The sequence below is a fragment of the Necropsobacter massiliensis genome (genome assembly GCF_000827595.2).
Classification (GTDB): domain Bacteria; phylum Pseudomonadota; class Gammaproteobacteria; order Enterobacterales; family Pasteurellaceae; genus Necropsobacter; species Necropsobacter massiliensis.
In genome coordinates this window covers 230,153-287,823 of the sequence record NZ_LN776189.1, presented here as the reverse complement: position 1 = coordinate 287,823, position 57,671 = coordinate 230,153, and the positions used below count along the sequence as shown (strand labels likewise).

General features: G+C 47.9%; 52 protein-coding genes (2 of these 52 running past the window's edge). 18 read left to right on the top strand and 34 right to left on the bottom strand.

Annotated elements, in window-relative coordinates; translation table 11 throughout:
• From secM to mutT, 3 genes are all read left to right on the top strand, one after another.
• Positions 1–168, top strand: the 3' portion of a protein-coding gene (secM, locus tag BN3349_RS10045; protein WP_040977173.1) for a secA translation cis-regulator SecM. It extends 147 nt beyond the left edge of the window; 168 of the gene's 315 nt are visible here — the last part of the coding sequence; its start codon lies off the left edge, out of view; the stop codon is at positions 166–168.
• An 81-nt stretch (positions 169–249) separates the two neighbouring features.
• Positions 250–2,958, top strand: a complete 2,709-nt coding sequence (secA, locus tag BN3349_RS10040) for a preprotein translocase subunit SecA (protein WP_040977171.1) — start codon at positions 250–252, stop codon at positions 2,956–2,958.
• 62 nt (positions 2,959–3,020) lie between these two features.
• Positions 3,021–3,419: an 8-oxo-dGTP diphosphatase MutT gene (gene mutT, locus BN3349_RS10035; RefSeq protein WP_040977170.1), complete on the top strand. Its 399-nt coding sequence runs from the start codon at positions 3,021–3,023 to the stop codon at positions 3,417–3,419.
• A gap of 15 nt (positions 3,420–3,434) precedes the next feature.
• On the opposite strand, the gene holA is transcribed toward mutT, so the two are convergent.
• From holA to purM, 13 genes are all read right to left on the bottom strand, one after another.
• Positions 3,435–4,472 (bottom strand): DNA polymerase III subunit delta, encoded by a 1,038-nt coding sequence (gene holA / locus BN3349_RS10030; protein ID WP_040977169.1) that lies wholly within the window; start codon positions 4,470–4,472, stop codon positions 3,435–3,437.
• The gene (lptE, locus tag BN3349_RS10025; protein ID WP_040977167.1) at positions 4,469–4,975 is read right to left on the bottom strand and encodes an LPS assembly lipoprotein LptE; all 507 of its coding nucleotides are present in this window, start codon (positions 4,973–4,975) and stop codon (positions 4,469–4,471) included. The genes holA and lptE overlap by 4 nt, the downstream gene beginning before the upstream one ends.
• An 80-nt stretch (positions 4,976–5,055) precedes the next feature.
• On the bottom strand, positions 5,056–7,638 hold the full coding sequence (gene leuS, locus BN3349_RS10020; RefSeq protein ID WP_040977166.1) for a leucine--tRNA ligase: 2,583 nt from the start codon (positions 7,636–7,638) through the stop codon (positions 5,056–5,058).
• A 379-nt stretch (positions 7,639–8,017) separates the two neighbouring features.
• Positions 8,018–8,302 (bottom strand): heavy-metal-associated domain-containing protein, encoded by a 285-nt coding sequence (locus BN3349_RS10015; RefSeq protein WP_245853801.1) that lies wholly within the window; start codon positions 8,300–8,302, stop codon positions 8,018–8,020.
• Complete coding sequence (locus BN3349_RS10010; protein ID WP_040977164.1) at positions 8,299–8,655, bottom strand: mercuric transporter MerT family protein; 357 nt, start codon at positions 8,653–8,655, stop codon at positions 8,299–8,301. Before BN3349_RS10010 ends, BN3349_RS10015 begins: the two co-directional genes overlap by 4 nt.
• Positions 8,627–9,736 carry a transglutaminase-like domain-containing protein gene (locus BN3349_RS10005; RefSeq protein ID WP_040977162.1) on the bottom strand — a complete coding sequence of 370 codons (1,110 nt, stop codon included), beginning with the start codon at positions 9,734–9,736 and terminating at the stop codon, positions 8,627–8,629. Before BN3349_RS10005 ends, BN3349_RS10010 begins: the two co-directional genes overlap by 29 nt.
• A gap of 120 nt (positions 9,737–9,856) precedes the next feature.
• Positions 9,857–10,489 (bottom strand): HI_0552 family protein, encoded by a 633-nt coding sequence (locus tag BN3349_RS10000; protein WP_040977161.1) that lies wholly within the window; start codon positions 10,487–10,489, stop codon positions 9,857–9,859.
• A 72-nt stretch (positions 10,490–10,561) separates the two neighbouring features.
• The gene (gene apaH / locus BN3349_RS09995) at positions 10,562–11,383 is read right to left on the bottom strand and encodes a bis(5'-nucleosyl)-tetraphosphatase (symmetrical) ApaH (RefSeq protein WP_040977160.1); all 822 of its coding nucleotides are present in this window, start codon (positions 11,381–11,383) and stop codon (positions 10,562–10,564) included.
• A gap of 55 nt (positions 11,384–11,438) precedes the next feature.
• Positions 11,439–12,305 carry a 16S rRNA (adenine(1518)-N(6)/adenine(1519)-N(6))-dimethyltransferase RsmA gene (rsmA, locus tag BN3349_RS09990; RefSeq protein WP_040977223.1) on the bottom strand — a complete coding sequence of 289 codons (867 nt, stop codon included), beginning with the start codon at positions 12,303–12,305 and terminating at the stop codon, positions 11,439–11,441.
• Positions 12,306–12,388: 83 nt separating this feature from the next.
• On the bottom strand, positions 12,389–13,330 hold the full coding sequence (locus tag BN3349_RS09985; protein WP_040977158.1) for a peptidylprolyl isomerase: 942 nt from the start codon (positions 13,328–13,330) through the stop codon (positions 12,389–12,391).
• A 68-nt stretch (positions 13,331–13,398) separates the two neighbouring features.
• Positions 13,399–13,941 carry a bifunctional pyr operon transcriptional regulator/uracil phosphoribosyltransferase PyrR gene (gene pyrR, locus BN3349_RS09980; protein WP_040977156.1) on the bottom strand — a complete coding sequence of 181 codons (543 nt, stop codon included), beginning with the start codon at positions 13,939–13,941 and terminating at the stop codon, positions 13,399–13,401.
• Between the two features lie 102 nt (positions 13,942–14,043).
• Positions 14,044–14,682 carry a phosphoribosylglycinamide formyltransferase gene (purN, locus tag BN3349_RS09975; RefSeq protein ID WP_040977155.1) on the bottom strand — a complete coding sequence of 213 codons (639 nt, stop codon included), beginning with the start codon at positions 14,680–14,682 and terminating at the stop codon, positions 14,044–14,046.
• Entirely contained in the window at positions 14,682–15,719 is a 1,038-nt protein-coding gene (gene purM, locus BN3349_RS09970; protein WP_040977153.1) for a phosphoribosylformylglycinamidine cyclo-ligase, read from the bottom strand. The genes purN and purM overlap by 1 nt, the downstream gene beginning before the upstream one ends.
• 225 nt (positions 15,720–15,944) lie before the next feature.
• Between purM and BN3349_RS09965 the strand changes: the two genes are divergently transcribed.
• Positions 15,945–16,412: a surface-adhesin E family protein gene (locus BN3349_RS09965; protein ID WP_032109383.1), complete on the top strand. Its 468-nt coding sequence runs from the start codon at positions 15,945–15,947 to the stop codon at positions 16,410–16,412.
• A 116-nt stretch (positions 16,413–16,528) separates the two neighbouring features.
• On the opposite strand, the gene BN3349_RS09960 is transcribed toward BN3349_RS09965, so the two are convergent.
• The 6 genes from BN3349_RS09960 to BN3349_RS09935 all read right to left on the bottom strand — a co-directional run bounded on the left by BN3349_RS09960 (position 16,529) and on the right by BN3349_RS09935 (position 22,564).
• The gene (locus BN3349_RS09960; RefSeq protein ID WP_040977151.1) at positions 16,529–17,251 is read right to left on the bottom strand and encodes a TerC family protein; all 723 of its coding nucleotides are present in this window, start codon (positions 17,249–17,251) and stop codon (positions 16,529–16,531) included.
• 69 nt (positions 17,252–17,320) lie between these two features.
• Complete coding sequence (mutH, locus tag BN3349_RS09955) at positions 17,321–17,986, bottom strand: DNA mismatch repair endonuclease MutH (RefSeq protein WP_040977150.1); 666 nt, start codon at positions 17,984–17,986, stop codon at positions 17,321–17,323.
• 10 nt (positions 17,987–17,996) lie between these two features.
• Positions 17,997–18,536, bottom strand: a complete 540-nt coding sequence (locus BN3349_RS09950) for a methylated-DNA--[protein]-cysteine S-methyltransferase (RefSeq protein WP_040977148.1) — start codon at positions 18,534–18,536, stop codon at positions 17,997–17,999.
• 129 nt (positions 18,537–18,665) lie between these two features.
• Complete coding sequence (tnpA, locus tag BN3349_RS09945; protein WP_040977147.1) at positions 18,666–19,130, bottom strand: IS200/IS605 family transposase; 465 nt, start codon at positions 19,128–19,130, stop codon at positions 18,666–18,668.
• Between the two features lie 189 nt (positions 19,131–19,319).
• Entirely contained in the window at positions 19,320–20,696 is a 1,377-nt protein-coding gene (locus BN3349_RS09940; RefSeq protein ID WP_040977146.1) for a porin, read from the bottom strand.
• A gap of 206 nt (positions 20,697–20,902) precedes the next feature.
• Positions 20,903–22,564, bottom strand: a complete 1,662-nt coding sequence (locus tag BN3349_RS09935; RefSeq protein WP_040977144.1) for a putative transporter — start codon at positions 22,562–22,564, stop codon at positions 20,903–20,905.
• 207 nt (positions 22,565–22,771) lie between these two features.
• Between BN3349_RS09935 and BN3349_RS09930 the strand changes: the two genes are divergently transcribed.
• Positions 22,772–24,559, top strand: coding sequence for an ABC transporter ATP-binding protein/permease (locus BN3349_RS09930; RefSeq protein ID WP_040977220.1), 1,788 nt, complete (start codon positions 22,772–22,774; stop codon positions 24,557–24,559).
• Between the two features lie 67 nt (positions 24,560–24,626).
• Here BN3349_RS09930 and hslU read toward each other — a convergent pair whose 3' ends face one another.
• From hslU to BN3349_RS09895, 7 genes are all read right to left on the bottom strand, one after another.
• Positions 24,627–25,958: an ATP-dependent protease ATPase subunit HslU gene (gene hslU, locus BN3349_RS09925; protein ID WP_040977143.1), complete on the bottom strand. Its 1,332-nt coding sequence runs from the start codon at positions 25,956–25,958 to the stop codon at positions 24,627–24,629.
• A 40-nt stretch (positions 25,959–25,998) separates the two neighbouring features.
• Complete coding sequence (gene hslV / locus BN3349_RS09920; protein ID WP_040977141.1) at positions 25,999–26,523, bottom strand: ATP-dependent protease subunit HslV; 525 nt, start codon at positions 26,521–26,523, stop codon at positions 25,999–26,001.
• 131 nt (positions 26,524–26,654) lie between these two features.
• On the bottom strand, positions 26,655–27,533 hold the full coding sequence (ubiA, locus tag BN3349_RS09915) for a 4-hydroxybenzoate octaprenyltransferase (RefSeq protein WP_040977139.1): 879 nt from the start codon (positions 27,531–27,533) through the stop codon (positions 26,655–26,657).
• Between the two features lie 51 nt (positions 27,534–27,584).
• A complete protein-coding gene (locus BN3349_RS09910; protein ID WP_040977138.1) occupies positions 27,585–28,991 on the bottom strand; it encodes an ABC transporter ATP-binding protein in 1,407 nt (468 codons plus the stop codon).
• Positions 28,991–29,779 (bottom strand): ABC transporter permease, encoded by a 789-nt coding sequence (locus BN3349_RS09905; RefSeq protein WP_040977137.1) that lies wholly within the window; start codon positions 29,777–29,779, stop codon positions 28,991–28,993. The genes BN3349_RS09910 and BN3349_RS09905 overlap by 1 nt, the downstream gene beginning before the upstream one ends.
• Positions 29,779–30,726, bottom strand: coding sequence for an ABC transporter permease (locus BN3349_RS09900; RefSeq protein ID WP_040977136.1), 948 nt, complete (start codon positions 30,724–30,726; stop codon positions 29,779–29,781). The genes BN3349_RS09905 and BN3349_RS09900 overlap by 1 nt, the downstream gene beginning before the upstream one ends.
• Before the next feature lie 15 nt (positions 30,727–30,741).
• Positions 30,742–32,316 carry an ABC transporter substrate-binding protein gene (locus tag BN3349_RS09895; protein ID WP_040977135.1) on the bottom strand — a complete coding sequence of 525 codons (1,575 nt, stop codon included), beginning with the start codon at positions 32,314–32,316 and terminating at the stop codon, positions 30,742–30,744.
• 210 nt (positions 32,317–32,526) lie between these two features.
• Between BN3349_RS09895 and glpE the strand changes: the two genes are divergently transcribed.
• The gene (glpE, locus tag BN3349_RS09890; protein ID WP_040977133.1) at positions 32,527–32,853 is read left to right on the top strand and encodes a thiosulfate sulfurtransferase GlpE; all 327 of its coding nucleotides are present in this window, start codon (positions 32,527–32,529) and stop codon (positions 32,851–32,853) included.
• A 21-nt stretch (positions 32,854–32,874) separates the two neighbouring features.
• Here the strand turns inward: glpE and BN3349_RS09885 are convergent, their stop codons facing one another.
• Positions 32,875–33,441: a TetR/AcrR family transcriptional regulator gene (locus BN3349_RS09885; RefSeq protein ID WP_082024908.1), complete on the bottom strand. Its 567-nt coding sequence runs from the start codon at positions 33,439–33,441 to the stop codon at positions 32,875–32,877.
• A 136-nt stretch (positions 33,442–33,577) separates the two neighbouring features.
• Between BN3349_RS09885 and BN3349_RS09880 the strand changes: the two genes are divergently transcribed.
• Entirely contained in the window at positions 33,578–33,931 is a 354-nt protein-coding gene (locus BN3349_RS09880; protein WP_048736438.1) for a YMGG-like glycine zipper-containing protein, read from the top strand.
• A 106-nt stretch (positions 33,932–34,037) separates the two neighbouring features.
• Here BN3349_RS09880 and BN3349_RS09875 read toward each other — a convergent pair whose 3' ends face one another.
• On the bottom strand, positions 34,038–34,352 hold the full coding sequence (locus BN3349_RS09875) for a DUF5389 domain-containing protein (protein WP_040977132.1): 315 nt from the start codon (positions 34,350–34,352) through the stop codon (positions 34,038–34,040).
• A gap of 55 nt (positions 34,353–34,407) precedes the next feature.
• Here BN3349_RS09875 and BN3349_RS09870 point away from each other — a divergent pair, with 55 nt between their 5' ends.
• On the top strand, positions 34,408–35,277 hold the full coding sequence (locus BN3349_RS09870; protein WP_040977131.1) for a rhomboid family intramembrane serine protease: 870 nt from the start codon (positions 34,408–34,410) through the stop codon (positions 35,275–35,277).
• Positions 35,278–35,331: 54 nt separating this feature from the next.
• A complete protein-coding gene (locus tag BN3349_RS09865; protein ID WP_040977130.1) occupies positions 35,332–36,090 on the top strand; it encodes a DeoR/GlpR family transcriptional regulator in 759 nt (252 codons plus the stop codon).
• Between the two features lie 58 nt (positions 36,091–36,148).
• On the opposite strand, the gene glpC is transcribed toward BN3349_RS09865, so the two are convergent.
• Genes glpC through glpA form a run of 3 tightly spaced genes read right to left on the bottom strand, consistent with a single transcriptional unit; the run spans position 36,149 to position 40,403 of the window.
• A complete protein-coding gene (gene glpC, locus BN3349_RS09860) occupies positions 36,149–37,420 on the bottom strand; it encodes an anaerobic glycerol-3-phosphate dehydrogenase subunit GlpC (protein ID WP_040977129.1) in 1,272 nt (423 codons plus the stop codon).
• A 9-nt stretch (positions 37,421–37,429) separates the two neighbouring features.
• On the bottom strand, positions 37,430–38,722 hold the full coding sequence (gene glpB, locus BN3349_RS09855) for a glycerol-3-phosphate dehydrogenase subunit GlpB (RefSeq protein WP_040977127.1): 1,293 nt from the start codon (positions 38,720–38,722) through the stop codon (positions 37,430–37,432).
• Complete coding sequence (gene glpA / locus BN3349_RS09850) at positions 38,712–40,403, bottom strand: anaerobic glycerol-3-phosphate dehydrogenase subunit A (protein WP_040977126.1); 1,692 nt, start codon at positions 40,401–40,403, stop codon at positions 38,712–38,714. Before glpA ends, glpB begins: the two co-directional genes overlap by 11 nt.
• 293 nt (positions 40,404–40,696) lie before the next feature.
• Here glpA and glpT point away from each other — a divergent pair, with 293 nt between their 5' ends.
• Together glpT and glpQ are read left to right on the top strand one after the other, a co-directional pair.
• The gene (gene glpT, locus BN3349_RS09845) at positions 40,697–42,142 is read left to right on the top strand and encodes a glycerol-3-phosphate transporter (protein WP_032109362.1); all 1,446 of its coding nucleotides are present in this window, start codon (positions 40,697–40,699) and stop codon (positions 42,140–42,142) included.
• 132 nt (positions 42,143–42,274) lie between these two features.
• Positions 42,275–43,357 carry a glycerophosphodiester phosphodiesterase gene (glpQ, locus tag BN3349_RS09840; RefSeq protein WP_040977125.1) on the top strand — a complete coding sequence of 361 codons (1,083 nt, stop codon included), beginning with the start codon at positions 42,275–42,277 and terminating at the stop codon, positions 43,355–43,357.
• An 80-nt stretch (positions 43,358–43,437) separates the two neighbouring features.
• Here the strand turns inward: glpQ and BN3349_RS09835 are convergent, their stop codons facing one another.
• Positions 43,438–44,181 carry an MIP/aquaporin family protein gene (locus BN3349_RS09835; protein WP_040977124.1) on the bottom strand — a complete coding sequence of 248 codons (744 nt, stop codon included), beginning with the start codon at positions 44,179–44,181 and terminating at the stop codon, positions 43,438–43,440.
• Between the two features lie 498 nt (positions 44,182–44,679).
• Between BN3349_RS09835 and glpK the strand changes: the two genes are divergently transcribed.
• The 5 genes from glpK (at position 44,680) to BN3349_RS09810 (ending at position 52,886) form a co-directional block, all read left to right on the top strand.
• Entirely contained in the window at positions 44,680–46,188 is a 1,509-nt protein-coding gene (gene glpK / locus BN3349_RS09830; protein ID WP_040977122.1) for a glycerol kinase GlpK, read from the top strand.
• A gap of 807 nt (positions 46,189–46,995) precedes the next feature.
• Complete coding sequence (pgaA, locus tag BN3349_RS09825; protein WP_040977121.1) at positions 46,996–49,425, top strand: poly-beta-1,6 N-acetyl-D-glucosamine export porin PgaA; 2,430 nt, start codon at positions 46,996–46,998, stop codon at positions 49,423–49,425.
• 18 nt (positions 49,426–49,443) lie between these two features.
• On the top strand, positions 49,444–51,351 hold the full coding sequence (gene pgaB, locus BN3349_RS09820) for a poly-beta-1,6-N-acetyl-D-glucosamine N-deacetylase PgaB (RefSeq protein ID WP_040977120.1): 1,908 nt from the start codon (positions 49,444–49,446) through the stop codon (positions 51,349–51,351).
• 17 nt (positions 51,352–51,368) lie between these two features.
• The gene (pgaC, locus tag BN3349_RS09815) at positions 51,369–52,601 is read left to right on the top strand and encodes a poly-beta-1,6-N-acetyl-D-glucosamine synthase (RefSeq protein WP_040977118.1); all 1,233 of its coding nucleotides are present in this window, start codon (positions 51,369–51,371) and stop codon (positions 52,599–52,601) included.
• On the top strand, positions 52,602–52,886 hold the full coding sequence (locus BN3349_RS09810) for a hypothetical protein (protein ID WP_040977117.1): 285 nt from the start codon (positions 52,602–52,604) through the stop codon (positions 52,884–52,886).
• A 56-nt stretch (positions 52,887–52,942) separates the two neighbouring features.
• Here BN3349_RS09810 and brnQ read toward each other — a convergent pair whose 3' ends face one another.
• Positions 52,943–54,256: a branched-chain amino acid transport system II carrier protein gene (brnQ, locus tag BN3349_RS09805; protein WP_040977115.1), complete on the bottom strand. Its 1,314-nt coding sequence runs from the start codon at positions 54,254–54,256 to the stop codon at positions 52,943–52,945.
• 12 nt (positions 54,257–54,268) lie between these two features.
• Positions 54,269–56,590 (bottom strand): Tex family protein, encoded by a 2,322-nt coding sequence (locus BN3349_RS09800; RefSeq protein WP_040977113.1) that lies wholly within the window; start codon positions 56,588–56,590, stop codon positions 54,269–54,271.
• A gap of 120 nt (positions 56,591–56,710) precedes the next feature.
• On the opposite strand from BN3349_RS09800, the gene greB reads away from it, so the two are divergent.
• A complete protein-coding gene (gene greB, locus BN3349_RS09795; protein ID WP_040977112.1) occupies positions 56,711–57,187 on the top strand; it encodes a transcription elongation factor GreB in 477 nt (158 codons plus the stop codon).
• Positions 57,188–57,567: 380 nt separating this feature from the next.
• On the top strand, positions 57,568–57,671 hold the 5' end (the start) of the coding sequence (gene adhE / locus BN3349_RS09790) for a bifunctional acetaldehyde-CoA/alcohol dehydrogenase (protein ID WP_040977111.1). The gene runs 2,521 nt beyond the window's last position; only the first 104 of its 2,625 coding nucleotides appear in the window; the start codon lies at positions 57,568–57,570; its stop codon lies off the right edge, out of view.

Here is a 57,671-nt window from a genome sequence, read left to right as displayed (position 1 = left end):
CAAATTCAGCAGGCTGTTTCACTGGTCAGACAAGTGCATCGTCAGCCGTTACAGCGCCCACAATATAGCCTGAATGAACGGCAAATAATCGGTGAAAATCGACCGCACTTTTGTCATCGTCCCTTTTACGCCCATGCGCCAATCCGTGCTGGACCGGCAGCGATCTAGTTTATTTATTCCTTTATCCGAATTCGCAGTTTAGCCAAGGGTTAAACTGCACCGATTAATTTTATTTAGAAAAGAAAAATCATGTTAAGAACTATTGCAACTAAAATCTTCGGCAGCCGTAACGAGCGTATTTTACGCCGCTTAAATAAACAGGTTGCCAAAATCAATAAACTGGAACCGGAATTTGAAGCCCTAAGCGATGAACAACTGCGGGCGAAAACAGCGGAATTTCGCAAGCGGTTAAGCGACGGCGACAAACTCGAAGATCTGATTCCAGAAGCCTTTGCGACCGTACGTGAAGCCAGTAAACGCGTATTGGGTATGCGTCCGTTCGACGTGCAGCTGATCGGCGGGATGGTGTTGAATAACCGTTGTATTGCGGAAATGCGCACCGGTGAAGGTAAAACGCTGACAGCAACCTTGCCTTGTTACCTTAACGCCCTCAGCGGCAAAGGCGTACATGTGGTCACGGTGAATGATTACCTTGCCCGTCGCGATGCCGAAACCAACCGCCCATTATTTGAATTTTTAGGTATGACTGTGGGCGTCAACATACCGGGGCTGGCACCGGAAGAAAAACGTGCTGCTTACGCCGCCGACATTACCTATGCAACCAACAGTGAATTGGGTTTTGATTATCTGCGCGATAATTTGGCTCACTCGGCGCAGGATCGTTTTCAAAAACAACTGCATTACGCTCTCGTGGATGAAGTGGACTCGATCTTGATTGATGAAGCGCGCACCCCGCTGATTATTTCCGGTCCGGCTGAAGATAGTTCGGAATTATATATTGCCATCAACAAGCTGATTCCGCTGCTAATCAAACAGGATAAAGAAGACAGTGAGGAATATCAGGGCGACGGCGATTATACGCTGGATCTGAAAAGCAAGCAGGCTTATCTGACGGAACGCGGTCAGGAAAAAATTGAGCAATGGCTGATTAAACAAGGGTTGATGAGCGAAACCGAATCCTTATACTCGCCGTCGAAAATTACATTGCTGCACCATGTGTATGCTGCATTGCGTGCCCACACGCTGTTTGAACGCGATGTGGATTATATCGTAAAAGACGGTGAAATCGTCATCGTCGACGAACATACCGGTCGTACCATGGCGGGACGTCGTTGGTCGGACGGTTTGCATCAGGCAATTGAGGCAAAAGAAGGAGTGGCGATTCAAAACGAAAACCAGACCGTTGCCTCCATTACTTACCAAAACTATTTCCGTCTGTATGAAAAATTAGCCGGTATGACCGGTACGGCGGATACGGAAGCCTTTGAATTCCAGCAAATTTACGGACTGGAAACCATCGTCATTCCGACTAATCGTCCGATGATCCGCGATGATCGTACCGATGTGATGTACGAAACCGAACAATATAAATTTGATGCGATTATTGAAGACATTAAAGACTGTATCAGCCGCAACCAACCGGTGCTGGTCGGAACAATCTCCATTGAAAAATCGGAGTTACTGTCCGCCGCATTGGATAAAGCTGGTATCAAACACAATGTGCTGAACGCGAAATTCCATGCGCAGGAAGCGGAAATTGTCGCCAATGCAGGTTATCCGGGCGTGGTTACCATCGCCACCAACATGGCGGGACGCGGAACGGATATCATGCTCGGCGGCAACTGGAAAGCGGAAGTGGCAAAACTAGACAACCCGACGGCGGAACAAATCGACGCCATTAAACAGGCTTGGCAGGAACGTCATGATATTGTCAAACAGGCGGGCGGGCTGCATATTATCGGTACGGAACGACATGAATCGCGCCGTATCGACAACCAGCTGCGCGGTCGTTCCGGTCGTCAGGGCGATCCGGGTTCATCTCGTTTCTATCTTTCTTTAGACGACGCCTTAATGCGCATTTACCTAAACGAAGGCAAACTGAACATGATGCGCAAAGCGTTCAGTACGCCGGGCGAAGGCATGGAGTCCAAACTGCTGGCTAAAGTAATTGCCTCGGCGCAAGCAAAAGTAGAAACGCACAACTTTGACGGACGTAAAAACCTGCTCGAATTTGACGATGTCGCAAACGATCAGCGTCACGCCATTTATGAACAGCGTAATGTGTTGCTGGATAACGACGATATTTCCGACACCATCGATGTGATCCGCAAAGACGTCTTTAACAGTGTTATTGATCAATATATTCCGCCGCAATCGCTGGAAGAAATGTGGGATATTCCAGCACTGGAACAGCGCCTGAAACAAGACTTCGCCTTGGATTTACCGGTCGGTCAATGGCTGGAAGAAAATAACGCGCTACATGAAGAAACCCTGCGCGAACGCATTGTTGAAGCCGCCGCAGCGGAATATAAACGCAAAGAAGAGTTGGTCGGAGCCGAAACCATGCGCAACTTTGAAAAAGGCGTCATGCTGCAATCTCTTGATGAACTGTGGAAAGAACATTTGGCCGCTATGGATCATTTACGTCGTGGTATTCATCTACGCGGTTACGCGCAAAAAGATCCGAAACAGGAATACAAAAAAGAATCCTTCCAGATGTTTACCGAAATGCTGGATGCATTGAAACTGAATGTGATCACGACGTTAAGCCGGGTACAGATCCGCACACAGGAAGAAATTGCCGAAGCGGAGCGTTTACGTCAGGCAGCGGCACAGCGTGAGCAGGCGGCAATGAACTATCACGCACCGAATGCGCAACCGCACGAAACTGACGACGCTGCACCGGAACAAGGGCGTAAAATCGGGCGCAATGAGCCTTGTCCTTGCGGTTCGGGCAAAAAGTACAAACATTGCCACGGCAGCCGGGCAAAACATTAATCAACCCGATAAATGCGGTAAAACTTTTCGGTTTTACCGCATTTAATACAGGGAATAAACACATGACAAAACCACTTATCCACGTTGCTGCCGGCATTATCCGCAACGAATTCGGACAACTCTATCTGACCCAGCGTCTTGAAGGTCAGGATTTTGCGCAAGCACTGGAATTCCCCGGCGGCAAAGTCGATGCAGGAGAAAGTCCGGAACAGGCGTTAGTACGCGAACTGGAAGAAGAAATCGGCATTCTCACCCTAAGTGCGGTGCTGTTTGAACGATTTTTATTTGAATATCCGACCAAGCTCATTCACTTTCACTTTTATCTGGTAGAACAATGGGTCGGCGAACCGTTTGGACGGGAAGGTCAGAGCGGCATGTGGATTGCTCAATCAGAACTGGATGCGGGTCAATTCCCGCCGGCGAACGCCAAACTGATTCAGCGCCTACTGGCAGAAAGCTGAATGATACCTGTCATGCTAGCAGCACATTTGTGCCGACAGATGTGCCAGCTTCTCCCACAGATCATCACTAAACTCCTCTTTTGCCGCACGTTCAAGCTCCGCCAGTTGCTGCACCAATAAATACAATTTACGGTAAGTCAAACGCTGCACCGCCTGCACAAACAACGGACGGCGGTTCTGCCAGACTTTTAAGCGATCAAAACGTTCGCGCAACTGCGCTGTCGGCAACGGCGCATCAATGCCCGCATCATGCTGCTGCGGTTGAGTCAGGGTTAATAGCGTGATTAATTCACGCTGTAAGGTACGCAGCAGAATAATCGGTTGCACCGCCTCGCCCTGCAATCCCGCCAGAATATGCCTTGCCCGCTGAAGTTTGCCCTCCAACAGCGCATCAATCCATTGAAACGGGGTAAATACCGAAGACTGCTCCACCACAGTCTTCACCCGAGCAAAGCTGAGTTTGCCGTCAGGATAAAGCAACGCCAGCAATTGCAAGGTCTGCTTTAATGCCAGCAGATTATTTTCATAACTGTAACACAACAGCTGCACGGCATCCTTATCAAGCTCCAAGGTCATCGTTTTCGCCCGATGCGCAATCCAACGCGGCAATTGTTCAATGGTCGGAGTCTGGCAATTCACCAGCACACTTTGCTCGTCATATTGGTTAGCGCGTACAAACCAATCCTGTTTTTCAATCGGCTTGCTCAGTCTGCTGAGTTGTATAATCAACAACACATCGGCATTCAATAAACCGATGAGTTCCAGCAAGTTTTTTTGTAAAAGTGCGGTCAGATTTTCGGCTAAATTTAAACTGATGATCTGACGATTAAAAAATAACCCCAACGACTGCATACGCTCAAATAAGGCATTCCAGTCGGTAGTATTATCAATCGTAAATTCGGCTTTTTCATCAAATCCCTGCGAGAAAGCCGCATGCGTAATTAAATCGCGACTTTCCGCAAGCAATAAAGGATCCTGTCCGACTAAATAATAGATTGAGGACAGCTGATGGGTTAAAGTGCCGGCGAGTTGTTCCGTAAAAATACGGTTCATTCTTTTCCTTTCACTTGATACTGTAGCGCCACCATTTTGGTAATCAGCTGGCGGGCGGCCTGCTCGCGCATATCGTTCCAAATAACCTCTTTTTCCGCCGATTTAGCCAACGCCGCACGGGAATTGTCAAAGAATGTGCGATTGACTTTAGCGGAAATCGGATAAGCCGCCTTATTCGGCAGCTGCACGGCAGCCTGCACTTCCAGAATCAGCATCTTTTCTGCTTCACGTCCGCGTTTGAAAATTGACGCCACTTCGTCGCTGGTTGTGCTTTTGTTAATCCGCAGAATCGGCACATCGGATTTTCCGTCAACCAAACGGACATTATTGGCTTGCAATTGGTGACGCACCGCCATCGTCATCGGACCATACTGATCGCTACTTTCCAGACGGAGCGTTTTTAATTCCGGCGGAATCAGTTCCCCGTTCTGAAAATGAAACCCACAGGCGGTTAATGCCGTCAATGCGGCAGCCATTAACATGATTTTGCATGATTTAAACATAATTGATTCCTGATCTTGAGCAAACTGGAAATAATAATCCGGGCTAACAGCGAAGGGCGGACGCGCCGCCCGAGGATAAATTATTTTGCCACAAAGCTGAGCAATTTACCCGGTACGTAAATCACTTTATTGAGCGTTAAGCCGTCAAGGAATTTCGCCACATTCGCATCTGCCAACGCAAGCCGTTTAATTTCCTCTTCCGCCATATCCGCCGGCACGGTAATTCTGGCGCGCACTTTGCCGTTAACCTGCACCACAACCAGTTTTTCATCGTCAATCATGGCCTGTTCATCGGCGACGACCCAAGGGGCAAAATCAATGGTCTGCTGGTTGCCGAGCTCTTTCCATAGCTGGAAGCAAATGTGCGGGGTAATCGGATACAGCATGCGCACCACGGCACTTAACGCCTCTGCCATAACCGCCCGATCCTGCGCATCCTGCAACGGCGCTTTGGTTAATTTATTCATCAATTCCATAATCGCCGCAATGGCGGTATTAAAGGTCTGGCGGCGACCGATATCGTCACTGACCTTAGCGATGGTTTTATGTACATCGCGGCGCAACGCTTTCTGAGCGCCGGAAAGTGCGGTCGGATTTAACGCGGTTTCTGCCGGATTTTTGCTGTATTCAACGGCTAAATTCCATAAACGGGTCAGAAAACGCTTCGCACCTTCAACCCCGGACTCCTGCCATTCCAGCGTCATCTCTGCTGGCGAGGCGAACATCATAAACAGGCGCACCGTGTCCGCACCGTATTTTTCCACCATTTCCTGCGGATCAATACCGTTGTTTTTCGATTTGGACATTTTGGTCATGCCACTGTGTACCAGTTCGTGACCTTCATCGTCAACGGCTTTCACGATACGACCTTTTTCATCACGTTCCAGGGTCACCTTGGTCGGCGACACCCAAATCCGTTCATTGGTCGGGCTGGTGTAATAAAACGCATCCGCCAGCACCATCCCCTGACACAGCAGTTTTTTGGTCGGTTCATCGCTGCTGACCAAGCCGGCATCGCGCAATAATTTGTGGAAGAAACGGAAATACAGCAGGTGCATGGTCGCATGTTCAATGCCGCCGATATATTGATCCACCGGCAGCCAGTAATTAGCCTCTTCACTGTCCAGCATGCCTTGCTGATAATCCGGGCAAGTATAGCGCGCATAATACCAAGAAGATTCCATAAAGGTGTCGAAAGTATCGGTTTCTTTCAATGCCGGCTGACCGTTATAGGTGGTTTTCGCCCAGTTCGGATCCGCCTTAATCGGGCTTTTCACACCATCCATCACCACGTTTTCCGGTAAGATAATCGGTAAATCCGGCAACGGTGCAGGCACTACATCACCGTTTTCCAACGTCAGCATCGGAATCGGTGTGCCCCAGTAACGCTGACGAGAAACACCCCAGTCGCGCAGACGGTAATTGACCTGACGTTTGCCCACGCCCATCGCTTCCAGTTTATCGGCAATGCCATTGAACGCTTGCTCAAAATCCAAACCGTCGAATTCCGCCGAATTCACCGCAACGCCGTGTTCGGTGAAAGCCGCTTTGCTTAAATCAATGCTTTCACCGTGCGCCGGGGCGATAACCTGTTTAATCGGTAACCCGTATTTGGTGGCGAATTCATAGTCGCGCTGATCGTGCGCCGGCACCGCCATCACTGCGCCCGTGCCGTAGTGCATCAGGACAAAATTAGCCACCCAAACCGGTACTGCTTCGCCGGTAATCGGGTGAATCGCATTAATTCCGGTCGCCATACCTTTCTTTTCCATGGTGGCAAGTTCGGCTTCGGCAACTTTAGTATTTTTGGCTTCCTGAATAAATGCCGCCAGCGCAGGATTATGCCGCGCTGCTTTTTCCGCTAGCGGATGCGCCGCCGCTACCGCCATGTAGGATACCCCGTAAAACGTATCCGGACGGGTGGTGTAGACTGCCACGCTGTCATCAGAATTTTCAATCTTGAACGTAATTTCCACCCCTTCGGAACGACCGATCCAGTTGCGTTGCATGGTTTTCACCATATCCGGCCATTCCGGCAGATTATCCAGTCCGCCCAGCAGCTGATCCGCATAATCGGTAATTTTCAAAAACCACTGCGGAATCTCTTTTTGTTCCACCGGCGTATCGCAACGCCAACAGCAGCCTTCGTGTACCTGTTCGTTCGCCAGCACAGTTTCATCATTCGGGCACCAGTTCACCACAGAAGTCTTTTTATACACCAGCCCTTTTTGGTAAAGTTCACCAAAAAACTGCTGCTCCCATTTATAATATTCCGGTTTGCAACTGGTTAATTCGCGATCCCAGTCATAGCTGAAACCCAGCGCTTGCAACTGGTTTTTCATATACGCGATATTTTCATAAGTCCACTTTGCCGGCGCCGTATTATGTTTGACCGCCGCGCCTTCTGCCGGAAGACCGAAGGCATCCCAGCCCATCGGTTGCAATACGTTTTTCCCGTTCATGCGCTGATAACGGGAAACCACATCACCGATCGTATAATTGCGCACATGCCCCATATGCAGGCGACCGGAAGGATACGGCCACATGGAAAGGCAATAATATTTTTCTTTATTGTTATCTTTAACCGCTTTAAACGTTTTATTGTCACGCCAATATTGCTGAATTTCCGGTTCGATCAGATCGGGACGGTATTGTTCTTGCATAGTTGTACCTTTAAAAATTCTTAAAAAAACGACCGCACTTTTGCGGTGGAAATTGACTTGGAAAATGGCGTATAGGATAGCCTAAAACAGGGAAAATTGACAGAACTTTAGGGACGGTCGACAATTTATTTCCCATTCATTCGACACGATAAAAGCAGCGCCGGCAAGACTTAGCATTTCCCAAAGAGCGCCTGCCGGATAAAAAGTGCGGCGGTTTTTGCAACCGTTTCAAGCCGGGCATAAAACAGCGCTTTCCCAAAGCCTCATCGCGACAAATCAATTTTAAGCGTGATGCAGGATGCGCTGAATACCAAAAATGCCCTCGCTCGCTGGCGCCAAAGGAATACAATCCGCTGAATTTGCCTAGCGAGCTGCCTTATCATTCCACCAGTTCTGCGTGATATTGCAGCTTATCCACCGCCTGAATCAACTGTTGCGGTTCCAGCTGTGGTCGGACTGTAACCTTCACCGATTGATCCTTAAAATTCGCCTTGGTTGCAAGCACGCCGTCAACCGCACGCAATTCTTTATTCACCAAATACACGCACAGCTGGCAGGTCATTTGCGGAATTCTCAACACCAGCTGCTTTTCAGCCTGCGCGGCGACCGCAGCGCTAAACAAGCACATTGCAAGCATGGCAATCATTGATTTTTTCATCATCATTCCTCCAATATCCAAGGCAAAAAGGTCGGATAAAATAAGAAAAACAAAATCAGCACGAAAACGATCCAGTACAACAGGATCAAACTGCGCCGGGACAGATACTTGCTGCAAACAATGCGCTTGGAAAACAGCAATAACCAGAATCCATAACCAAACAGCAGTAATGAAATGACCAGCATCGGCACGCGCAGAAACGCCAAACGGTTCAGCCCGATCAACCATGCTGATGATACGCCAAACGCCAGATAAATCAGCGGCGCAATGCAGCACAAGGTCGAAGTAACGGCGGCCGTCACCGCCGTCAGACACACCATAAGAAAACGATTATTGCTGTTTTTCGGCGATAAATTCATAGCTGAACGCTTGCGGGTCAAAAGAATTCAACGGATCGCCACCAACCTCGGCATAGGGATAACCGAAATTATTCAGCAACGTCATTTCACCTGCCGGATAGAGTTCAAAATCGCGCCCGTGATTAAAGCCGATCCAGTTCATTTCCCAGTTACCGAACAGATATTGCGCCACCGCCTGCGTATCGGCATCGTCAACCGCTTTTTTCTCCGCCAAGCGCATTTTTGCCACATCAGCGGAATCTACCGGCACCCAGCCGAATCCCGCCAGATAAAACTCGGCGCGACAATGCTGTGCTGCGCTGACATTAGCAACGCCTTTTTCATCGGCGCTACCGAATGCGTTTGTGGAATATTTCGCCATTTTCGGCGCCGCGCCTAACCGAATACCGAACACTTCTCTGGCGGGAATGCCGGCGGCCCGCGCCAGCGCCACAAAAACGGAATTAATATCGGTGCATTTACCGCGTAATACGCCGCTGGTCAGTATTTTTTCCACATCGCCGTCACCGCAGCCAAGCACGCTGTTATCGCGTTCCATATTCCGAATAATCCACTGATGAATCAGCTCGGCTTTTTTCAGCGGATCGGTCTGCGCCCCGACAATCTTATCGGCATATTCCTTAACGATACCGTCGGTTTTAATATGCGGCGTCGGCTTTAGGTATTGCGCCACATCCACCGAATAATGAATATTCTGTGGCGCCTGATAATCGGTCAGCGCCCCGCTCAACCCCACTTCGCGGTCTTTGGTACGCACTTCTAACACAATTTTCAGCTCTCGTTTCGACGCCTGTTCATCCCAGTCGGCATACAAGGTTTTCGCCCCGTAGGCATTATTTTCCGTGATGTAAGCATGACGGTAATTCCCCTCGTAACGCACGGATTTCACATCCTGATAATCGTGATTAAACGGCAACGGAACCCATAATTTGGTTTCGCCCGTCGAACCTTGCGGAACGGCAATATTAAAGGATTGGATTAATCGGTAAGTGTGTTCGGTGGTATTCGGATTGTGCAGTTCAACAGCTGAAGCGAAAACGGCGGCACAAGAAAGTGCGGTCGCCAGAAACAGTTTTTTCATAAGTATTCCCTGATAGATAATAAACAAACTTGTTATACATCCTTGCATTTATTGATGCCAATATTGATATCAAGAAATGCCTGCTAAGCATAAGCGAAAACGTAGCAAAAGGGAATTGGTTTATTGATGGCATTTTTCATACAACGGGGCGAGTTCCCGTATAGTGCGGGCGATAAATGCAACAACGTCGATATCGTCCAACTGCGCTTTTTCCAGATTTTTACCGATACACCAGAAATCGCCGTCATCGCGCAAGCTGAGATCCGCCGCGCAGCATGCTCCAAGCTGGCGGAAATCGGCATATTCGCTGTCGTCGCCACGCCAAATATCAAACTGCGCATAACGCTGAAAATCCAGATTCTCCAGCCAGCGATTATATTGTGCCAGGCTGATTTGCGAGCGATCAGCGCGGTAACAATGCCAGTCCAAACTGACCGAAAGACGGCGGCTGTTTAAAATCACCGATAAAATCGCCGCCGAATTCAAATTGAATTCATATTTAAAATAAGCGAAAAAATGCCCGCGCACCTGCCAACCGTTCGTCCAGCTTTCGATATGCGGCTTAGCAAATGGCGTGCCAAGTTCGCCCGCAACCTGTAAAATGCAGCGTTTCCAATGATCCCAATGGCGTTTGTAATCAGCCTTGATGCGAGGAATATCTTCAGGGCAGAATTTTTTCATTTGTGCAAACTGAAAAAACGGGAGCCTAAACAGTTCGCAGCTGGCGGAACAAATCAGCGGTTCATTTGGCATAAAAACTTCCTATCACAATAACGAAAATAAGCGAATTTCCGACCGCACTTTACGCGGTGTTTGTCGCCCGCGTTAAGCGTATTCTTTCAGCGCCGGCTGAGTGAAATAGCGCTTATCCTCCCAGCGCAGCATAGTCATCCAGTTGCCCCACACACAGCCAGTATCCAGCGCGTAAATATGCGGCGGAGTCGGCGTGTTCAGCAAACTTGCCCAATGCCCGAACACGATATTTTGCTGCGCATATAACGGATTATCCAGCTTAAACCACGGCGTCAGCTCGTCCGGCGCCTGCTGCGGTGGCGCTTTGCAGTCAAAATCCAAACGGTGATCGCGATAGCAGAAACGCATACGGGTAAACACATTAATGCTGTAACGTAAACGTTCCATGCCCTGTAATGCCGGCGACCAGCGGGCGGGCGAGTTTTCGTACATCTGTGCAATCATAGTGGCATAATCACCGTCACGCAGCACCTGCTCCACTTCTGCCGCACAGGCTTTTGCCGTCGCCAAATCCCAGTCCGGCGCAATCCCGGCATGTACCATGACAAATCCCGCCTGCTCGTTATGCACTAGCAGTGGCTGTCGGCGCAGCCAGTCGATTAATTCATGAAAATCCGGCGCGCTGAAAATGGCGTCCACCCGATCGCGCGGTTTGATCTTTTTTATCCCAAGTGCGGTGGAAATCAGGTGTAAATCGTGATTACCCAACACCGTATGCGCACATTCGCCCAAGGATTTCACCAAGCGCAAACATTCAAGCGATTTATCACCGCGCGCCACTAAATCGCCCACCAGATATAATTGATCCTGCCGCGGATCAAAATTGACGTTATCCAGCAGTTGCCGTAATTCGTCATAACAGCCTTGTAAATCACCGACTAAATAAGTTGCCATCAGATTTATCCGTTCCTGTCGTTACAATGATGTCGCCGCTTGTTGCGCGCCTGAGTTATCCCTGCGCCTCGTTGAGTGCGGCGGAAATTGCCGTCTCAGCCGGCGGATTATCCGCCAACCAATTTGCCAGACGGGCATAATCGGCAACACTGAGATTTTCCGCCCGAGCATTCGGATCAACGTCAAGTGCGGTCAGATTTTGCTCAGAAAATAAAGTGGAAAGCGCATTGCGCAAAGTTTTGCGCCGTTGATTAAATGCCTGCGTACAGACGCGATTCAGCCAAGATAGTGCTTTGACCGGATGCGGCAATTGCGCGTGCGGCACCAACCGAACAACCGCGGAATCCACTTTCGGCGCCGGTTTAAAGGCGCTCGGCGGTACCTCAAGCACCGGCAGCACCTGACAAAAATATTGCGCCATCACCGTCAAGCGGCTGTACGCCTTGCTGTTTGGTGCGGCACACAGACGTTTCACCACTTCTTTTTGCAGCATAAAGTGCATATCCTGAATAATGTCATGATAATCAAACAGATGAAACATCAGCGGGGTGGAAATATTGTACGGCAGATTACCGAACACGCGCAGTTTACGATTTTGCTGCGCCAAGTGTTCATCTGCATACAATTTGCGGAAATCAAACTGCATCGCATCGCTTTCAATGACATTCAGTTTCTGGTGTAAAAACGGATGATGGCGCAAACGTTCAGCTAAATCGCGATCCAGTTCTATTACGGTTAAACGCGCCACCCGCTCCGCCACCGGCTCAGTGAGCGCGCCCAGCCCTGGACCAATTTCCACTAAAAACTGCTCTTGCTGCGGGTAAATCGCCATCACGATATTCTCAATCACTTGACTGTCATGCAGAAAATTTTGCCCGAAACGCTTGCGGGCGGTATGTCCTAAATGTTTTTTCGAATTCATATTGCCGTGTTCAATGATAAAAGTGCGGTCTATTATAAAACAAAATCCCGGCATTTTCGCCGGGATTGAGAAATTCGTACCGATTAGTTGAAATATTTGATTTCCGCATGCTTACGCAACGCGCTAACCCAGTCTTTCGATGCGCTCTGTAGCTGCTGATTCACGATTTGCTCATAAGCTTTCTGCATATAGGCATCCTGTGTGCGATCGCCCTGACGGGTATCGGTGACTTCCAGAATATGCCAACCGAACTCCGTTTTGAACGGTGCGGAAATCGTACCCTGTTTGGTGGTTTGCACGGTTTTGGCAAAAGCGCCGACATAAGCCTCGGGGAAAGCGAAACCTAAGCTGCCGCCATTCGCGCCGGAAAGATAATCTTTGGAATATTTTAACGCCGCATCGGCAAAGCTGATTCTCCCGGCGATAATATCGGAACGGATTTGAGTAAGCTGTGCTTTCGCCTGCGCATCGTTTAACAACGGGTTTAATTTCAACAGAATATGGCGCACCTGATATTCCGTGCCGGTCACTTTCTTCTCGGTGCCGGTTTCTTTTGCCTGTTTCAGCATTTTTTGTCCCAGCGCCTGCACTTCTTCACGGGTAACATCAACACTTTTACCGATGGCTTGATTACGCACTTCCGCCATCAGCAGCTGATTGGCGATCTGGCGGCGATAATGCTGATAACTGATTCCCTGATAATCCAACGCATCCAACAGCTGACCGAACGTCAGACCGTTTTGAGCGGCAATACCCTCAATAATCTGATCCACTTTCGCTTCACTAACTTTCACGCCGGATTCTTTAATCGCCTGATTGACCAGCATATCGTCGATAATCGAATTGAGTGCCGACTGACGGTTAACATCCGTATTCGCGCGTTTGCCCAACGCCTGTTTTACCTGACTTTCCAGAATTGGCGTACCGTTCACCGTCGCCACGCCCCGCTCCGCCGCCTGTGCGGCAGAAACCGCCAATAAACCGATGACAGTCAGAAAAAACGCTCTTAAATTCAATGCTTTCATATCTAGCCCATTCTTCAATTAAAAATTACCATTGTTAGAGTATTAATTTGTCAAAAGGTTCCGCCGATTTATGCAGAAATCAGCGCCACTTCATAGCAGTTATCGAATTTCATGGTACGCACTTGCACTTTTTCGCTGCGGCTAGTCGGTACGTTTTTGCCCACATAGTCCGCCCGAATCGGCAGCTCGCGATGCCCACGATCGACAAAGATCACCAGTTCCACTTTCGCCGCCCGACCGAAATCGATCAACGCATCCAGCGCCGCGCGGATTGTGCGTCCGGTAAACAGGACATCATCAATTAAAATCACCGTTTTATTTTGGATACTAATATAGTCGGATGCACCGCTATAGACCGGCGATTGGTTTTGCGGTTCCACATATTCGAGATCATCGCGGTAAAACGTAATATCCAGATCAATGGAGGGCAATTCCGCGCCGGTCAGATCCGCGATTTTACGTTTAATCAACTCCGCAATTTCCGCCCCGCGTCGCTTCACCCCGACAATCACCAGATCGCTTAAATCCTGATGCTTTTCAATAATTTCATGGGCAATGCGTGAAACGGTACGCATAAACCGATTTTCATCAATAATAATTTTTTCCGCCATTGAGATTCCTGCTAAGCATAATAAAAAACAGCTGCTACTATAACAAAAATTACGAAAAAAATGACCGCACTTAGGCAAAAAAAATCTCAGTCGTACTGAGATTTATTCGCCGGCATATCCCTCGGCAGGCAACGGACAACCATCCAAATAAGCCGTATCACCGACCAGTTTCAAGCGCCCGTCAACAAACCATTTCACCACTAACGGATAAATGCGCAGCTCCTGATTTTTCACTCGCTGTTCGATATCCGCCACGTCATCATCGGGAAAAATCGGCACTTTCGCCTGCAATACCACCGCACCGCCATCCACCTGTTCATTGACAAAATGCACCGTGGTACCGTGTTCGCACTCACCGGCATCCAATGCCTGTCGGTAAGTATTCAGCCCCGGATATTTCGGTAGCAGCGAAGGATGAATATTCAGAATTCTGCCGTTAAAACGACGGGTAAATGCCGCACTCAAAATCTTCATATAACCCGCCAACACAATTAACTCTGCGCCTAGCGATGCAATAAAATCGCCAATGTCGCTATCCTGCGCCTGCCCGTTGGCATAATCTTTTGCTAAGAAAACCCGTGTTGGAATATTCGCCTGTGCGGCGCGCTGCAAACCAAACGCATCGGCTTTATTGCTGATCACCGCACCGATTTCTGCCTGAATCAGACCGGACTGACAAGCATCAATGATTGCCTGTAAATTCAGCCCCTGTCCGGAGATTAACACAACGATTTTTTTCATCAGCGAATAACGACCTGCGCTTCACCTTCGGCGGCATGTTCGATTAGACCGATCTGCCATGCCTGCTCACCCGCTTGATTCAGCAACGCCACAGCGGTTTCCACATCTTCCTGCGGCAATGCGATAATCATCCCCACGCCGCAGTTAAAAGTGCGGTACATTTCATAGCGGTCGATATTGCCTTTTTCCTGCAACCAGTTAAAAATCGGCGGCCACTGCCAGCTTTGTTCATCAATAACAGCTTTCATTGACGCCGGCAGCACGCGCGGAATATTTTCCCAGAAACCGCCGCCGGTCAAATGCGCAATGGCATGCACGTTAGCATGCTTAATCAGCTGTAACACCGACTTCACATAAATTTTAGTCGGCGCCAGCACCTGTTCGGCAAAGGATTTGCCCGCCAACTGTTGCTCTGCCGGATTAATGCCCGCCACCTCAATCACTTTGCGGATCAGAGAATAACCGTTTGAATGCGGTCCGCTTGAGGCCAACGCAATTAATGCGTCGCCGGCTTTCACTTGGGTGCCGTCGATAATATCCGCTTTTTCCACCACGCCCACACAAAAACCTGCTAAGTCATAATCACCGGCATGATACATCCCCGGCATTTCCGCCGTCTCGCCGCCAACCAAGGCGCAGCCCGCCTGTTCGCAACCGTCGGCAATGCCTTTGACAACACTTGCCGCGACATCCACATCCAGTTTACCGGTGGCGTAATAATCTAGGAAAAACAACGGTTCGGCCCCCTGTACCACCAGATCATTAACACACATCGCCACCAGATCAATTCCAATGGTGTCATGCTTATGCAGATCAATGGCAAGGCGCAATTTGGTTCCCACACCGTCAGTTCCCGATACCAGAATCGGCTCCTTATACTTGCTCGGCAATGCGCATAAAGCACCGAAACCGCCGAGTCCGCCGATGACTTCCGGGCGCGTCGTGCGTTTCACATCGGCTTTAATTTTTTCCACTAACGCATTACCCGCATTAATGTCCACACCGGCATCTTTATAACTTAAGGATTGTTCACTCACGATTGTATTTCCTATTGATTTGTTGAGATAAATTAACCCGCGCATTGTATCACGGCATCGCAATCGTTTGCGATATTTTTGTGCCGCCCGCTGGATTTTTTCTCCGCCGTCGGCAGAAACCGGGCGGTGGTGTCGCGCCGAGCGTTTTTCAGTTAGAAATTCAGCGCAAAATATGCCACAATAAAGCAACCTTAGTCATCAGCATTAAGGCTTAAGGAGTTCAAAATGAAAAAAATAAGTCTCGCGTTAAGTCTTGCCTGTTTAACCGCCTGTTCTGCTCAAACACCGCCTCCGCATGCCGAAGTTGCCTTGATTCCGCCGCAAGTGGCAAAATCCGGCTACCTGAAACTGGCGCAGGATGCGGAATATTACGTCGATACCGCCTCAATTTGGGTGGATAACGAAGATAAACGACTGGTGCATTTTGATGCCGTGATCAATTCCGACAAAGGACTCTTCGTATATAAAGACAGACCCGAGCTGTACGCGAAATCTATTCGCCAGTATAAAATTCTAAACTGCGAAACCCACCGACTGACCCAAATAAGAACCGATTACTATACCGAATTCTGGGGCGACGGCATCCGCGCTGCACCGAAACGGCAGGAAAAATATACTGTGACGCTGAAAAAGAATTCATCGCTTTATGTATTAAGTCAGGTCATCTGCGCCAATATTCACCGCAGCTGGTAAGCGGTATATCGTCGAAATATGGTGATGATATGCTCGTCAATGAGTCAATGAAAAGTGCGGTTAAAATTATAAAAATTTTAACCGCACTTTTTGTTATCTTTCCGCCGTTTTTATCCTTAAGGCTTGGCAATTAAGCGTTTACGCATTTTAATGTTAATCATCTCGACCACGACCGAGAAGCCCATGGCAAAATAGATATAGCCTTTCGGAATATGGAAATCCAGACTTTCGCCGATCAACGCTACCCCCACCAGGATCAGAAAAGACAGCGCCAGCACTTTCAGCGTCGGATGAGTTTCAACAAAATCGCCAATCGGTTTTGCCGCCAACATCATCACCCCCACCGCCAGCACAATGGCAATAATCATCACTTCGAGGTGATTTGCCATTCCCACCGCGGTAATCACGGAATCGAGTGAGAAAACAATATCCAAAATTGCAATCTGTGCCAAAATACTGAAAAAATTCGCCGTTTTTTTCACCGTTTGCTGCGTATCCTCTTCCGGTGTCATGGCGTGGTGAATTTCATGGGTGCTTTTCGCTACCAGAAACAAACCGCCGAGCAACAAAATTAAATCACGTCCGGAAATTGCCTGCTCAAACACCACAAACAACGGCGCCGTCAGTTTCATCAGCCAAGAAAGCGACAACAATAACAAAATCCGCGTTCCCATTGCCAGCCCCAGCCCGATAATACGCCCCGACTGGCGCTGTTGTGCCGGCAGGCGAGAAACTAAGATACTGATAAAAATAATATTATCAATGCCCAGCACAATCTCCAGCGAAGTCAGCGTTAATAAGGCAATCCACGCTTCCGGCGTCGCCATCCATTCAAACATAATTCGATTCCTAATCTAAAAACAAGCTACAAATCATATATGCTTGCAGACAAAATGAAAAGCCGAAAATCAACTTCCCGCTAAAAATTGTTGCAAAATTTCTGCGGTAAATTCCTTGCGCAGATAAAAGCCCAGCGGCAGCGTATCGATGATTTCGCCGTGTTTACCGACGCCTTTAGTCAGCGCACGGCTGTTGGCGCCTTTCGGACGCAGTTGCATGACTTCGCCTAAACGGGCGTTAATCAATTCAATCTTACCCAGCACAATATAATCCATCAGTTCTTCCCAATCCTGACGCAATCGCATTTCTTGCTGCGGCGAAGGTTGCCATAAAATCGGGCTACCGATATGGCGCTGTGCCAGCGGAATGGCACGCGCGCCCTCAACGGGGATCCAAAGTACCTTGGATAGCTTATGCTTTACATGGGAATGCTCCCAGCGAATACCGCGGTTGCGGACAAGCGGTGCCAGACTGACAAAGGTGGTTTCCAGCGGTTTGCCCTGTCCGTCAATCGGAATGGTTTTTAATTCAATCCCTAAATGAATAAAATCCTGTTCGGCCTTACTGCCAGCACTGGCGCCCAGTGCGGTTTCAAGCAGCATGCCGCCCCAGCCTTTATGGCGTTTCAGATCGCGCGGCACGGGCAAATTTAATTCCGCCGCCAGTTCGGCAAGCGTCAACCCCGCGATGTCTCGCGCGCGCTGCAACAGTTCCTGTTCATTCTTCGGGATCATAAAAGTGCGGTCAGATTTTATATTTTTTTAATAATTTCTGTTTAACGTATTCCACGCCTTTATCTTTGTAGTCGATATGTTCGAGCTGCAATAAAAAACGTTTGACCGGCAATCCGCCGCCGAAGCCAGTCAGTGCGCGGTCTTTGCCTAAAATACGGTGGCAGGGAATAATAATACTGATGGGATTGCTGCCGACCGCGCCACCGACCGCGCGCACCGCCTTGGGATTTTCAATCAATGCTGCCAGCGCGCCGTAAGTGGATGTTTCGCCATGACGAATCCGGCGCAGCGCTTGCCAGACGCGTTGCTGAAACGCAGTGCCTTGCGGCGCCAGCGGAATATCGGAAAAATCCTCCGCCTCACCGTTAAAATAACGAGTCAGCGCCTGCTTAACTTGCGCAAAGAGCGGTAAGTTTTCATTGAGAATCCATTTCGGGTTGGGCGCTGCCTGTTCGATTTCAAAATCCAGATTAGTCAGTTTATCCTGCCGACCGAGCATCAATAAACGCCCCACCGGCGAATCGAAATAGCAATAATATAATTCGTCCATTATTCTTTCTCCAATAACAATCCGCACGTGAAACGTGCGGTTTTTAGGCAACCCTATAAGGGCCTAGTACTTCACATGCCCCTCAAGGGGCATGTGAAAAAAACTGACAACTGCACAATAACACTATGACTACCCCTTAAAGGGGTCCACATATTCTTTCTTCGATAAATTATCTTGAATCATATCTTCCTTTTCTTGATTCCTGATGTATTCCTCCACCACCTTAGTATTTAAACCCACTGTACTCACATAGTAACCTTTTTCCCAAAAGTTTCTATTTCCATACTTATATTTTAGGTTCGCATGCCTTTCAAATATCATCAGCGATGATTTCCCTTTCAGATAGCCCATAAAACTTGACACGGCCAATTTTGGGGGGATTCTTACCAGCATATGAATATGAGCTTTCATTGCGTGCGCTTCTAGAATGTCTACATCTTTGTAGTTACATAACTGTCTTAATATTCCACCTATATCTACTCGTAATTTCCCATAAATCGCTTTTCTTCTGTATTTCGGTATGAAAACTATATGGTACTTACAGTTCCATTTTGTATGTGATAAACTCGAATCGTCATTGGAATTACTTACCATGACCTCTCCTCCTATATGTTGAATTTTGGTTGTCAGCCTTATTCATTATAGGAGGATTTTTATTTTACTCACCGCTTAAGCTCTTTGATTCCACACGCATAGCGTGTGGTTTTTATAGCTAGACGTTGTCTAGCTATAATAAAAAAGCCTATCCGAAGATAGGCTTATTATCGTCTATTTTGTGGCGAATTAGAAACTATAATTCAGGTTCAAGCCATACAGATTGGCGGTTGCTTTCGAATGATAGTTCGCCTCAACCGTCACTAAACCGCCGGCAAGCGATTGTTTTTCAGTGAAGTTAAGTTTTTTGCCGCGTAAATGCGCAAAACCGACATCAACAGAAAGATTCGGAGTAAATCGATAAGTGGCACCCACACTATACCAAGTGCGGTTGGTATCTGGAATTGCCGCGCTGGCATAAGGCGTTAATGCTGCCGCTTCGTCATAAGCAATCCCCGCGCGCAACGTTAAATCGTCATTCACATCGTATGTCGCCCCTAATGCGATACGCGAGTTATCATCATATTCTTCGTCTTTGTGGAAAGCGAGCTGACCATTATTATAAGTCGCATGCAGGTTTTTCAAGCGGCTCCATTTGCTGTATTTATAACTGTAATGGACGGCAAATCTTTCGGTTAACTGATGAAAACCGGAAATTTCTAGATAACTTGGTAAATGCAGAATCAGACCGCCTTCACCCACATAGTCTTGGATACCGATCGGCAAATAGCTGCTCGCGGTATTATCCTTGAAATCAATATCTAATTTAGAGTGATAGGCAATACCGATACGGTTATCCGCATTGAATTCATACAAGGCACCGACATTCCAACCGAATGCCCACGCGTTTTTATCTTCCAAGCGAGTAACGACGGTACTTTTCTCAATGCCATCACTAATTACGCTCACTTTTTTCGCTAATGCGGCATACTGACCGCTAGCCGGAATGACAATTGCAGCACTATCCAATGCGGTATCCAAAATACCTGCCCTGCGTTCCACTTTCGCCCGTGCATAAACGGCATTAACGCCGGCACCGACACTTAATCCTTGCGAGACCCGATATGAACCGCTTAAGTTTAAATTCACCGCACTTAATTCGGTTTTGCCGCCGAATACGCCGGCATCATAATCGTCGTCATATTTACTCTTTAAACCAAAGTTAACGTTCATACCGCCGCCGATCGCAAATTTATCGTTCACCGGTGCAACAAAATACAGATTCGGAATCAATGATCCTGGCACAACGTCGCCGTTGTCAGCATTGCCTTCTGCAATGGTACCTAAACCTTCCATTTTCGCTACAACATCGCCGCTCATTCTGATTTTAGAATCGACATAAATACCGCCGACAGAAAACTGATTGGTTTTAAACAGGCTCATTAACGCCGGATTGGTGGCAACCACAGAAGCGTTATCTGCCATTGCCGCTTCCCCGGCATAAGCGCGACCTAAACCGACCGTTGAAATTTCAGCCAATTGGAATGCCGCTGCTGAAGCGCCGCCTGCGGCGGTAAGTAATAAAGAAGCAAGTAGAGTTTTAGTAAAAATGCGAGTTTTTGTCATTTTAGAACCTTGTTGTAGGGTTTTTATTGTAAAAAATCTGTCAGATTGTAAATAAACCATTGATATCGCGCAAACTAATTTAAGTTCCGCAGACAGTAATCCGACCAGTCATCAGACCGATGTGCAACACAGTTTCGGCATCAAAAAGGAAAAAAATATTCCCGCACTTAAGTGCGGGAATACGGATAGTATCGCTCGGAATTAAATTACAGGAACGTCCATAATAATATCGCCAGCAACTGCGGTGAAATAATACGTAGAAACATCACCAGCGGATAAACCGTCGCATAGGACAGCGCCGCCGCGCCGCTGTCTTCTTTAATGGCATTGGCAAATGCCAGTGCCGGTGGATCGGTCATAGAACCGGCTAACAGACCGCATAGCGTGAGGTAATTTAATTTCATATAAAGACGGGCAATTACCGCCACCGCCATCAACGGAATAAAGGTGATTAAAATACCGTATCCCATCCATTCCAGCCCCGCGCCGTTCACTAAAGTATCCACAAAATTACCGCCGGATTTTAACCCTACCACGGACAGGAACAGCACGATCCCGATTTCACGCAAGGCAAGGTTGGCACTTGGCGGCATAAACCAGTACAGCTTGCCCACGCTACCGATTCGCGCCAAAATCAAGGCTACCACCAACGGTCCGCCGGCCAAACCGAGCTTTAACGCCACCGGAAAGCCCGGAATGTAAAACGGTACGGAACCCAGCAATACCCCCAGACCGATACCGATAAATACCGGCAGCATTTGTACATGCTGTAATTTCTGCTGCGCGTTACCGATAATGGCTATTGCATTGCCGATGACATCGCTGCGACCGACCACATGCAGCACGTCACCAAATTGCAATGCGGTGTTGGCGGTCGGCACCAGTTCCACCCCGGCACGGTTTAAACGGGAAATCACTACGCCATATTTCTGATGAATACCCAAGGATTTGATTTTTTTACCCAGCACTTTTTCATTGGTGACCACAATGCGTTCAGAACGTAAATCGCCACTGGTAAAAGTTGAATTCGGCAGTTTACTTTCTTCGCCGATAATAATTTTCATTTTTTTCAGTGCGCCGTCTTCGCCCACCAAGTGCAGCAGATCATCAAGAAAAATTTCCGTATCCGCTTTCGGTACACTCACATTTTCACCGCGTTTTAAACGGGAACACACCACATCTTTGTTATCAAAACCCGGAATATCGGCTAAACGTAAACCGTTAAGGTTCACATTGGTAACTTTAATATTCATTGAGCGCAAGCTTTCTTTATCCTGCCCGCTGTCTTTGCGGAATTTAGTCGCTTCTTCTTCCACTTTAATCTTAAAGAACAAGCGAACCAACCACATCGTCAGCAAAATACCGCAGATCCCGAACGGATAAGCCACCGCATAGGCCATCCCCATGGTTCCCTGCGCTTGCAACATACCCAGCTCGTCTAAAATCTGCTGTCCTGCCCCCAATGCCGGTGTATTGGTGACCGCACCGGAATAAATACCCAGAATAATATCCAGTGGAATATCCGCCACTTTATATAAGGCGATAACACTTGCCGCCCCCAAAATCACAATCAATGCAGCCAGCCCGTTGAGTTTCAGCCCCGACTCGCGTAACGAAGCGAAAAAACCCGGTCCAACCTGAATACCGATAGTATAAACAAACAGAATCAAACCGAATTCCTGAATAAAATGCAGCGTATGCTCATCCAGTTTCAAGCCGTATTGATTCATAAAATGGGCAACGATTATCCCCCCGAACAGCACCCCGCCGATGCCAAGCCCCACACCACGAATCTTCCAGTGCCCGATCCACAGCCCAATCACGGCAACGAGCGCAAGAATACTAATGGTGATAGCAATATCACTCATAGTTACCTCTGTTAGCTTAAATTTAAAAAAAATGACTGCCGGAAATTATAGCAATCTCCATTTTTAAAAAACCAGTGAATTATAAAAAGTTGAATGTTTATCACATTTTTCTTGATTAATATGCTGTTTTTTTTAACAATATTTGAACAAGTTTGTAAATCAGGCAATTTATCAGCGGATAAATGGCTTTTTTATTCGGAACAACACATGAACTGGTCGGAAGAACTCGTCACCTCATTACTTTGGATTATCAAAAGCCTAGTTATTACAGGCATTCTCTTTTCACTTATACTTTATGTTTTAGCCAGAACAACCCGTTGGGCGCATCAGTTTTGGTTGTTGGCAAAAGGTTATCTGTCGCCGCAAAACAGCATAAAGCCTTTATGTTATTTTTTTGTTATTATCGCCTTTAATTTACTGTCCGTGCGATTAGATATTTTATTTTCCAACTGGTACAACGCCATGTACAGCGCATTGCAGGAAATCAATGCCGACGTCTTCTGGCAGCAGATGATCATCTTTTCCGTGTTAGCCAGCATACATGTTGTTAATGTCCTGCTCACCTATTACCTGAGCCAGCGCTTCACTATTCAATGGCGGGTCTGGCTGAATGCCAATATGCTGGATAAATGGACTGCCAATCAAGCCTATTACAAAGCACAGTTTTTATCAAATCAGCTGGATAACCCGGATCAGCGCATCCAGCAGGACATACAATCCTATGTATCCGACTCGCTCGGATTTGCCACCGGTGTGATTTCCTCATCGGTATCTCTGGTCGCATTTACCATCATTTTATGGAATCTGTCCGGTCCGATGAACATCGGCGGCGTGGAAATTCCGCACATGATGGTGTTTTTAGTGTTTATTTACGTGCTGATCAGCAGTATCTTTGCATTTAAAATCGGGCGTCCGTTAATTCGCTTAAATTTCCTCAACGAACGGCTAAACGCTAACTATCGTTATTCATTAATTCGCCTGAAAGAATATGCCGAAAGCATCGCGTTTTACCGCGGTGAAACCATGGAAAAAAGTGCGCTGCTACGTCAGTTCGACAAGGTGATTGAAAACGTTTGGCAGATCGTATACCGCAGCCTGAAATTAACCGGTTTCAACCTGCTGGTCTCACAAGTATCGGTCATTTTTCCGTTTATTATTCAGGCAATCCGTTATTTCAGCCAACAGATTAAGCTGGGGGATCTGATGCAAACCGCTCAAGCGTTCGGTAAAGTGGAAAGCGCGCTGTCTTTTTACCGCAATGCTTATGACAGTTTCACCGCCTATCGCGCGGTGCTGGATCGTCTAACCGGTTTCCATAGCGCGATTATGGATGCCAATCAGCCCTCCAAGGTGGAGATGCAGGATACTACAGGCGCGGTATTCTTCCGTGCCTTGAATGTCAATACGCCGGACGGACAAACCTTAATCCGCGATCTCAATGTGCAATTGACAGCGGGCACAAGATTGCTCATTCAAGGGCAGTCTGGTGCTGGAAAAACCACCTTATTGCGTACCGCCGCCGGGCTATGGCCGTATTCGGAAGGAAGCGTCGGTCGCCCACTACAAAGCGCATTGTTTTTATCGCAAAAACCTTATTTGCCGCAGGGTCGTCTGCTCGATGCGCTTTATTACCCGGAAGCTGCGCCGCAGTCGGCGGATATTCAACAAGCCGCCGCGCTGATTCGGCAGGTTAATTTAGGTCATCTGGCAGAAAAACTAGAACAGCAGGATGACTGGAGCCGCGTGTTATCGCTCGGCGAGCAGCAACGGCTGGCTTTTGCTCGCCTGATTCTGCACAAACCTGCCGTTGCGTTTCTGGATGAAGCCACTGCCAGTATGGACGAAGGTTTGGAAGATGCCATGTATCGGTTATTAACCACGGCGCTGCCGAATACGACCATTATCAGCATAGGGCATCGTTCAACCCTGCTGCGTCATCATCAGCAACATTTACATATTCATGCCGATCAAAGTTGGACACTGACGACGGAGTAAGAAACAAAAAAGTGCGGTGGAAAAAAGCAACATTTCCACCGCACTTTTGACTGTTTCGCATTCGGGATTAGAGAATAAAACGGCTGAGATCTTCGTTTTCTACCACATCACCTAAGGCGTTTTTCACATACGCGGCGTCAATAGAAACTTGCTGTCCGTTCATATCGCTGGCGTTAAAGGAAATTTTATCCATTAAACGCTCCATCACGGTATGTAAACGGCGTGCACCGATATTTTCGGTTTTCTCATTTACTCGAAACGCCGCCTCAGCGATGGTGTTGATCGCATCATCGGTAAAGGCGATATTCACCCCTTCGGTCGCCATCAGCGCTTTATATTGCTCAGTCAGCGAAGCGTTCGGTTCGGTCAGAATACGTTCAAAATCTTTCGCGGTTAAGGCGGAAAGCTCAACGCGGATCGGCAAACGCCCCTGCAATTCCGGAATTAAATCCGACGGGCGAGCTACCTGAAACGCACCGGAGGCAATAAATAAAATATGATCGGTTTTCACCATGCCATGCTTGGTGTTGATAGTCGAACCTTCCACCAACGGCAGCAGATCACGCTGCACTCCTTCACGGGAGACATCGGCGCCGCTGTATTCGCCTTTTTTACAGATTTTATCAATTTCGTCGATGAACACGATGCCGTTTTGCTCCACCGCATCAATGGCTTTCTGCTTCAGTTCTTCCGGATTGATCAATTTCGCCGCTTCATCGTCGATCAAAGCTTTCAGCGCATCTTTGATTTTCATTTTGCGTTTTTTGGTTTGCCCGCCGGATAAATTCTGAAACATCGACTGTAGCTGGTTCGTCATATCTTCCATGCCCGGCGGCGCCATAATTTCAACGCCCATGGACGGCACCGCCACATCAACGTCAATTTCCCGTTCGTCCAGCTGCCCTTCACGCAGTTTTTTGCGAAAAACCTGACGCGTACTGCTGTGATTGTCATGATTTTCCACATCGCCCCATTGGTTTTTCGCCGGCGGCAGCAGCACGTCCAAAATACGATCTTCCGCCGCTTCTTCGGCACGGAAACGATTTTTTTCAATTTCGCTTTGGCGCACCAGTTTCATTGCGCTGTCGGTAAGATCGCGGATAATTGAATCCACTTCTTTGCCCACGTAACCGACTTCGGTAAACTTGGTTGCCTCCACTTTAATAAACGGCGCATTCGCCAGTTTTGCCAGACGACGGGCGATTTCGGTTTTTCCCACGCCGGTCGGACCTATCATCAAAATATTTTTCGGCGTCACTTCATGGCGCAACGGCTCTTCCAGTTGCATTCTGCGCCAGCGGTTGCGCAAGGCAATGGCTACCGCTCTTTTCGCCTCCGCCTGCCCGATAATATGCTGATCCAGTTCGGATACTATTTCACGAGGTGTCATTTCAGACATAATCAATTCCTTTCCTACTCTATTGCCGATATATCGCCGTTTAAGGTAATTCTTCAATGGTGTGATGCTGATTGGTAAATACGCAGATATCACCTGCGATTGTTAAGGATTTTTCTACAATTTCGCGCGCCGACAGCTCCGTGTTTTCCACCAGCGCCCGGGCGGCGGACAGCGCATAATTGCCGCCAGAACCGATGGCCAGAATCTGATCTTCCTCGGGTTGTACCACATCGCCAATGCCGGTAATAATCAGACTTTCTTTTGCATCCGCCACAATCAGCATCGCTTCCAGTTTACGCAACGTGCGATCCGTGCGCCAATCTTTGGCTAATTCCACCGCACTTTTCAGCAAATGCCCTTGGTGCATTTCCAGCTTGCGTTCGAACAGTTCAAACAGGGTAAAGGCATCCGCCGTACCGCCAGCAAATCCTGCCAACACTTTATCGTGATATAAACGGCGCACCTTGCGCGCATTGCCTTTCATCACCGTATTGCCGAGCGAAACCTGACCGTCGCCACCAACCACCACTTTACCGTTGCGGCGCACACTGACTATTGTCGTCATCTTGTTTTCCTTCTTTAACTTGAAACTTGCCGGAATATATGCGGTCGGTACACGCTGGTTTCAAGGTAGGAGGCAAACATTTTCCCGCCGCCGTCTCACATAACCACAATATTCGTAATCAATTCAGCCAATTAAAAAAGCGCGGTGTTAATAAAAATGCCCGCCAGAAAGGCAATAAAAATGCACATACCGAAATAGTTGTTATTCAAAAATGCCTTGAAACAGTCTTCACGGGTACGGTTTTTGGTCAGTTTACATTGATAAATAAAAAATAATGCGGCAACTGACAACAGCACAAAATAAGCCGAATGTAATTGAGCCAGATAACCGACCGCAATCAACGCCAACAATGCGATAAATTGCAGTAATGCGATGATTTTATTGTCATATTGGGCGAATAAAATCGCCGTGGACTTTACCCCGATGCGCAGATCATCGTCTCGGTCCACCATGGCATATTGGGTATCATAAGCGACCGTCCAAGCCAGATTGGCGATAAACAGCAGCCAGCATTCCGCTGGCAGACGTTCCAGTACCGCGGCGTAAGCCATAGGAATCGACCAGCCGAACGCAGCACCAAGAAAAAACTGTGGCAAATGAGTATAGCGTTTCATAAACGGATAGATAAACGCCAGCAGCACGGCAATCAGCGACAGCGCAATGGCATAATAATTGAGAAACAGCACCAGAATAAAGGCACAGAACAGCAATAGCGCAAACAGTATTTTCGCTTCCCGCGGCGTTGCCCGTCCCGTCGCCAGCGGGCGCTGCGAGGTGCGTTTTACCTGACCGTCAATATGACGGTCGGCATAATCGTTGATCACACAACCCGCTGCACGCATCAAAATAACGCCGAGCATAAAAATCAGCAGTAGCGATAAATCCGGCAGCGTCTTTGCGGCCAAAAACAACGCCCATAATGTCGGCCATAGTAACAGCAAAGTTCCGATCGGTTTATCCAGACGCATCAGTTGCGCATAGGCGGTCAGTTTTTCTTTCGATAACGGCATAATTCGATAGGTTCGGTTTTAAGTTATGCCGCCATTTTACTGTAAATTTTGTTAAATTTCTTTAACAAACTGTTTTAAATCGATAATTTGGTGACAATAATGCTCAATTAAATGCTTGTCATGGCTGACGATTACCAACGTGCACTGCAAACGCGCACATTGTTCGATCAGCAAATCCAGCGTTTCTTTCTGAGTGATCGGATCGAGTCGTGAAGTCACTTCATCGGCAAACAGCAAAACGGGCTCAAACAGCAACGCGCGTAAAATCGCCACCCGCTGCAACTCGCCGCCGGAGACCTGTTCGGCGCTGCGCGTCAACAATTGCGGCTCAAGTTTGAGATGTCGCAGCAGATGAGGAATTCGACTGCGATCCAGACGATGTTTATCGATGACATCGTCCAACAGCACTTGCAGCGGAATATGCGGGGCAAAAGCCGATGGCGGCTCTTGATATAATTTCAACACTTTATGGCGCGGCACCTTTGTCTGCCAATCAATGCGACCGAATTCCGGCGCTAACAGACCGCACAACGCATCGCCCAACGAGCTTTTGCCGATCCCGCTGTTGCCGACCAGCCCCAGCACTTCGCCACGCTGCAAGGTAAATGTTAGCCCTTCAAACAATTCTCGCTTAGCGCGCTTCAGCGCCAGATCCTGCACATGCAACAGCGGCGCGGTCATTAACTGCACTTTTTTCTGCTTTGCCCAATTATGCGGCGCGCTGGCAATCAGTTGGCGAGCATAATCCGATTGCGGCGCACGCAGCACCTGCGCCGCGGCGCCCTGCTCCAGCAAATGCCCTTTTTTCATCACCATCACCTGACCGCCCAACTGTTCCGCCACTTCAATATCATGGGTTATCGTCAGCAATGCACCGCCCTGTTGGGCGATTTGCTGCAATAAACCGATCACGATATTTTTGTTGGCGTCATCCAGCCCTTTGGTCGGTTCGTCGGCAATCACCATATACGCCCCCCCGGCGCTGGCAATGGCAAAAGAAGCGCGTTGCGCCATGCCGCCAGAAAGCTGATGAGGATAATAACGGCTGAATTTTTCCAGCCCAAGTGCGGTCAGTTTTTGCTGCGTTTTTTGTCTTGCACCGACTTTATTTTGCGCGCCGACAAAATACAGGCTTTCCCAGAGCTGATTAAACACTGTCATGGTCGGATCCAGCGCACGGCTCGGTTCCTGTGGCAACATCGCCAGCCGCTTGCCCCAATACTGGCGGCGCTGGTGACAACTTAAGGCATCGCCCTCAATCAGCACTTGCCCCTCGGCAACCAATTCGTGCGGCAATGCGCCCATTATCGCCTGCGCCAACAGACTTTTGCCCGACCCTGTTTCGCCCAGAATGGTTAAATTGGTGCCGCCATGCAGCTGTAAACTGAGTGGCTCGACTAAAGTCACGCCACATTTGGTGCGTACGCTGAGTTGCTCGGTTTGAATAAGTAACGTCATTATTTCACTCTCCCCGACATTAACTGAAAACTCAGCACCAATAAAAACACCACCGCAATCGGCAACACAAAAATATAAGGCGCTTCATAATAATAGGGAAATAGCTCCGTCATCATCAGCCCCAGTTCCGGTGTCGGTGGGCGCAGTCCGACATTAATAAAACCCAGCGTCGCCAGCGCCAGCACTGCATTAGCGGCGGAAAAAGCACTGAGCGTCAGCACCACCGGCGCCAACTTCGGAAAGATGTGACGTTTAAAACAATACCAAAATCCCATATTCATTAAATAGGAGGACTGAATTTCATTGCTGCTAGCAATGGTTTGCGTGATTGCGCGGATCACACGGAAAAACTCCACCCACATTACTAGCGAAATGCCCAAATACAGCGACCAAAACGAACCGGGCGCCAGCGCGGCAAACAATAACACAAACAGCAAACCGGGCAGCGCCATAATAATATTGCACAAAAAATTGAACAGGCGATCCGTCCAACCGCCCAGTGCGCCCGCCGCAACACCGAACAATAAACCAAAAAACAGCGAACATCCCACCGACATCACAATTAAGGAAAACGACAGACGCACGGCAGACGCCAGTCGCGCCAGCATATCGCGCCCCAGATGATCGGTTCCCAACCAATAAAGTGCGGTCGGTTTTTGCAACGTTTTATTCAAATTTTGCAATGCTTCGTCCATAGGATAATAACAAGGCTGCAAATACGCCAACGCCAGCAATAAAATCAATAAAAACGCACCGCACTTTTGTGCACGAGAAAAAGACTGCCGCATTAGTGCCGCCCTCCGTTTATCTTCACCCGCGGATCAAGCGCACCGCTTAACATATCCACCAGCATATTCAACAACACAAAAATGCCGCCCATAATCAGGCAGGTTCCCTGAATCATCGGCACATCGCGCGCAATCACCGCATGCACCAGCGCATGACCACTGCCCGGCCAAGCGAACAGACTTTCAACAATCACCACACCTTCAATCAGATAAATCAACTGTACCGAATGATACGCCAACACCGGAATGGCGACATTGCGTAAGCCGTGGCGCAGAAAGCTCAATTGTTCATTTAACCCTTTCAGGCGGGAAAACTGATAATAATCGGTATTCATCACCTCGACCATGGCATGCCGACTGACTCGGATCGATACCGCACTAAGCCCGAGCGCCAGTGTCAGCGCCGGCAGAATAAAATACTGCCAGCCGCCATAACCGGCAGCGGGTAACCATTTTAACCGCACTGCAAACAGCGAAATCAGCCCGATTCCGATAATAAACGCCGGTACGGAACGCAGCAACGTACTGAGCAACAGAGTAACGCGGTCAAACCAACCGTTTGGCTTCCACGCCGCCAGCAACCCCAACGGCGGACCGATCAGCACGGCAAACATCAGCGCCACCAGCGCTAATGCCAGCGTATGCCCGAACTGATGACCGATTTCATGCCATACCGCATCGCCACTGACCAACGAATTACCGAGCTTCAGCTGAAGTAAATCCGTCAACCACTGCACATAGCTTTGCCAACCGCTTTGATTTAAGCCCAGCTCGCTGCGCACCAATTCTGCCGCCACACCGTCCGTCTGATCGTAACCGTAGCGACTGGCAGCGATACGATATGCCATATCGCCCGGCAAACTGCGGGTGAGCAAAAAAGTCAGCGTTCCCACCGACCAAACCACTAAAATAATCTGTCCGAGACGTTTAATGATAATATTCAGCACGCTTGATCCTTATGCTTATTCCTGCCAAGACAATTTATTCAAGCCGAAACTGCGCTCAAAAGGATCGATGTCCAATCCTTGCAGCGACTTATGTGCCACCGCGTTTTGCTGATAATACACCACCGGCGTTATCGGGCGTTGGCGATAAATAATCTCAGCAATTTGTTGTTTCAGCCGCCGCTGTTGCTGTACATCGACGCTTTTTTCTAATTCAGCCAATGCCTGGTTCAGGTTTTCATCCTGCCAGTTCATCACGCCCCAATCGCCCCCCTGCGGTGCGAAATCCTGTAGTAACGCACCGATGGGATCAGGCACCAGCGCATAATTACGCGCGTATAATCCCATTTCCAGCGAACCGTCCTGATGACCGGCGGGAATGTCGGAAAAATTGCCCACCGATACCGCGACATCAATGCCGATCTGGCGCCACTGATTTTGCAGTGCGGTGGCGATAATTGGCAGTTCGGGACGATCGGAAAACGTACGCAAAGTAAATTTGAACGGTTTGCCATCTTTAACCAGCATTCCCTGCGCATCAGTCTGATAACCCAGCGCGATTAAACGCGCCTTAATCGCGGCATAATCAGGCTGGACGGCGTTCAGAGCCAAACGCCAATCGGAGAATGCCTGCGGCAAAAGCTGTTCCGCTGCACCGTTATCAATGCGCAGCACAGACCGGGCGATGCCTTGCCGGTCGATGGCATCACTTAACGCGCGGCGTACTTCTACATCGGCAAACAGCGGGTTTGCCACATTCACTTTAAACTGAATCGTGCGGGCGATCGATTTGGATTGCAGCTGCAAATTCGGATCTTGCTGCAAACGGTTGACACTGGCGGGATCAAGATTGAACACCAGATAATTCGGTTCGCTCTGCGCCAATAAGGTCCGCGTTTCACTGCGACTATTGGCCAAATAAGTCACCTGACGGATTTTCGCTTTTTCGCCCCAATAATCGGCAAACGCGGTTTGCTCGATTTTCTGCGGCGGTTCGATTTTTACTGCTTGATAAGGTCCTGTGGCAACAATCTTATGTACGTTGTTTTGCGCATCAAAGGCGGATGTCGCCAAAATAATTGTGGAATAATGGGCTAAATAGGCGGGAAACGCCGCCAGCGGTTTTTCCAACGTAATGCGCACCACATCGTCGCCTTGCGCTTCGATTGTCTTAATCAGAGTATTTTTCAACGGCGTCGGTTTGGTAAGTGCGACTTGTAGGCTTTGCACCACATTTTCCGCTTTCAGCGGCGTACCGTCGTGAAACTTCACCGCCGGACGCAATTTGAACGTCCATTCATCCGCCTTATCGTTCGCCTGCCAGCTTTCCGCCAATGCAGGCTGTAGACGCCCTTGCCCGTCGGTTTCCAACAAAGTTTCCGCCAGCTGTAGACGTTGGAAAATATAACCCGATTTGCTCGGATCCGTCGACGTGATTTCCCACGGGGTAACAATAATCAAGTCTTTCTGCGCCGAAACCGGCGGATTTTTCACCGCACTTTGGTCGACTTCCGGCTGCTCGTTGCCGGCACGAAAAATATAGGCGAGGCTGAAGACCACCACTAATAAAACGAATAAAATAAGTTTTTTCATAGACGCTGCAAACTCCGGTAAATTAGTCAAATCTATCCTGTCGGACGGCAAAATCTAGCACAAATGAGAAACAATTGCATTAATTATTTCACAATAAAAAATAAGATAATGGAAAAATATTTGTCTGTATCACTCGGCATAATGTTTACCTGCGCAACCCAAAATGCTATATTGCCAACACTTGAATTAACATTTTTTTAACTTTTAGTTATGGTACAGTTTAGCGATATAACCCCACAGCAGGCTTGGCAAATGATGCGCGAGGAACATGCCACACTGGTGGATATTCGTGATCATCAGCGTTTTACATACAGCCATGCGCAAGGTGCGTTTCATTTAACCAATCAAAGTTATGCCGAATTTCAGCAACAGGTGGATTACACACAGCCGATTATTGTCAGCTGCTATCACGGCGTCAGCAGCCGCAATGTGGCGGCATTTTTAGCGGAACAGGGATATGACAAGGTCTATAGCCTTATCGGCGGTTTCGCCGGCTGGATGCAGGCACAGTTACCGGTGGAAACGGCGTATACATAGCTTGCCGTCGATACGCCGCGCTTATTGAGCCGCATTTTGCTTATGCTCGGCATGTGGCTCATTGAGAATCATGGATTGCTTGTCTTCATCTAAAAACATCCGCATCACCTTTTGCAGCAACACCGCCATTTGTTCCGGCGTTTCCTGTCTGCCACGGCGAATCCATTCGTCCAACGCCCCGAAACATACCCCCGTAGCAATAGATTTGCGGTATGCCAGCGGGTTATCATCTTCTGCTTTCGGACCAATCGCCCATTGAAAATAATGCAGGAACAAATGGCTCAGATTCTGCGCATAAAGCAAGTCAATAATTTCGTGAATGCTGTTAATACTCACGAACATGGCGATTAATTTCGCCTGCATACCGTCTGTTTGCTGACTGTCGAAAGCATGCTTCGAACGTTCAAACATGGATTTCACTAGGATGTCTTCTTTGGAATCAAAATTGCGATAAAACGAAATGCGGCTGACCCCCGCCAATTTTGTGATCTCACTGATACTAATGTGGTAAAAATCTTTTTTCCGCATTAAGCGCAACAGCGCTTCTGTGATGCTCTCTTTGACCACAAAGTTCAATGTTTTTTTCATACTGTTACAGATTCCCGGGTTATGTTTCAGTTTTTACCGATAAACTTGACTGGCATGATTCGCCCATTAAAATACCAATCATTGATGTTACAACTGTAACACAGTTTAAAGCTAAATTTAATTAAGGAGCGCAGTAATGAAATCATTAATTGTTAAAAGCTTAGCTATTGTGGTGGTCGCAACATCCGTTTCAACCGGGGCAATGGCGCTTGATCGCCAGCAGAAAGATACCGCGGTCGGCGCTTTATTAGGCGGTGCCGCCGGTGCAGTAATCGGTAACGATGTCGTCTCCACCGTCGCCGGCGCAGCCCTTGGTGGCGTGATCGGCAGCCAATGGAATACCCATAAATACGAAAAAGACCGCGGTCCGCGTGATTTCCGTCCGCATCCGCGCGCAGTGCGTGATTTTCGTCCGGAACGGGATAATCGCGGTCCACGTCATGAAGCGCGCGCACCGCATTTTGATCGCATGCCACACAAACACCGTTGATCAGCGTCAAAAACACGTGGAAAAACAACCGCACTTTTACCCCAACCAAAACGCACCCGCTGAGTCGACAACGGGTGCGTTTTTCATTTATGGTGTACGTTTTGATTTAATGGAATCCGACCATCGCCACATAACATAAAATCAGATAAAAAATCACCGCACTAATAAGCAGTAGCTTTTTTCCTCGCGCCGCATCGCGCTGATAGGCACGATAGCTTATTCTTGCTAGAATGCCGAGCATAACAGGATATATCCACAGAAAAACCGACATTGCGGCGGACTGAACCTCACTCAGGGCAGGATTTTTTAATAAATTCGGGGAAATCAATAAGGCCAGCGGCCATAACAGTATCGGCAGGCAAAACCCCGCCAGCGCCCAAGCAAAAGGGCTGAATCCGTCCGGTATATTTTGTTTTTTCATTTTGTTATCCGTTTAGTTAAAATAAGTAAAATTTATTGAAAAAGGAATATAACAAATGCAGTATTTATTTGGTAGCGAAATCCCGGTGTTAGCCTTGAATTTTCGGGATTATATTCGCACCCGCTATCAGGTTGAACTGGAATTAAAGGAAATCACAGATGACAACGGCAACCAATTACATGCCCTTTTCATTGCCGAAGATTGCCCTAAACTGGCGGAAATTACCCAAGAAAAACAACGCTTCATCCGTGATCCCTTCAATGATCGCTACGAACAGGCAAGCTGGCAAAGTGGCGATGTCGGCACGGCTCGCACGCACACATGGCAACGCATGCCGAATATTGTGCAGTTAGGGCAGCATGTGCTGCATAACGGGAAATTTACTTTATTTTTGACCGTACTTTGTGTGCTGATTTATCTGCTGCAACTCGGCGGCTTTAACGACGAGGTGCTGGAATTGGCTCATTATCCCGCTTATCCCGATGAAAAGGTTCAGCTTTGGCGCTATTTCACGCACAGTTTGGTGCACCTTTCTCCGCTGCATATTCTGTTTAATCTGGTGTGGTGGTGGATTTTTGGCGGCGCCATTGAGCGGACATGCGGCAGCGGCAAACTGGTTACGCTCTATCTGGTTGCCGCAGTGCTGACGGGTATTGCGCAGAATATCGCTTCCGATCCGGCATTTTTCGGCTTGTCCGGCGTGGTGTATGCAGTGCTGGGATATGTGCTTGTAGCGGACAAATACGGCGCACGCAAACCGTTTGCTCTGCCACAAGGTTTCTTTACGATGCTGCTGGTGGGGATTGCCGTCGGTTTTATCACCCCGCTTATTGATATTCAAATGGGTAACACGGCGCATATCAGCGGGCTAATTATCGGCTGCCTGTTCGGTTTTTTTGATGCCAAATCAGTCGCTGGCAGATGATTTCACAGCAAAAATACGCTAAAGTATCCGACATTTCAGCGTTAAGGACAGGCAATGAAACAATCTATTCGGCATAAAAAAATTATCGAACTAGTCAAACAAAGCGGCTATTTAAGCACCGAAGAATTAGTCAATTTACTCGGCGTCAGCCCGCAAACTATCCGCCGTGATTTAAACGAACTGGCGCAAAATAACGCCATTACCCGTCACCACGGTGGCGCGACCTCGCCCTCCAGCTCGGAAAACAGCGATTATAATGAACGCAAGCAGTTTTTTTCAGCGGAAAAACAACTGATTGCGCAAGAAGTGGTGAAGATTATTCCCAACAATGCCTCATTATTTATCGACATCGGCACGACCCCCGAAGCGGTAGCGAACGCCTTGTTGGCACATCAAAATCTGCGCATTGTCACCAACAACCTGAACGCCGCCTATATTCTTATGCAGAATAAAACTTTTGACATTACTATGGCAGGCGGATCGTTGCGTCAAGACGGCGGCATTATCGGCGAAGCCACTATGGCGTTTATCTCGCAGTTCCGTCTGGATTTCGGCATATTGGGCATCAGCAGCATCGACACTGATGGTTCGCTGCTGGATTACGACTATCATGAAGTGCAGGTGAAACGCGCAATTATCGAAAGCTCGCGCAACACGTTGTTAGTAACCGATCATTCCAAATTTTCCCGTCGCGCCATGGTTCGTCTGGGTTCAATTAGCGAAGTCGAATATTTATTTACCGACAGCAAACCGCCGCAATCCATTCAGGAGCTGATCGACAGCAGCAACGTCAAATTGCACATTTGCCAATAAATCGGCTACGACACAACGCGCGCAATCGTTGGATTACGCGCCTTTTACATACATAACCTTATTGCAAGGCCATTGCCAACAAGGTGATAGGATGCAGACAGGTGGTTTTGGTTGACATATCGATCTGCCATTTACAGGTTTCACATTCGGAAATTACATAATCAAACCCGCCCTGTTCAATATTGTCGAACAAGCTGTTGCCGATAGCCTGCGCGACATCGTAATTTTCCGCCTTAAAGCCGTAAGTACCGGCAATCCCGCAGCATTGTGACGGCAACATCACGATGTCCAAATCCGGAATATGTTTCAGCACCTCTAGCGTATAAGGCGCCCAGCCGGCTTTATCCACATGACAGGCGGTATGATAAGCGATTTTCAGCGGCATGGATTTAAACTGCGGTCTTTTTCCCGCATTAAATAAGCGATAAAGATAGCGAGTTACAATATTCACATGGGAACGAACTTTCGCATTGTCCATGCCTAAAATATGATGATATTCATCGCGCAGATTCATGGTACAACTGGATGAAGTGCCAATCACCTCCAGTTCCCGTTCGACAACCGCTTTTTCAATCTGAGCCAGATTAAATTCAGCTTGTTTTTTCGCCCGTTGCGGAAAACCGTTGACCATCAGCGGCAAGCCACAGCATTTTTCTTTTTCCAGCAATAAGACGCCGATATCCATAGCATTGAGCAGACGAATCAAATCCTTACCCAGCTGCGGATTATTATAATTCACGTAACAACCGTGATAATACACCACTTTATCCCGATAATAACGCTGCCGCTCCAACGCCTGTTTGTGATACCACTGACGGAATGAGCCGAAAGAATATTTCGGTAAACTGCGCTGCTGACTGATATTTAAGGTTTTTTCCAGCACAAAGCGGGTGGCTTTCAAACCGGTAACAGCATTAACTATCGGCGCCAACGGCGTATTCATTTTGCCCATAATATCCGTATTGCTTAAGATTGCATCACGCAGTTTATGCATTAACGGTTTATGTTGCTGTGCCAAATACTTGTTGCGCGCACGCACAATAATATCACCGATTTTCACATCTGACGGACAAGCCACTTCACAGCGTTTGCAGTTGGTGCAATATTTCAGCGCTTCATCATACAGTTCGGCGCTTTTCAGGCGCAAACGTTCGCCGTCCGGTCCCGCCTGTTTCGGTCCCGGATAAAATGGATTCTGCCGAGACACCGGGCAAACTGCGGTACAGGCAGTGCATTTGATACAACTCTCAAAGCTGTTATCCATACCCGGATGTGAAAGCGGCGCGGCGGTATGTTGTTTGGCGCTTTCGATTAATTCCTGAATATTCATCACTCCTCCCTATTGTTGCGCCGCAACAATATGCTCAGCGGCAACCAGCGCCGTCACGACCGACACACCCGAAGCGCAGCCCAGCTCAAGTCCGTTGTAGCCGCCGATGACATTACCTGCCGCATATAAATTCGACAAAAACCGACCGCACTTTCTTACTCGGCAATCGGCATTAATCGCCACGCCCGCCGACTGATAAGGCTGCGCTGCGGCAAAGCGGTGGTGTGTCCAAGACAGACGCGCATCGGCAGCAAACGTCGCGGTGCCGATAATATCGGCATTAAACACCGGCTCATAAATCTGCTCAAAATCGGCAATCAGTCCGTTACTGAAAAAGCTACCCGAAGCCAACACAAAATGTTCCGCCGACAGCGCATCTTGCCGGTGCAGGCGGGTATAAATCCGGCTGATGCGATCACCGTCAAATTCCGCACTCAGCGCCTTATCGCCGTTTAACATCAAACCGCCCGCTTGTTCAAAATGATAACGCAGAGATTTATGCTGGCGAATGCCCAACAAAGACGGCGGTAAGGTCGGCAGTTCGTACAGATTCAAGCCACTCGCCTGTTTTAAACGATTAAAAAACCCCTGATTCTCAATGCCAAAACAGGCCGGAAGAAATACTGCTTGTGCGCCTGCCGCGGCATTTTTGATTTCCTGAACCAAATCACGGAAAGCCAGTTCATGCTCCAACAACTGAGAAATATTCACGCTGCGAAACTCCCGCGCCTCACTGCGCAACTGATCCAGTTCGGGAATATTCAAATATGCGGTAGTCACGTTGCAATGGGAAAAAGCCGGGTTCTGTACTAGATTATCCGCCAATAAGCGCGGTTGAAAATCATGATAGCCGACAATTCCCAGTACCGCGATCTCCGTATGCGGAAAATTCCTTTCGTCATCGCCTAATAACGGCGTACCGGCGCTTGACAACCAAGTTGCGCGCAACCCGCCCAGCGGGGTGATGCGCAGATGATTTTGTTCACTCGAACCGAGCAATCCCAGCCCGACAGATTGTGCCAGCGCCTCAAACCGGCGCGCACTCGCCAATACCTTTTCTTTTCCCAGCAGACAATAAGGATGCTGCGGCAATTGCCGCGCTAACGCTTCATAAGACTGTTCAAAAGCACGCACCGGTTCACCGTCGGGCAGGCGACCGAGCAAATCCAGCGAGCCGGACGAAAAATCGATTGCCGCCTGTCCGTTATTAATAATGACACAACGTTTGCCCTGTTGTTGCAGCGCAATGCCGCAGGTCAATCCTGCCAGCCCGCCGCCGATAATCGCCACATCAAACTTCATTGCTATCCGTCCCTTGTTGAGCTTGCTCGGCAAGCGGTTGCACATCATTCAGCCCTAATAAGCTATAATAAATCCAGCTGGTAAATTCCGCCTCGCGAATCGCATCGCCCCAGGCTATCGGTTCAATACCGCGCCAGCGCTCCTCCATAAAAGAAGCCAGCTGCAAAGTGGATTGCCGCGGGGTCGCGACATTAAAACGCGCCATCAGTCCCGCCGCTCGGCAGGCGCATAATTCCGCCTGACAGGTTCCCATACCGACGCGGGTTCGGCGGCGTAAATCCACCAGATTATTGACTTTCAGCTCGTCCACCGCATAGCGCACTTCACCGGCTGTCACCGCTTCACATTCACAAACCAGCGAACAATCTAACCGCTCTTTTTCCAGTAACCGCACCGCCCGCCGACCGTGGCGATACACCGCAGAAATACGGATTGGCGCTGGCAGAGAAATCGTCTGCCGATGGGCGTCTTCGGTGCTGCTGTCCGAGCCCGGCAGCGGTTTGTCGGCGGTCACACAGCGCGCCGATTTATTCAATTTTTTACAGACTAAATCAGTCGCCCACTCAGCCATCAGCCGGTAAGTCATCAGTTTTCCGCCAGTAATGGTAATAAAACCGTCCAGACCATCGCGTTCAGCATGGTCCAGCAGCACAATACCACGGCTGACATTGCGCCCAGACGGGTCATCGTCTGTCGCCACCAGCGGGCGCACACCAGCATAGGCGCGCAGCACCCGAGTATGGCGCAGGCTCGGCGCCAGTTTTTCCCCTTCGCGGAATAAAATATCCACCTCTTCCGGCGTTACCACCATGTTATCGATTTGATCATAAGGAATGCGGCTGGAGGTGGTGCCTATCACGCAAATCGTATCACCCGGCACTAAAATATCGGCATCTGCCGGCTTACGGCAGCGGTTGATCACCAGATTATTGATGCGATGTCCCATAATCAGCAGCGCGCCTTTCGCCGGGAACATGCGAATTTTCAAATCGGCATATTCGGCAATGCCCTGCCCCCAAATACCGCCAGCATTGACGACAATCGGGGCAAAAAACTGGCGCTCGACTTTATTCTTATGATCATACACGCGCGTACCGATTACTCGTCCGCCTTCCCGAATCAATCCGGTGACTTCACAATAAGTAAAAATTTTTGCGCCCCGCTCGCCGGCATCCAGCATATTGGCGGCGGTCAGACGAAACGGATCCACCGAGCCGTCCGGCACCACCACCGCACCGACCAACTCGGGATTGACGGAAGGTTCCATGCGTTTTGCCAACGCCGGATCAATGGCGACCGCCTCAATACCCGAAGACGTACAGGCATCGATAAAGGTTTTCTGAAACGCCATATCGTCTTCCGGCAAAGTGATAAATAAGCCTTTACTGTCCTCGATACAATGGCGCGCAATGCGTTTTAGGATCATGTTTTCCTGAATACATTCACGCGCCGATTCCTGATCGTTAACTGCATAGCGCGCGCCGCTGTGTAGCAAGCCATGGTTGCGTCCAGTGGCGCCAGTGGCGATATCGCGCCGTTCCAGCAATACGCAGTTCAGCCCGCGCAATGCACAGTCACGCGCAATACCCGCGCCGGTTACGCCGCCGCCGATAATAATGACGTCCGTATTCACCGGTGAAACATCCGTGGATTGACGATAAATCTGAGGTGATATAGGCATAGCTTCTCCCCCACATGAATTGAAAAAATAAACAAACCGCCGTGCGTTTTAAATAATGGATATCATAGTCCAAATGTTCGTTTTAGAAAATAATATGAGCGATTTTATATAAAATAATGTGATAAAGATCACTTTATTTTTTCCTTTTTCATTACTGCGAAAAATATTTTGTGAGATATATCACAATATAACGCAAATAAAATTTTTCCTTTTTCATTTTCCGATATGATCGCTCACCTGAATGTTCGCAAAAGAACATTTATTGTAACAATAATTATTGTTTGGAGGATTATATGTTTGGCCCGTTTAAACCCGCGCCCTATATTGCGGAATTACCTAAGGAAAAAATCGACCCGACCTACCGTCGTTTACGTTGGCAGGTGTTTATGGGGATCTTCTTCGGTTATGCCGCTTACTATTTTGTGCGCGCCAACTTCGATTTGGCGCAAAAAGGCTTAATTGAAGCCGGTCTGTACAACAAAGCGGAGCTCGGTATCATCGGTACCGGCGCCGGTCTGGCTTATGGACTGTCTAAATTCGTGATGGCAAGTATTTCCGACCGTTCCAATCCGAAAGTATTCCTACCTTGCGGTTTGTTGCTGTCCGGATTATGTATGACCATGATGGGCTTAATGCCTTGGGCGACCTCCGGCATTGCTGTGATGTTCGTCATGATCTTCCTCAACGGTTGGTTCCAAGGCATGGGCTGGCCTCCGTGCGGACGCACGATGGTGCATTGGTGGTCGAAATCAGAACGCGGTACCATCGTTTCTATTTGGAACTGCGCGCATAATGTCGGCGGCATGATGCCGGGGCTGATGGTATTGCTCGCTGGGGCGATTTATTTCGGCAATAACGGAGTGGAAGCCACCGCCAAAGACGTCTGGCAGCAGGCACTTTACTATCCGGGCATCGCCGCTATGCTGTGTGCCGTTCCGGTTTATTTCGTAATGAAAGATACACCGCAGTCCTGCGGTTTGCCGCCAATTGAAAAATGGCGCAACGACTATCCGGATGACTATAATGAAAAAACCTATGAACACAATTTAACCACCAAAGAAATTTTCGTCACCTATGTGCTGAAAAATAAATTGTTATGGTATATCGCCATCGCCAACGTATTTGTATATCTGATCCGCTACGGTGTACTGAAATGGTCACCGGTTTATTTGGGTGAAGTGAAACATTTCAATATTAAAGGTACTGCTTGGGCTTATACCATTTATGAATTGGCCGCCGTGCCGGGCACCCTGTTGTGCGGCTGGGTATCGGACAAATTATTTAAAGGCAAACGCGGTTTAACTGGTTTCATTTTTATGATATTAACCACCGCAGCGGTTATTGCGCTGTGGCTGAACCCGGCAACACCGGATGCGGAGCTTGCCCAGTATGCGGGTAAAGCGTGGTATGAAAATCCATATCAGTTAACCGACTTTATTTTAATGACCACTATCGGCTTCTTAATTTACGGTCCGGTAATGCTCATCGGTTTGCACGCCCTTGAGTTGGCGCCAAAAAAAGCCGCTGGCACCTCTGCTGGTTTCACCGGTTTATTCGGCTATCTGGGCGGCACAGTTTCTGCCTCGGCGGTTGTCGGCTGGGCGGCGGAATATTACGGCTGGGACGGCGGTTTCTATGTGATGATCACCGGCGGCGTATTGGCTGTATTGTTAATGTTTATCACCATGCTGGAAGAAAGCAAACATAAAGCTAAACTCAGCGATCACTACGGTAAATAAACCGAGCGTACATAAAGGAAGAGCGGCAACGTTCTTCCTTTTTCTTTAATCGGTTGCAAAAACAAGCCCAAAAACGCTGCAATTTTCAACCGCACTTTTTAATCAATCCAATCACGCAAAAAGGAGAACCTAATGAAACTCAAACTGCTTAGTGGGCTGATTGCCTTATCTTTGCTTACCGCCTGCCATCATTCAGTTACGACCGACAGGGCGGATAATCAAAATAAATTGATTATCGCCCACCGCGGCGCCAGCGGTTATTTACCCGAACACACATTGGAAAGCAAAGCGCTGGCATTTGGTCAACACGCCGATTATCTGGAACAGGATCTGGCGATGACCAAAGACAACCATCTTGTAGTGATTCACGATCATTTTCTGGACGGTTTAACCGATGTGGCGCAAAAATTTCCGCATCGCCACCGTCAGGATGGACGTTATTATGTAATGGATTTCACGTTAAAGGAAATTCAGTCGCTGAATATGACGGAAAATTTCAAAACTGAAAACGGCAAACAGGTGCAGGTTTATCCGAACCGTTTCCCGATGTGGAAATCCCATTTCAAGATTCATACCTTTGAAGACGAAATTGAATTCATTCAAGGGTTGGAACAATCCAGCGGGCGGAAAATCGGGATTTATCCTGAAATTAAAGCACCTTGGCTGCATCACCGGGAAGGCAAGGATATTGCGCTGGCAACCCTGAACGTGCTGAAAAAATATGGTTATACTCACAAATCCGATCGCGTTTATCTGCAAACATTTGATTTTAATGAATTGAAACGAATAAAAACGCAGCTGCTGCCGCAATTGGGGATGGACATTAAACTGGTACAGCTTATCGCCTATACGGACTGGCATGAAAGCGAAGAAAAAAATGCGCAGGGACAATGGGTGAACTACGATTATGACTGGATGTTTAAACCGGGCGCCATGGCGGAAATCGCCAACTACGCCGACGGTGTCGGCCCCGGCTGGTATATGCTGATTGATGAAAAAGCCTCTAAAAGCGGCACAATTCGCTATACGCCGTTAGTCGCCGAACTTGCCGGTGCCGGGTTGGAACTGCATCCTTATACAGTACGCAAAGATGCCTTACCGCCGTTTTTCAACAATGTAAATCAAATGTATGACGCCTTGTTTAAAGCAGGCTCAACCGGTGTTTTCACTGACTTTCCGGATACCGGCGTACAATTCCTGAAATCCCGCAAATAATCTTACGCCAATAAGAAGGCTTCCTCCCGGAAGCCTTCTTGTTTTCAAACTATGCAAAAAACAACCGCACTTTTATGGGTTTAGCCCATCACCAGCGCATAGCCCAGCGCGGCAACCGCCGCACCGATACAAGGTCCGACAACCGGCACCCAAGCATAAGCCCAATCCGGCGATGTGTTCAGCTTGCGGCTTAAAAAACCCAGCGCAATACGCGGACCAAGGTCACGCGCCGGATTAATGGCATAACCGGTAGTCCCACCCAAACTTAAACCGATCGCCCATACTAAAATCGCCACCGGCAACGCACCGATAGAACCCAAACCGATCGGTGTTTCCATTTCCGTCCCCGGCAGGCTGATAGAACCTGCGGTAATATAGAAAATCACCGAGACCAACACGACAGTACCGATAATTTCACTGAAAAGATTACTCGGATAGCGGCGAATAGCCGGTTCCGTACAAAAACAGGCACGTTTGGCACCTTCCTCTGCGGTTGCAGCAAAATGATCAATATAGAATAGATAAACGATCAAGCCACCCAGCACACCGCCGACAATCTGCGCGGCGATATAGCCCGGCACCATCGCCCAAGCAAAACTGCCGTGCAGTGCCAGCCCCAGTGTGACCGCCGGATTTAAATGGGCGCCGCTGTACGGCCCGGTGACAACCACCGCCACATAAACGGCAAATGCCCACGCTGTAGTAATCACAATCCAACCCGAACTGTTACCCTTGGTTTTATTCAGACAGACATTCGCCACCACACCATTACCCATTAGTACGAGTAGCGCAGTTCCCAGAAATTCGGCAAGATATGCGTTCATAAGAGAGTCTCCTTAATTAATATATTTAAGATATAGCTTCATCACAACTCACAAGGTGATGAGGCGAATGTAATTGTTCGTTTTCATCCAAAATAATATTCTTTTTAAACCTCTTACCGGTGCAATGAGCATTATCGAAGCAAAAAGAATTAATTCAATAGTATTCATAAGGTTTTTTCTTAATTTGCTAGGCATATCACATTTTTTGCAATTAATAAGGTATATTAACTTCTTGATATAATTACGCTACTGTACTATATCGCATAGGCGGAATAAATGTGAGGCGGATCAAATTATTACTCTCCGAATGAAAAAATTTTTTGAGCGAGTTCAAATATTTTGAATTTGCTTATTTTCATATTGAGTGTTTTTGAATACATTAGCCGGGTAATTTGTTCGTTTTAGCTCAAAATTAAATTTACTCTTAAATTAAGGATTAAGGTGCGATTCGGGGTAGATTATCCATAATTGCAGTAAAATCACACAGGGGAATTTGTTATGACAGAGAAAAAATATATTATTGCGTTAGATCAAGGAACAACCAGTTCAAGAGCTGTATTGCTTGATCATAACGCCAACGTGGTGGAAATCGCACAACGCGAATTCACCCAGATTTATCCGCAAGCCGGCTGGGTGGAGCATAATCCGATGGAAATCTGGGCAACGCAAAGTTCAACCCTAAATGAAGTCGTCGCCAAAGCCGGGATTTCTTCCGATACCATCGCCGCAATCGGGATCACCAATCAGCGTGAAACCACTATCGTGTGGGAAAAAGAGAGCGGAAAACCGGTGTATAACGCGATTGTGTGGCAATGCCGGCGTACCGCGGATATTACCGATAAACTAAAAGCGGACGGCTATGAAGACTATATCCGCAAAACTACCGGGCTGGTGGTAGATCCGTATTTCTCCGGCACAAAAGTAAAATGGATTTTGGATAATGTGGAAGGCGCAAGAGCAAAAGCGGAACGCGGCGAATTGCTGTTCGGCACGGTGGATACGTGGCTGGTATGGAAGCTGACTCAAGGACGCGTTCATGTGACCGACTATACCAATGCCTCTCGCACTATGCTGTTTAATATCCACACTAAGCAATGGGACGACAAAATGCTGGAAATTCTGGATATTCCGCGTTCAATGCTGCCTGAAGTGCGCAATTCGTCCGAAATCTACGGGCAAACCAATATCGGCGGTAAAGGCGGCGTCCGTATTCCGGTGGCAGGTATCGCCGGCGACCAACAGGCGGCGTTATACGGTCATCTGTGCGTTAATGCCGGACAGGCGAAAAACACCTACGGTACAGGTTGTTTTATGTTAATGCACACCGGCGATAAAGCGGTACAATCGCAAAACGGGCTGTTAACCACCATTGCCTGCAACGCGAAAGGTGAACCGGCTTATGCACTGGAAGGTTCTATTTTTATGGGCGGCGCCTCTATTCAATGGCTACGTGACGAACTGAAAATCGTGCATGACAGTTATGACAGTGAATATTTCGCCCAGAAAGTACCGGATTGCAACGGCGTATATGTGGTTCCGGCGTTCACCGGCTTGGGCGCGCCTTATTGGGATCCTTACGCACGCGGTGCAATCCTAGGCTTATCGCGCGGTGCCAACCGTAATCATATTGTGCGCGCTACCTTGGAATCTATCGCTTACCAGACCCGTGACGTGCTGGAAGCGATGCAATCCGACTCCGGTACCGAACTGCAATCGTTGCGAGTTGACGGCGGAGCCACTGCCAACAATTTCCTGATGCAATTCCAAGCGGATATTCTCGCTACCAAGGTAGAACGTCCAGTCGTGAAAGAAGTTACCGCACTGGGCGCCGCTTATCTTGCCGGTTTGGCAACCGGTTTCTGGAAAGATCTCGACGAACTGCGCAATAAAGCGGAAGTGGAAAAAACCTTTATTCCGGACGGTAACGAAGAAAAACGCACGCGTCGCTATAAAGGCTGGAAAAAAGCGGTCAAACGGGCACTGGAATGGGAAAAGGATGAGGAATAGCTAAACGCCACAATTAAATACCTGAGTACTTAAAACGGCCGCTACATGCTTGGCGACCGTTTTTTCTTCATATTACATATTTGCTGTCGAATCATTACGGATTAATATTCATTCGCCAAATTAACATCATTATTCTAAATAAATAATTTTTATTTCAATATTACCTATTCGCATTAATAATATTGTAGCAGACGAATATATTACATATTATTTTATTCAACCCCCTAAAAAAACACCCTTTCATTTTTCATAGATATTTATTTTTCTACCTATTTATAATTACTTTATTTAAAAACAATAGAAACACTCCATAAAATCTTGATAATCGATTGAATTAATTATATTAAAAACTAGTCATCATAATAATGCAGCTATTATTTAAAAAAAACATGAATAATCCACTCCAACAGAAACATGGCTTTAACACAATCACCTCAATTAATTAACATAAATTTTCACCGCACTTACGCAGCTTTACATTTGCTTACAAAAACAGCAAAACTTGACGCTAAAATAGCGTTATACGATTTGGCAGTATTTAAATCAAACAATCGCAGTTTGAACCTTAGTCCGAATTAGTCTAAAAATCAGTCAAAAAAAAAACAACTGATACCAGTCAGTCATTAATAAAATTGAGTATTAACATATTAAAACTACATTGATATCAGACCGCCGATATAAAGCTTAAATGCGCTTTTGTCACATATAAACGGTTTTATTTATACAAGGGATAGAATTTAAAATTTATTTTAAATCCTAACAAACACGCTTATAAATTATTAACCATTTTATTATCTTATTTAAACTATGAATAAATTTAACGTTAGAGTCAGTTTATTAACGCTCTCGTGTCTGGCTTGCTTTAAAATAACGAATTCACTCGCCGCGCCATTATCTTCGATGGATAAACAGCGTGAAGATATCGTTATATTATCCAGACAAGGCGATGCGCAATTAGACCGGGCGATTCATCAGCTTCAGCAACTTTATCGCGCCAGCAAAGACCTCAAAGTGCGCGATGACCTGATTGCCTTATTAATGCGACAAGGAAATTTCAAAGGCGCATTAAATGTATGTCCGCAATGCGATGTGCAGACTTTTTCCGCCAATGAACTGGAAAATCTCGCCAGAGCGGCGCGTAATGAAAAGCAGTTTTCGCAATCGTTGGCATTCTATTCACGGCTGCGCACAAAATTTCCGTCCAATCCAAACGGTTTACTGGGCAGCGCACTGGTGGCGACGGAGTTGGAACAATATTCGCCAGCTAAAAACTATCTGGCGTTATACCGCCACAAATTCGGTGAAGATACCGGCTATCGGGAGGCAATCAATTATCTGGCCGATCACACGGAATCGGATATCAGCAAACTGGGACGCTGGCAAAAAGAGCTGGCACAGCGGCCGGATAATCATGATCTCGCCGTAAAACTCTATCGGCTCGCCGCCCAATATCATCTCTATCCGTTGCAACGTCGGATCGAAACGGCGTATCCGACCCTGTTCAGCGCTAAAGATCGCGCTTGGCTGGAATACGCCGAAAGTGTCGATTTAAGCCGCGGCAACGGTACGTCAAAACAACAACTGAGTCAATCTTACCAACGCTTAAGTGAAGTGCTTGAAACGCAGCAAAAATCCACCGCACTTTATCGGCAAGCATTGCAGGATCGTTTGGTGCTGGCTGCACGGCTGCACAATGCAAAACAGGTTGCAACCGATTATGAGGCATTATCCGCCGCCGGCACACCGCTTCCGGCTTATGTGAACGAGGCTTACGCTGACAGCTTATTGCGCAGCGGTTCGCCGTTTCGAGCGTTGGTGATTTATCAGCAACTGGAACGACAAGAACGCCAAACCAACCGACAGGTTCGCAGCGCATTGCTGTTTAAGCTGGTGAATGCCGCAAGTGATGCCGGAGATTTTCAATTGGCCGAGGCATATTTAAATCAAATTAACGAACCGCCTTTTGTCAACGACTACACTCACAATTATCGTATCGCTAACAATCACTACGATACGCTGTTTTTTGCTCGGGTAAATCTCCTGCAATGGCGCGGAAACAATCCACAAGCCGCTGAATTACTGCGAGTTCGTTTGCGCGATAAAACGCCGGGCGATCCTTGGACAATGCTGGCGTTAAGCGACATTGAGCGTTCGCGTTATCACTACGACGATGCGATGGCGCTGACTAACCGAGCCGCTCGGTTTTTACGTCCGCAGGATCAGGCATTTTACCGCTCACTACAGGCGAATATTCTACTTGACCGTGGTGATTGGAAACATGCCAGCGAAATCATTGAGCATTTCTCGCCGCAAGATAAAGAAAATACCGCCGATCTACTCGAACGCTATGCCTTATTAAGCGCCCCGAGGCTGACCGGTTCTTTCGGCATTCAGCACAAAACTTTCCCAAAAGACGGGCAAAGCAATGAAATTACACAGGACTATTATCTGTATTCGGGAAAAACCCGAAACGGTCATCAGGCTTACGTACATTATTTCGAAAACAATTCGCCGACCACGGAGAAAAACTTAAAACAACAACGCATCGGTGCCGGTGCAATAGTGAATTTATATCCGATTGAATTCAATCTTGAAGCCGGTAAAGGAACGCGATTAAACCACAAAGCCTACTTGTCCCTGAGCACCGACTACACTGTTAACGACAACTGGCGTTTTAGTCTCAGCGGCAATTTAAACGGCAGTGGCACGCCGCTTAAGGCGATTAATCAGGATATTTATAGCAAAGATTTCACGTTCAGCGCGCAATACACTTACAGCGATCGTTTGCAACTGGGAGGCGGTGCCAATCTCATGAAATTTGATGACGGTAATCGGCGCCGTTCGCTGTTCCTATGGGCAAATATGGAAACCTATAAACGTGATCGTTGGACATTAAATAACAGTGTTCGTTTTGATTATCAAAAGAACGATGAAATTCCGTCAGCCGCCTATTACAACCCGGCGCACAGCCGCAATATTGAATTCGGCGCGGATCTGAGCTACCTCCAACCCATGGATTATGCGTTGATATTAACTCACCATCTCAAAGCCGGCGCAGGACACTATAGTCAAAGCAATGAGGCGGGTGAAAACTCATGGTCCGTTAGCTATGGGCACGAATGGCGTATCGGCAAAAAAGCCGGTATCAGTTATGAAATCGGACGTAAGAAAAACATCTACGACGGCGAGGCGGAATTCAATAATTTCGCAAACCTGAATTTTTCCATTTATTTTTAGTTTACGGGAACTTATCACATGTTTTGGCAAAAAATTTATCAGGCATTCACTATCATCTGCCTGTCATTAACGGCTCTCGGCGTGCAAGCGAAAAACAACGAATATCGCGTGCTGGCATATCATTCCGTGATAGATGAAAGCGCGGCGCAGCAAGAAAAATTTTATCTTCCGCAAACCATTCCGGCGACAATGCTGATCAACCATTTCAACTGGTTGAAAAACAACGGTTATCACATTGTCAGCTGGCAGCAGATCATCGACGCCGAAAACGGCATTGCCGACTTACCAGACAATGCGGTACTACTCAGTTTTGATGACGGTTACGAAACTATGTACAGCGTCATCTTTCCATTACTGAAAGCCTATAATTATGCGGCAGTTTTCGCTCCGGTCACCAGTTGGTTGAACGCTCCCGCCGGGTCGACGATTGCATACGGCAACACAAAATTGGCGCGCTCGGCATTTACCAATTGGCAACAAGTCAGAGAAATGCAACAAAGCGGTTTGGTCGAAATTGCCTCGCATACTCATAATTTGCACCACGGCGTCAATGCAAACCCGGCGGGCAGTTCGTTACCGGCGGTGATCGCCCCGGTCTATAAAAACGGTCGATATGAAACACCGGCACAATACAAATCCCGGTTATCGAATGACTTCACACTGTCATCTAACGCCATTAAAACGGGCGCAGGTAAAGCGCCGCGGGTAATGGTCTGGCCTTACGGACAGTTTAACGAAACCGCGGTCGATATTGCCGCACAAGCCGGTTTTACTCATTATTTTTCTCTAAACGGTAAGAAAATCAACCGCGCCGGTGATAAATATGTGGGTCGTTTACTACTAGATGCGGAAACGGACATCGGCACTATTGCGGAATATCTGCAAAATAAAGAACAGGAAAGTCATATTCAACGTGTCGTGCACGTTGATTTGGACTACCTTTATGATCCGAATCCCGCGCAGCAACAGAAAAACTTCGATGATCTCATCGAACGCATTCATAACTACGGCATCACCACTGTGTATTTGCAAGCCTTTGCCGATCAAGACGGCAACGGAGTCGCCGAAGCATTATATTTTCCGAATAAATATTTGCCGGTCAAAGCGGATTTATTCAGCCGAGTAGCTTGGCAGCTGAGCACCCGTGCTGGGGTTAAAGTCTATGCGTGGATGCCGGTGCTGGCGTTCGATTTACGTCAATCAAACAAGCGCTATCAGTATGTCACCGATGCAAGAACGAACCGACCGTCCGATGCCCACTACCTCAGATTGTCGCCGTACAATCAGCAAAATAAAGAGGTGATCAAATCGATCTATCAGGATCTGGCATTTCACGCCAAATTCAACGGCATTCTCTTTCATGACGACGCCTTTTTAACCGATTTTGAAGGCAATCCCGCCGCGCCGCAAACAGCGCATAACAATAGCAAAACGATGGATTTAATTCACTTCACAGATGAATTGAAAGCAGCGCTGGCGCCTTATTTCTGGAACGGCAGAGAAAATATCAAAACCGCGCGTAACATTTACGCCTCACTGATTACCAATCCAGAAGCCGAAGCGTGGTTTGCCCAAAACTTTGTGGCATTCACCGAACATTACGATACCACTGCCATTATGGCGATGCCCTATATGGAAAACGAACAGTCGATTTCTAAAGCGCAGGCGTATGATTGGTTTAAACGATTAATTACCCAGGTTAAAGCCACAAACGTCAATCTCAACAAGGTGTTATTTGAATTTCAGTCGGTGAACTGGCGCACACGGCAAGATATCGACGTTAAAGAATTAATCCATTGGATTACCTTACTGGAACAGCAAGGCATAGACAGCTTCGGTTATTATCCGGACAATTTTCTAACGAATAAACCGGATATTAACAAAATGAAACCCTATATGTCGGTGAATAAAGAGTTAACCAAATAACCGTTAAGGAACCTGCAATGCTACTCGAAATACTCGGATTATTCGTGTTCAGCTACCCGGCAGTTATGGCTTTTTATTGGTCTGCCGCCGGCATGATTTACTTTCTTTTTATCGAAAGGAAGAAACGGAAAATGAACTTCCGCACCTTAACGCCGCAACAAGCGCCGATGGTCAGCGTCATGATCCCTTGTTATAACGAAGCGGAAAATCTGGATGAATCCATACCGCACTTATTAAAACTTAACTATCCCAACTATGAATTAATTTTTATTAATGACGGCAGCAAAGACGACACCGGCGAAATCATCGATAAATGGGCGCAAACCGACGCCAGAATCGTGCCACTGCACCAAGAAAACGCTGGCAAAGCAAGCGCACTAAATAACGCACTGAGCATTGCGCGAGGAAAATATGTCGCCTGCATTGACGGCGACGCCATACTGGATTATTCCGCGCTCGGATATATGGTCAGCGCACTGGAAAACAACCCGAAATACGGCGCAGTAACCGGCAATCCCCGCGTGCGTAACCGCAGCACGGTACTCGGTCGCCTACAGGTGTCGGAATTCAGTTCCATCATCGGCTTGATTAAACGGGCGCAAAGTCTAATGGGCACCATTTTTACCGTATCCGGCGTATGCTGTTTATTTCGGAAAGACGCCATGCGGCAAATCGGTGGCTGGAGCACCAATATGATTACCGAAGATATTGACGTCAGCTGGAAACTGCAAACCTCGGGCTACGATATTTACTACGAACCGCGAGCATTGTGCTGGGTATTGATGCCGGAAAGCCTGCACGGGCTGTTCAAACAGCGCTTACGCTGGGCGCAAGGTGGCGCGGAAGTCATCATCAAATATTTTCCGCGCGTTTGGCGCTTGAGAAACCGCCGCTTATGGCCGATGTATATTGAATATTTCACCACCGCCGCTTGGGCAATTTTATTGCTGAGCCTCAGCCTGACGGCGTTATATAAATTCGCAACGGGAAATCCTTTGCCAATCGACATCATGTTCCTGAAAACCAATATTTCGGTCTTATTTCTTACCTTTATCATGCAATGTATTTGCAGCATTTATATTGACAGCCGTTATGAGAAAGGATTAATCCGTTATGCGATTTCCTGTATTTGGTATCCATGGGCTTATTGGTTACTGAATACAGTTACGCTGCTTTTGGGCATACCAAAAGCGATCTTTAGAAATAAATCCAAACTTGCCGTTTGGATTAGTCCTGACAGAGGAGTTTAAATGTCACCACTTCAATTACAGCACTTAATGATTATTAACAAAAGTCAGCAATTACACTGGAAGGTAAAGACAAAAACACTGCTAATGGACTTAGCGACATGGGGGCTTTGGATGTATATTTTTCATTTTATTCTGACACAGTTCAGTAATATCATCTCTAAGCCCGTATTCGAAGGATTGTTATTTGTTGAAATCATCGGCGCCATGTTATCCGTCGCAGCCGCACTCGTGCTGCTGACGATAATGTGGTCGGGGATGACGAAAACAAAATTAACCACACGATAAAAAATCAATAGCTTAATGTCGCAAAGACATTAAGCTATTTTTTATTTTTCTGCCGGCTAACGCACAACCCGTTTAGTTTTCTTACGCATGCCCTGCAATAAATAGCCGATAATCAGCCCAATTGCGGCAAACGGCAGCCATTCCATCGAATAGGATTTCAACGGCAGCTGCTCAATAAATTCTACCTGCTCAATGCCGATAACAGATAAAATCGAGATTACCGAAACCAGCCCCAGCGAAAGACGGTGTGCCAGCAACGGCAGTGGCAAGAACAAGTTAATCAGCAACAATAAAATTACCGTCATCGCAATCGGATACAATATCAGCAGTACTGGCAGAGATTTGCTGATGACTTCTTTCAGCCCCAAATTGGCAATGGCAAAACTGATCAGACAAAATAAAATCACATAAGTGCGGTAAGAAATTTTAGGATATATTTCATTAAAATACTCACTTACCGACACCGCCAGCCCGACCGCTGTGGTTAAACAAGCAAGCGACACAATCACGCCGAGCAAAGTACGCCCCAGCTCACCAAATGCCATTGCCGTCGCATTGTTCAGAATATAAGTGCCCAAATCCTGATTTTTCACCGCCAATGTCTCCAGCTGCGTCGCATCCAAGGTTAAATGGTTGCCGATCCAGCCGAGCGACACATAAATCACGCCCAAGGCAATGGCAGCGATAACCCCCGCCTGAATGGTCTGTTTTTGCAGTGACGTATGATTGGTGGTCTTCGCCCGAATCGCATTAATCACAATCACCGAAAAAGCGATAGACGCCAAGGCGTCCATAGTGAAATAACCGTTAATAATCCCGTTAAAGAACGAGGCGTTATCCTCCGGCTGCACATAAGCGGGGGCGCTGCCGTTTAACATCAAATAGGCTTTGATCACCAACGCAATAATAGAAAGCAGCAGCACCGGAGTGAGCACGGCACCGATGCGATCCACCATTTTGGACGGATTTAAGCTCAGCCACAAAGTTAAAGCGAAATAGATCAGACAAAACAGAAATTTTGACCACACGCCCGGCTCACCAACAAAAGGCACAATCGCAATTTCATACGCTGTCGCACCGGTACGCGGACCGGCAAAAAAAGGACCAATAGACAGGTAAATCGCCACCAGAAAAACCAGTGAAAATAACGGATGAATCTGTTTCAACGCATCTTTATAACCGCCTTTATAAAACGCGCTGACAATAATCCCGAGCAACGGCAGCCCGATACCGGTCAGCACAAAACCGCTGATTGAAGGCCAAAACGCACTGCCGCTTTCAAACCCCAATTTGGGCGGAAAAATCAGGTTCCCGGCGCCAAAGAAAATGGCAAATAGCATAAAGCCGACCACAAATGTATTTTTTGTCATATTATTATCCCTTTATTTTTTCCAGTTTTTCAACGCGTCGGCAAAAGCATTGCTCATAGCGCCGTTGCTGTGCGGATTTGCACGGTTATTGCGCGACTCGCGGTTATCGCCGCGTCCTTTGGCGGATAAAGTGCGGTCGGATTTCGGCGTATTTTTGACCGCACTTTCGTCCAAACGCATAGTCAATGCAATCCGTTTACGCGCCACATCCACCTCCAATACTTTCACTTTGACGATATCACCGGTTTTCACCACCTGATGCGGGTCGTCCACAAATTTATCCGACAGGGAAGAAATATGCACCAAGCCGTCCTGATGTACGCCGATATCCACGAAAGCACCGAAATTGGTCACATTGGTCACGGTGCCTTCCAAAATCATCCCCGCTTTCAGATCGCCGATGTCTTCTACGCCGTCCATAAAACTGGCCGTTTTGAATTCGCCGCGCGGGTCACGCCCCGGTTTTTCCAGCTCTTTGAAAATATCCTGCACCGTCGGCAAGCCGAATTGCTCATCAATAAATTGTTTGGCATCCAGTCTGTGCACTGCGCTGGCATTACCCATTAAATCCTGAATAGACTGCTCAGTGGCACGCAGAATTTTTTCTACCACCGGATAAGCCTCCGGATGCACGCCAGAAGCGTCCAACGGATTTTTGCCCTGCGCGATACGCATAAAACCGGCGCATTGTTCGAACGCTTTCGGTCCTAAACGTGGCACGTTTTTCAGCTGTTCGCGGCTGTCAAAACGCCCATTTTCATCACGATAGGCAACGATATTCTGCGCCAGTGTTTTCGTCATTCCGGCAACCCGCGCCAATAACGGCGCGGAAGCGGTATTCAGATCCACTCCTACGGCGTTAACACAGTCTTCTACCACGGCATCCAATTTACGTGCCAGCTGGCTTTGATTAACATCGTGCTGATATTGTCCCACACCGATGGCTTTCGGTTCGATTTTCACCAGTTCCGCCAGCGGATCTTGCAAACGACGCGCAATCGACACCGCACCGCGCAACGAAACATCGAGCGTCGGGAATTCCTGCGCTGCCAGTTCGGAAGCGGAATATACCGACGCGCCCGCCTCGCTCACCACCACGGTTTGCGGTTTGTTGTCATCAAGCTGTTTAATCACCTCTTTGGCAAAACGCTCCGTTTCGCGTGACGCCGTACCGTTGCCGATGGCGATCAATTCCACGTTATGCCGTTTAATCAGCTGATACAGAGTAAGCATGGCGCGCTCGGTCTGCCCGGTGTGCGGATACACCGTATCGGTTGCCAGCAATTTACCGGTGTTATCCACCACCGCCACTTTCACCCCGGTACGCAGCCCCGGATCAAGCCCCATGGTATGTTTCGCGCCTGCCGGTGCCGCCATTAAAAGTGCGGTCAAATTACGCGCAAAAACGTCAATCGCCTCGTCTTCCGCCCGCTCACGCAGCGCGCTCATCAATTCCGTTTCTAAATGCAGGGAAACTTTAATCCGCCACGTCCAGCTGATCACCTGCGCGCGCCATTTATCCGCCGCTTGATTAGTAAAACGCACACCCAAATGCTCGCGGATAAGCTCCTCGCAATAGCTGTGGCGCGCGCCGTCTTCCTGCTCGGGATCGGCGTTCAAACTTAATTGCAACACGCCTTCATTGCGCCCGCGAAACATCGCCAAGGCGCGGTGCGACGGCACGTTACGCAACAATTCCTGATGTTCGAAATAATCGCGGAATTTTTCTCCTTCCTGTGCTTTGCCTTCCAAAACGCGCGAAATAATGACCGCACTTTGCTGTAAATAAGCACGTACTTTCGCCAGTAATTGCGCGTCTTCGGCAAAGCGTTCCATTAAAATATAACGCGCGCCGTCCAACACCGCTTTCTCATCGGCAAAGCCTTTATCCGCATCGACATATGCCGCTGCCGCCTGCTCCGGTTCATGCTGCGGTTCATGCCACAATAAATCCGCCAGCGGTTCAATGCCCGCTTCAATGGCAATTTGCCCTTTGGTGCGGCGTTTCGGTTTATACGGCAAATATAAATCTTCCAGCTCGGTTTTGCTTTGCACCACGGCAATTTTTTCGCGCAATTCAGCGCTGAGTTTGCCCTGCTCCTCAATGGATTTCAAAATGCTGTGGCGGCGCTCTTCCAGCTCACGCAAGTAAATCAGACGGGTTTCAAAATGGCGCAGCTGGGTGTCGTCCAGCGCGCCGGTCGCCTCTTTGCGATAACGCGCAATAAACGGAATGGTGTTGCCGTCATCCAGCAACTGCATAGCCGCCAGAATTTGTTGAGGGTGTACCGCAAGTTCGGCGGCAATAATCTGTGAAATTTGTTGATTTAACATCGTTATAATTGTTGATTATTAAAGTGAAATTTGTATAGGATACTGTTTTTATACATTACGCTCAAATAGTTATTGGAAAATTCATCAAATTCGCGAACTAAATCGGACAATTTATTCAATATGGCTAAATCAAACTATATTACCCGTGCGGGCTGGAACGCCTTAGATCAAGAATTAAAATTGCTGTGGAAAGAGGAACGCCCGAAAGTGACCCAAGCCGTTTCCGACGCTGCGGCGCTCGGTGATCGCAGCGAAAATGCAGAATATATTTATGGCAAACGCCGCCTGCGCGAGATCGACCGGCGCGTACGTTTTCTGACCAAACGACTGGAGGTGTTGCAAATTGTGGATTACAACCCGAAACAGGAGGGCAAAGTGTTTTTCGGCGCATGGGTCATGCTGGAAAACGAAGAGGGCGAACAGCATCGCTACCGCATCGTCGGCTGCGACGAATTCGACCCCGCTAAAAACTGGATTTCCATCGACAGCCCCGTCGCCCGGGCGCTTATCGGCAAACAGGTTGACGACGAAGTCAGCGTTGCCACTCCAGCCGGCAGAGTAATGCTGTATATTAATGCAATTTGGTATGAAAAATAATCCAAAAAACCGACCGCACTTTTGCCCGCAATTGTGTGGTCGGACATATCCTGCGAGGTGAAACCGCACTCCAAATGAATATAAACTGTATTGCTTTTCTCTTTCGGGTTTTTCTTCACAATTTGACTTAATTCCTTAAAACTTCACCGATAATTTGAAATCGATTTGTACTCTACACTGCATGAAATAGCGGTTTCATGAAGGAAAAATTCATTGTTTACTTTATGTTAATTAGTTGTTAAATAAGAGATTTTATCTAATTTGATCTAGATCACAGTTTAGCTTTTTTCTGGCTAAATTGTTGGATATCACTTCCTCCGACTGAGTATAATTTCGTTCAGGAAAATTTTTTATATTTGTAAACTTTAGGAGAAATCATTATGAGTAACACTGTTGAAAATGCAGTCAGCCCAGCTCAGGCGGAAGTCAATGCGCTTGTGGAGAAAGGTTTAGTGGCGTTGGATGAATTCCGCCTGCTGGATCA

Bases quoted from the DNA above. Each gene is read 5' to 3' on its own strand.
- secA (WP_040977171.1), top strand. From the start codon at position 250: ATGTTAAGAACTATTGCAACTAAAATCTTCGGCAGCCGTAACGAGCGT.
- mutT (WP_040977170.1), top strand. From the start codon at position 3,021: ATGACAAAACCACTTATCCACGTTGCTGCCGGCATTATCCGCAACGAA.
- holA (WP_040977169.1), bottom strand. From the start codon at position 4,472: ATGAACCGTATTTTTACGGAACAACTCGCCGGCACTTTAACCCATCAG.
- lptE (WP_040977167.1), bottom strand. From the start codon at position 4,975: ATGTTTAAATCATGCAAAATCATGTTAATGGCTGCCGCATTGACGGCA.
- leuS (WP_040977166.1), bottom strand. From the start codon at position 7,638: ATGCAAGAACAATACCGTCCCGATCTGATCGAACCGGAAATTCAGCAA.
- BN3349_RS10015 (WP_245853801.1), bottom strand. From the start codon at position 8,302: ATGATGATGAAAAAATCAATGATTGCCATGCTTGCAATGTGCTTGTTT.
- BN3349_RS10010 (WP_040977164.1), bottom strand. From the start codon at position 8,655: ATGAATTTATCGCCGAAAAACAGCAATAATCGTTTTCTTATGGTGTGT.
- BN3349_RS10005 (WP_040977162.1), bottom strand. From the start codon at position 9,736: ATGAAAAAACTGTTTCTGGCGACCGCACTTTCTTGTGCCGCCGTTTTC.
- BN3349_RS10000 (WP_040977161.1), bottom strand. From the start codon at position 10,489: ATGCCAAATGAACCGCTGATTTGTTCCGCCAGCTGCGAACTGTTTAGG.
- apaH (WP_040977160.1), bottom strand. From the start codon at position 11,383: ATGGCAACTTATTTAGTCGGTGATTTACAAGGCTGTTATGACGAATTA.
- rsmA (WP_040977223.1), bottom strand. From the start codon at position 12,305: ATGAATTCGAAAAAACATTTAGGACATACCGCCCGCAAGCGTTTCGGG.
- BN3349_RS09985 (WP_040977158.1), bottom strand. From the start codon at position 13,330: ATGAAAGCATTGAATTTAAGAGCGTTTTTTCTGACTGTCATCGGTTTA.
- pyrR (WP_040977156.1), bottom strand. From the start codon at position 13,941: ATGGCGGAAAAAATTATTATTGATGAAAATCGGTTTATGCGTACCGTT.
- purN (WP_040977155.1), bottom strand. From the start codon at position 14,682: ATGAAAAAAATCGTTGTGTTAATCTCCGGACAGGGGCTGAATTTACAG.
- BN3349_RS09965 (WP_032109383.1), top strand. From the start codon at position 15,945: ATGAAAAAAATAAGTCTCGCGTTAAGTCTTGCCTGTTTAACCGCCTGT.
- BN3349_RS09960 (WP_040977151.1), bottom strand. From the start codon at position 17,251: ATGTTTGAATGGATGGCGACGCCGGAAGCGTGGATTGCCTTATTAACG.
- mutH (WP_040977150.1), bottom strand. From the start codon at position 17,986: ATGATCCCGAAGAATGAACAGGAACTGTTGCAGCGCGCGCGAGACATC.
- BN3349_RS09950 (WP_040977148.1), bottom strand. From the start codon at position 18,536: ATGGACGAATTATATTATTGCTATTTCGATTCGCCGGTGGGGCGTTTA.
- tnpA (WP_040977147.1), bottom strand. From the start codon at position 19,130: ATGGTAAGTAATTCCAATGACGATTCGAGTTTATCACATACAAAATGG.
- BN3349_RS09940 (WP_040977146.1), bottom strand. From the start codon at position 20,696: ATGACAAAAACTCGCATTTTTACTAAAACTCTACTTGCTTCTTTATTA.
- BN3349_RS09935 (WP_040977144.1), bottom strand. From the start codon at position 22,564: ATGAGTGATATTGCTATCACCATTAGTATTCTTGCGCTCGTTGCCGTG.
- BN3349_RS09930 (WP_040977220.1), top strand. From the start codon at position 22,772: ATGAACTGGTCGGAAGAACTCGTCACCTCATTACTTTGGATTATCAAA.
- hslU (WP_040977143.1), bottom strand. From the start codon at position 25,958: ATGTCTGAAATGACACCTCGTGAAATAGTATCCGAACTGGATCAGCAT.
- hslV (WP_040977141.1), bottom strand. From the start codon at position 26,523: ATGACGACAATAGTCAGTGTGCGCCGCAACGGTAAAGTGGTGGTTGGT.
- ubiA (WP_040977139.1), bottom strand. From the start codon at position 27,533: ATGCCGTTATCGAAAGAAAAACTGACCGCCTATGCGCAACTGATGCGT.
- BN3349_RS09910 (WP_040977138.1), bottom strand. From the start codon at position 28,991: ATGACGTTACTTATTCAAACCGAGCAACTCAGCGTACGCACCAAATGT.
- BN3349_RS09905 (WP_040977137.1), bottom strand. From the start codon at position 29,779: ATGCGGCAGTCTTTTTCTCGTGCACAAAAGTGCGGTGCGTTTTTATTG.
- BN3349_RS09895 (WP_040977135.1), bottom strand. From the start codon at position 32,316: ATGAAAAAACTTATTTTATTCGTTTTATTAGTGGTGGTCTTCAGCCTC.
- glpE (WP_040977133.1), top strand. From the start codon at position 32,527: ATGGTACAGTTTAGCGATATAACCCCACAGCAGGCTTGGCAAATGATG.
- BN3349_RS09885 (WP_082024908.1), bottom strand. From the start codon at position 33,441: ATGAAAAAAACATTGAACTTTGTGGTCAAAGAGAGCATCACAGAAGCG.
- BN3349_RS09880 (WP_048736438.1), top strand. From the start codon at position 33,578: ATGAAATCATTAATTGTTAAAAGCTTAGCTATTGTGGTGGTCGCAACA.
- BN3349_RS09875 (WP_040977132.1), bottom strand. From the start codon at position 34,352: ATGAAAAAACAAAATATACCGGACGGATTCAGCCCTTTTGCTTGGGCG.
- BN3349_RS09870 (WP_040977131.1), top strand. From the start codon at position 34,408: ATGCAGTATTTATTTGGTAGCGAAATCCCGGTGTTAGCCTTGAATTTT.
- BN3349_RS09865 (WP_040977130.1), top strand. From the start codon at position 35,332: ATGAAACAATCTATTCGGCATAAAAAAATTATCGAACTAGTCAAACAA.
- glpC (WP_040977129.1), bottom strand. From the start codon at position 37,420: ATGAATATTCAGGAATTAATCGAAAGCGCCAAACAACATACCGCCGCG.
- glpB (WP_040977127.1), bottom strand. From the start codon at position 38,722: ATGAAGTTTGATGTGGCGATTATCGGCGGCGGGCTGGCAGGATTGACC.
- glpA (WP_040977126.1), bottom strand. From the start codon at position 40,403: ATGCCTATATCACCTCAGATTTATCGTCAATCCACGGATGTTTCACCG.
- glpT (WP_032109362.1), top strand. From the start codon at position 40,697: ATGTTTGGCCCGTTTAAACCCGCGCCCTATATTGCGGAATTACCTAAG.
- glpQ (WP_040977125.1), top strand. From the start codon at position 42,275: ATGAAACTCAAACTGCTTAGTGGGCTGATTGCCTTATCTTTGCTTACC.
- BN3349_RS09835 (WP_040977124.1), bottom strand. From the start codon at position 44,181: ATGAACGCATATCTTGCCGAATTTCTGGGAACTGCGCTACTCGTACTA.
- glpK (WP_040977122.1), top strand. From the start codon at position 44,680: ATGACAGAGAAAAAATATATTATTGCGTTAGATCAAGGAACAACCAGT.
- pgaA (WP_040977121.1), top strand. From the start codon at position 46,996: ATGAATAAATTTAACGTTAGAGTCAGTTTATTAACGCTCTCGTGTCTG.
- pgaB (WP_040977120.1), top strand. From the start codon at position 49,444: ATGTTTTGGCAAAAAATTTATCAGGCATTCACTATCATCTGCCTGTCA.
- pgaC (WP_040977118.1), top strand. From the start codon at position 51,369: ATGCTACTCGAAATACTCGGATTATTCGTGTTCAGCTACCCGGCAGTT.
- BN3349_RS09810 (WP_040977117.1), top strand. From the start codon at position 52,602: ATGTCACCACTTCAATTACAGCACTTAATGATTATTAACAAAAGTCAG.
- brnQ (WP_040977115.1), bottom strand. From the start codon at position 54,256: ATGACAAAAAATACATTTGTGGTCGGCTTTATGCTATTTGCCATTTTC.
- BN3349_RS09800 (WP_040977113.1), bottom strand. From the start codon at position 56,590: ATGTTAAATCAACAAATTTCACAGATTATTGCCGCCGAACTTGCGGTA.
- greB (WP_040977112.1), top strand. From the start codon at position 56,711: ATGGCTAAATCAAACTATATTACCCGTGCGGGCTGGAACGCCTTAGAT.